50 protein-coding genes (2 of these 50 cut by a window edge) are annotated in these 57,671 nt (G+C 70.4%); 21 read left to right on the top strand and 29 right to left on the bottom strand.

Going from position 1 to position 57,671, the window contains the following annotated elements; genetic code table 11:
- The 5 genes from LX88_RS39300 to LX88_RS39320 all read left to right on the top strand — a co-directional run.
- Positions 1 to 2,546 carry the 3' portion of an AIR synthase-related protein gene (locus LX88_RS39300; RefSeq protein ID WP_258952830.1) on the top strand. It extends 238 nt beyond the left edge of the window, so 2,546 of the gene's 2,784 nt are visible here — the last part of the coding sequence; the start codon falls outside the window, past its left edge; the stop codon is at positions 2,544 to 2,546.
- Positions 2,543 to 3,211 (top strand): phosphoribosylformylglycinamidine synthase subunit PurQ, encoded by a 669-nt coding sequence (locus tag LX88_RS39305; RefSeq protein ID WP_258952831.1) that lies wholly within the window; start codon positions 2,543 to 2,545, stop codon positions 3,209 to 3,211. Before LX88_RS39300 ends, LX88_RS39305 begins: the two co-directional genes overlap by 4 nt.
- Positions 3,212 to 3,294: 83 nt before the next feature.
- The gene (locus LX88_RS39310; RefSeq protein WP_258952832.1) at positions 3,295 to 4,395 is read left to right on the top strand and encodes a serine hydrolase domain-containing protein; all 1,101 of its coding nucleotides are present in this window, start codon (positions 3,295 to 3,297) and stop codon (positions 4,393 to 4,395) included.
- Positions 4,396 to 4,518: 123 nt separating this feature from the next.
- On the top strand, positions 4,519 to 5,022 hold the full coding sequence (locus tag LX88_RS39315; protein ID WP_258952833.1) for an ImmA/IrrE family metallo-endopeptidase: 504 nt from the start codon (positions 4,519 to 4,521) through the stop codon (positions 5,020 to 5,022).
- Positions 5,015 to 6,091, top strand: coding sequence for an MAB_1171c family putative transporter (locus LX88_RS39320; RefSeq protein ID WP_258952834.1), 1,077 nt, complete (start codon positions 5,015 to 5,017; stop codon positions 6,089 to 6,091). The genes LX88_RS39315 and LX88_RS39320 overlap by 8 nt, the downstream gene beginning before the upstream one ends.
- Here the strand turns inward: LX88_RS39320 and LX88_RS39325 are convergent.
- From LX88_RS39325 to LX88_RS39335, 3 genes are all read right to left on the bottom strand, one after another.
- Positions 6,045 to 6,476 (bottom strand): helix-turn-helix domain-containing protein, encoded by a 432-nt coding sequence (locus tag LX88_RS39325; protein WP_258952835.1) that lies wholly within the window; start codon positions 6,474 to 6,476, stop codon positions 6,045 to 6,047. The genes LX88_RS39320 and LX88_RS39325 overlap by 47 nt on opposite strands.
- A gap of 245 nt (positions 6,477 to 6,721) precedes the next feature.
- Positions 6,722 to 7,045 (bottom strand): hypothetical protein, encoded by a 324-nt coding sequence (locus tag LX88_RS39330; protein ID WP_258952836.1) that lies wholly within the window; start codon positions 7,043 to 7,045, stop codon positions 6,722 to 6,724.
- Positions 7,046 to 7,127: 82 nt separating this feature from the next.
- The gene (locus LX88_RS39335; protein ID WP_258952837.1) at positions 7,128 to 7,916 is read right to left on the bottom strand and encodes a Crp/Fnr family transcriptional regulator; all 789 of its coding nucleotides are present in this window, start codon (positions 7,914 to 7,916) and stop codon (positions 7,128 to 7,130) included.
- Here LX88_RS39335 and LX88_RS39340 point away from each other — a divergent pair.
- From LX88_RS39340 to LX88_RS39350, 3 genes are read left to right on the top strand one after another with little or no spacing between them, the layout of a single operon-like run.
- Entirely contained in the window at positions 7,887 to 8,384 is a 498-nt protein-coding gene (locus tag LX88_RS39340; RefSeq protein ID WP_258952838.1) for a hypothetical protein, read from the top strand. The genes LX88_RS39335 and LX88_RS39340 overlap by 30 nt on opposite strands.
- Positions 8,381 to 9,370, top strand: a complete 990-nt coding sequence (locus LX88_RS39345; RefSeq protein WP_258952839.1) for a hypothetical protein — start codon at positions 8,381 to 8,383, stop codon at positions 9,368 to 9,370. The genes LX88_RS39340 and LX88_RS39345 overlap by 4 nt, the downstream gene beginning before the upstream one ends.
- A 37-nt stretch (positions 9,371 to 9,407) precedes the next feature.
- Positions 9,408 to 10,793, top strand: coding sequence for a toll/interleukin-1 receptor domain-containing protein (locus LX88_RS39350; RefSeq protein WP_258952840.1), 1,386 nt, complete (start codon positions 9,408 to 9,410; stop codon positions 10,791 to 10,793).
- A 3-nt stretch (positions 10,794 to 10,796) separates the two neighbouring features.
- On the opposite strand, the gene LX88_RS39355 is transcribed toward LX88_RS39350, so the two are convergent.
- From LX88_RS39355 to LX88_RS39375, 5 genes are all read right to left on the bottom strand, one after another.
- On the bottom strand, positions 10,797 to 13,364 hold the full coding sequence (locus tag LX88_RS39355) for a PKD domain-containing protein (protein WP_258952841.1): 2,568 nt from the start codon (positions 13,362 to 13,364) through the stop codon (positions 10,797 to 10,799).
- A 199-nt stretch (positions 13,365 to 13,563) separates the two neighbouring features.
- Positions 13,564 to 15,777: a transglutaminase TgpA family protein gene (locus tag LX88_RS39360; protein WP_258952842.1), complete on the bottom strand. Its 2,214-nt coding sequence runs from the start codon at positions 15,775 to 15,777 to the stop codon at positions 13,564 to 13,566.
- Positions 15,774 to 16,943, bottom strand: coding sequence for a DUF58 domain-containing protein (locus tag LX88_RS39365; protein WP_258952843.1), 1,170 nt, complete (start codon positions 16,941 to 16,943; stop codon positions 15,774 to 15,776). The genes LX88_RS39360 and LX88_RS39365 overlap by 4 nt, the downstream gene beginning before the upstream one ends.
- A complete protein-coding gene (locus tag LX88_RS39370) occupies positions 16,940 to 17,896 on the bottom strand; it encodes an AAA family ATPase (RefSeq protein ID WP_258952844.1) in 957 nt (318 codons plus the stop codon). Before LX88_RS39370 ends, LX88_RS39365 begins: the two co-directional genes overlap by 4 nt.
- A gap of 35 nt (positions 17,897 to 17,931) precedes the next feature.
- The gene (locus LX88_RS39375; RefSeq protein ID WP_258952845.1) at positions 17,932 to 19,206 is read right to left on the bottom strand and encodes an NsdA family TPR-like regulatory protein; all 1,275 of its coding nucleotides are present in this window, start codon (positions 19,204 to 19,206) and stop codon (positions 17,932 to 17,934) included.
- 474 nt (positions 19,207 to 19,680) lie between these two features.
- Here LX88_RS39375 and LX88_RS39380 point away from each other — a divergent pair, with 474 nt between their 5' ends.
- Positions 19,681 to 20,328: a DUF3558 domain-containing protein gene (locus LX88_RS39380; RefSeq protein ID WP_258952846.1), complete on the top strand. Its 648-nt coding sequence runs from the start codon at positions 19,681 to 19,683 to the stop codon at positions 20,326 to 20,328.
- 3 nt (positions 20,329 to 20,331) lie between these two features.
- On the opposite strand, the gene LX88_RS39385 is transcribed toward LX88_RS39380, so the two are convergent.
- The 4 genes from LX88_RS39385 to LX88_RS39400 all read right to left on the bottom strand — a co-directional run bounded on the left by LX88_RS39385 (position 20,332) and on the right by LX88_RS39400 (position 23,869).
- Entirely contained in the window at positions 20,332 to 21,141 is an 810-nt protein-coding gene (locus tag LX88_RS39385) for a hypothetical protein (protein ID WP_258952847.1), read from the bottom strand.
- Complete coding sequence (locus LX88_RS39390; protein WP_258952848.1) at positions 21,138 to 22,016, bottom strand: ABC transporter ATP-binding protein; 879 nt, start codon at positions 22,014 to 22,016, stop codon at positions 21,138 to 21,140. The genes LX88_RS39385 and LX88_RS39390 overlap by 4 nt, the downstream gene beginning before the upstream one ends.
- A 72-nt stretch (positions 22,017 to 22,088) precedes the next feature.
- Positions 22,089 to 22,724 carry a response regulator gene (locus tag LX88_RS39395; RefSeq protein WP_258952909.1) on the bottom strand — a complete coding sequence of 212 codons (636 nt, stop codon included), beginning with the start codon at positions 22,722 to 22,724 and terminating at the stop codon, positions 22,089 to 22,091.
- Positions 22,724 to 23,869: a sensor histidine kinase gene (locus tag LX88_RS39400; protein ID WP_258952849.1), complete on the bottom strand. Its 1,146-nt coding sequence runs from the start codon at positions 23,867 to 23,869 to the stop codon at positions 22,724 to 22,726. Before LX88_RS39400 ends, LX88_RS39395 begins: the two co-directional genes overlap by 1 nt.
- A gap of 93 nt (positions 23,870 to 23,962) precedes the next feature.
- Here LX88_RS39400 and LX88_RS39405 point away from each other — a divergent pair, with 93 nt between their 5' ends.
- The 6 genes from LX88_RS39405 to LX88_RS39430 all read left to right on the top strand — a co-directional run bounded on the left by LX88_RS39405 (position 23,963) and on the right by LX88_RS39430 (position 30,873).
- Entirely contained in the window at positions 23,963 to 24,691 is a 729-nt protein-coding gene (locus LX88_RS39405) for an ABC transporter ATP-binding protein (protein WP_258952850.1), read from the top strand.
- Complete coding sequence (locus LX88_RS39410) at positions 24,691 to 26,598, top strand: FtsX-like permease family protein (RefSeq protein WP_258952851.1); 1,908 nt, start codon at positions 24,691 to 24,693, stop codon at positions 26,596 to 26,598. Before LX88_RS39405 ends, LX88_RS39410 begins: the two co-directional genes overlap by 1 nt.
- A gap of 404 nt (positions 26,599 to 27,002) precedes the next feature.
- Positions 27,003 to 29,447, top strand: coding sequence for a sensor histidine kinase (locus LX88_RS39415; protein ID WP_258952852.1), 2,445 nt, complete (start codon positions 27,003 to 27,005; stop codon positions 29,445 to 29,447).
- A 25-nt stretch (positions 29,448 to 29,472) separates the two neighbouring features.
- Positions 29,473 to 29,910 carry a roadblock/LC7 domain-containing protein gene (locus LX88_RS39420; RefSeq protein ID WP_030475700.1) on the top strand — a complete coding sequence of 146 codons (438 nt, stop codon included), beginning with the start codon at positions 29,473 to 29,475 and terminating at the stop codon, positions 29,908 to 29,910.
- Entirely contained in the window at positions 29,907 to 30,284 is a 378-nt protein-coding gene (locus tag LX88_RS39425) for a DUF742 domain-containing protein (RefSeq protein WP_090071758.1), read from the top strand. The genes LX88_RS39420 and LX88_RS39425 overlap by 4 nt, the downstream gene beginning before the upstream one ends.
- Positions 30,265 to 30,873: a GTP-binding protein gene (locus tag LX88_RS39430; RefSeq protein WP_258952853.1), complete on the top strand. Its 609-nt coding sequence runs from the start codon at positions 30,265 to 30,267 to the stop codon at positions 30,871 to 30,873. The genes LX88_RS39425 and LX88_RS39430 overlap by 20 nt, the downstream gene beginning before the upstream one ends.
- A 103-nt stretch (positions 30,874 to 30,976) precedes the next feature.
- Here LX88_RS39430 and LX88_RS39435 read toward each other — a convergent pair whose 3' ends face one another.
- The 5 genes from LX88_RS39435 to LX88_RS39455 form a co-directional block, all read right to left on the bottom strand.
- Positions 30,977 to 32,377 carry a tryptophanase gene (locus LX88_RS39435; protein WP_258952854.1) on the bottom strand — a complete coding sequence of 467 codons (1,401 nt, stop codon included), beginning with the start codon at positions 32,375 to 32,377 and terminating at the stop codon, positions 30,977 to 30,979.
- A gap of 25 nt (positions 32,378 to 32,402) precedes the next feature.
- A complete protein-coding gene (locus tag LX88_RS39440; RefSeq protein WP_307791933.1) occupies positions 32,403 to 33,497 on the bottom strand; it encodes a tryptophan dimethylallyltransferase family protein in 1,095 nt (364 codons plus the stop codon).
- Positions 33,498 to 33,870: 373 nt separating this feature from the next.
- Positions 33,871 to 34,827 carry a lysyl oxidase family protein gene (locus LX88_RS39445; protein WP_258952855.1) on the bottom strand — a complete coding sequence of 319 codons (957 nt, stop codon included), beginning with the start codon at positions 34,825 to 34,827 and terminating at the stop codon, positions 33,871 to 33,873.
- A complete protein-coding gene (locus tag LX88_RS39450; protein ID WP_258952856.1) occupies positions 34,803 to 36,137 on the bottom strand; it encodes an NAD(P)/FAD-dependent oxidoreductase in 1,335 nt (444 codons plus the stop codon). Before LX88_RS39450 ends, LX88_RS39445 begins: the two co-directional genes overlap by 25 nt.
- On the bottom strand, positions 36,137 to 36,961 hold the full coding sequence (locus LX88_RS39455; protein WP_258952857.1) for a glycosyltransferase: 825 nt from the start codon (positions 36,959 to 36,961) through the stop codon (positions 36,137 to 36,139). Before LX88_RS39455 ends, LX88_RS39450 begins: the two co-directional genes overlap by 1 nt.
- A gap of 336 nt (positions 36,962 to 37,297) precedes the next feature.
- Here LX88_RS39455 and LX88_RS39460 point away from each other — a divergent pair, with 336 nt between their 5' ends.
- Complete coding sequence (locus LX88_RS39460; protein ID WP_258952858.1) at positions 37,298 to 38,641, top strand: sugar transferase; 1,344 nt, start codon at positions 37,298 to 37,300, stop codon at positions 38,639 to 38,641.
- Between the two features lie 89 nt (positions 38,642 to 38,730).
- On the top strand, positions 38,731 to 39,858 hold the full coding sequence (locus tag LX88_RS39465) for a putative glycoside hydrolase family 15 protein (RefSeq protein ID WP_258952859.1): 1,128 nt from the start codon (positions 38,731 to 38,733) through the stop codon (positions 39,856 to 39,858).
- Here the strand turns inward: LX88_RS39465 and LX88_RS39470 are convergent.
- From LX88_RS39470 to LX88_RS39515, 10 genes are read right to left on the bottom strand one after another with little or no spacing between them, the layout of a single operon-like run.
- A complete protein-coding gene (locus LX88_RS39470; protein ID WP_258952860.1) occupies positions 39,839 to 40,936 on the bottom strand; it encodes a glycosyltransferase family 4 protein in 1,098 nt (365 codons plus the stop codon). The genes LX88_RS39465 and LX88_RS39470 overlap by 20 nt on opposite strands.
- A complete protein-coding gene (locus LX88_RS39475; RefSeq protein ID WP_258952861.1) occupies positions 40,933 to 42,000 on the bottom strand; it encodes a glycosyltransferase in 1,068 nt (355 codons plus the stop codon). Before LX88_RS39475 ends, LX88_RS39470 begins: the two co-directional genes overlap by 4 nt.
- On the bottom strand, positions 41,997 to 43,397 hold the full coding sequence (locus tag LX88_RS39480) for an oligosaccharide flippase family protein (protein WP_258952862.1): 1,401 nt from the start codon (positions 43,395 to 43,397) through the stop codon (positions 41,997 to 41,999). The genes LX88_RS39475 and LX88_RS39480 overlap by 4 nt, the downstream gene beginning before the upstream one ends.
- Positions 43,394 to 44,644, bottom strand: coding sequence for a glycosyltransferase family 87 protein (locus tag LX88_RS39485; RefSeq protein WP_258952863.1), 1,251 nt, complete (start codon positions 44,642 to 44,644; stop codon positions 43,394 to 43,396). Before LX88_RS39485 ends, LX88_RS39480 begins: the two co-directional genes overlap by 4 nt.
- Positions 44,641 to 44,790: a hypothetical protein gene (locus LX88_RS39490; protein ID WP_258952864.1), complete on the bottom strand. Its 150-nt coding sequence runs from the start codon at positions 44,788 to 44,790 to the stop codon at positions 44,641 to 44,643. The genes LX88_RS39485 and LX88_RS39490 overlap by 4 nt, the downstream gene beginning before the upstream one ends.
- Positions 44,787 to 45,641 (bottom strand): hypothetical protein, encoded by an 855-nt coding sequence (locus tag LX88_RS39495; RefSeq protein WP_258952865.1) that lies wholly within the window; start codon positions 45,639 to 45,641, stop codon positions 44,787 to 44,789. The genes LX88_RS39490 and LX88_RS39495 overlap by 4 nt, the downstream gene beginning before the upstream one ends.
- A complete protein-coding gene (locus tag LX88_RS39500) occupies positions 45,638 to 46,672 on the bottom strand; it encodes a glycosyltransferase (RefSeq protein ID WP_258952866.1) in 1,035 nt (344 codons plus the stop codon). The genes LX88_RS39495 and LX88_RS39500 overlap by 4 nt, the downstream gene beginning before the upstream one ends.
- A complete protein-coding gene (locus LX88_RS39505) occupies positions 46,654 to 47,826 on the bottom strand; it encodes an O-antigen ligase family protein (RefSeq protein WP_258952867.1) in 1,173 nt (390 codons plus the stop codon). Before LX88_RS39505 ends, LX88_RS39500 begins: the two co-directional genes overlap by 19 nt.
- A complete protein-coding gene (locus tag LX88_RS39510) occupies positions 47,817 to 48,761 on the bottom strand; it encodes a polysaccharide deacetylase family protein (RefSeq protein ID WP_258952868.1) in 945 nt (314 codons plus the stop codon). Before LX88_RS39510 ends, LX88_RS39505 begins: the two co-directional genes overlap by 10 nt.
- Positions 48,758 to 49,585, bottom strand: a complete 828-nt coding sequence (locus tag LX88_RS39515; protein WP_258952869.1) for a hypothetical protein — start codon at positions 49,583 to 49,585, stop codon at positions 48,758 to 48,760. The genes LX88_RS39510 and LX88_RS39515 overlap by 4 nt, the downstream gene beginning before the upstream one ends.
- A gap of 124 nt (positions 49,586 to 49,709) precedes the next feature.
- On the opposite strand from LX88_RS39515, the gene wecB reads away from it, so the two are divergent.
- Positions 49,710 to 50,804: a non-hydrolyzing UDP-N-acetylglucosamine 2-epimerase gene (gene wecB / locus LX88_RS39520; RefSeq protein ID WP_258952870.1), complete on the top strand. Its 1,095-nt coding sequence runs from the start codon at positions 49,710 to 49,712 to the stop codon at positions 50,802 to 50,804.
- Here wecB and LX88_RS39525 read toward each other — a convergent pair.
- The gene (locus LX88_RS39525; protein WP_258952871.1) at positions 50,741 to 51,190 is read right to left on the bottom strand and encodes a hypothetical protein; all 450 of its coding nucleotides are present in this window, start codon (positions 51,188 to 51,190) and stop codon (positions 50,741 to 50,743) included. The two genes, wecB and LX88_RS39525, sit on opposite strands and share 64 nt — an antisense overlap.
- An 18-nt stretch (positions 51,191 to 51,208) precedes the next feature.
- Positions 51,209 to 51,862, bottom strand: coding sequence for a Crp/Fnr family transcriptional regulator (locus tag LX88_RS39530; protein WP_258952872.1), 654 nt, complete (start codon positions 51,860 to 51,862; stop codon positions 51,209 to 51,211).
- 346 nt (positions 51,863 to 52,208) lie between these two features.
- On the opposite strand from LX88_RS39530, the gene LX88_RS39535 reads away from it, so the two are divergent.
- The 3 genes in view from LX88_RS39535 to fxsT are tightly spaced (at most 1 nt apart) and all read left to right on the top strand, a layout consistent with a single transcriptional unit that may run on beyond the window.
- Positions 52,209 to 53,999 carry a VMAP-C domain-containing protein gene (locus LX88_RS39535; protein ID WP_258952873.1) on the top strand — a complete coding sequence of 597 codons (1,791 nt, stop codon included), beginning with the start codon at positions 52,209 to 52,211 and terminating at the stop codon, positions 53,997 to 53,999.
- Complete coding sequence (locus LX88_RS39540; protein WP_258952874.1) at positions 53,996 to 55,069, top strand: AAA family ATPase; 1,074 nt, start codon at positions 53,996 to 53,998, stop codon at positions 55,067 to 55,069. The genes LX88_RS39535 and LX88_RS39540 overlap by 4 nt, the downstream gene beginning before the upstream one ends.
- Before the next feature lies 1 nt (position 55,070).
- Positions 55,071 to 57,671, top strand: partial view of an FxSxx-COOH system tetratricopeptide repeat protein gene (fxsT, locus tag LX88_RS39545; protein WP_308203487.1) — the 5' portion only. 1,734 nt of this gene lie beyond the right edge of the window; 2,601 of the gene's 4,335 nt are visible here — the first part of the coding sequence; the start codon lies at positions 55,071 to 55,073; the stop codon falls past the right edge of the window.

Raw genomic sequence — 57,671 nt, forward strand, 5'->3', positions numbered from 1 at the left:
GCGGTGTGGTCGACAACGAGAGCGACTCGATCATCACGGTGTGCGGGTTGCTCGGTGTCGCGGCCAAGGCCGGCAAGGTCGCCACCAGCTACCGGTCGGCGTCGCCGCGGCTGCGGGACCTGGTGGTCTCCACGCGGTTCAACGCGACCATCGAAGAGCTGCACGACGAGGAACCGCACTACGACACCCTCGTGCCGCAGGGGCACTATGAGTCGGCCGTGCAGTACGACCTGCGCGGGCTCGACGACGCGGCACTCACCGAGCTCGGCACGGCGGGTGGGCGCAACCTGTCGCTCGCGCAGATGAAGCACGTGCAGCACGTGCAGAACACGCTCGGGGACGAGTTCGTCACGGACGTCCTGCTGGAGGCGCTCGACGCCCGGTGGAGCGACCACTGCGCGCACACCACGTGGAAGTCGCTGGGCAGCCTGCTCGGCCGCCTCGTGCAGGCCGCGAAGGACGTCGGCAACCCGAACGTGCTCAGCATGTTCCACGACAACGCCGGCGTCTGGGACTTCTACGACGGCCACGCGATCGCCATCAAGGCCGAGACGCACAACGGGCCGTCGGCGATCTCCGGCTACTTCGGCCAGCTGACCAAGCTCGGCGGCGTGCTGCGCGACATCCTGGGGACCGGCCTGAGCGCCGACCCGATCGGCAGCTTCGAGTACACCGCGATCGGTGAGCCCGAGGCACCCGCGCCCATCAAGGGCCGGCCGGACGCGCGCCGTCTCGCCGGCGAGACGATCCGGGCGATCAAGGAGTACGGCAACACGTTCGGCGTGCCGATGATGTCGTCGCGCATGACGTTCCACCCCGCGTACCGCGCCAAGCCGTTCGCGCTCGGCGGCAGCATCGGCCTGCTGCCCGTGTCGGCGGCGCAGCGCGGCACCCCGCGGCCCGGTGACTTCGTGGTGCTGATCGGTGGCCTGACCGGCAACGAGGGCATCCATGGCGCGTCCGCGAGCTCCGCGGGTGCCGTGATGGACACGGCCGCCGTGCAGATCGGCGCGCCGCTCGAGCAGGTCAAGTTCCGCAAGGCGCTGATCGAACTGCGCGAAGCGGGCTGCATGAGCGCCCTCACCGACGTCGGTGGCGCGGGCCTGAACAGCGCCGTCGGCGAGATCGGCGAGGCGTGCGGTGTCTGGATCAACACCGCGCTGGTGCCGTTGAAGACCGCGGCGCTGCCGATGTGGCGGATCCTGCTGTCCGAGTCGCAGGAGCGCATGCTGCTCGCCGTGCCGCCGGAGCACCAGGAGCGGGCGAAGAAGATCCTCGACCGCCACATGGTGCGCTCGACGGTCATCGGCCGGTTCGCGGACACGGGTCGCTACCACGTGTTCCACGCCCCGGACCTGACCGAGGAGGCCCTGATCGCGGGCGCTCCGGACGTCGTGCCCGCCCACCAGGGCGAACTGGGCTTCGACGTGGCGTACGACCTGCTCGACATCGAGGTCGAACGCCAGGAGGTCGGCCCGCCGCCGCGTCCGGCGGACGTGCCCGAGTGGCCCGAACTCGCACCCACGCAGCTCGCCGGGCTGCTGGAGGAGGTCGTCGCCGACGCGGAGGTGGCCTCGCAGCACTTCGCCGACTCGCAGTACGACTCCACGGTCCAGGGCAACACCTGGTACGGCCCGCACTACGGCACCGAGCACTCGGTCCGCACGGCCTACTGGGCCGGCACGCCGGTCGCCGGTTCGCCCGCCGCGGCGGTGCTCAACACCGCGTTCAACCCGTGGATGTTCGACGCCGACCCGGTCGCCGCCACGCGCCAGATGTTCTGCTCGGCGCTCGCGGGCCAGGTGCTCGCCGGTGTCGCGGTGAAGGACGTCTGCATGTGCGACAACTTCTACACCCCGCACCTGTCGCCGCACTGGCGCGAGTGGCTGGTCGGCATGGTCGACGAGCTCGCCGTGCTGGTGCGCCACTTCGGCGTGCCGCTGATCTCGGGCAAGGACTCGTCGGCGGGCTCCGTGCACACCGACGAGGGCCTCGTCAGCGTGCCGCCCGCGGTGTTCCTCAGCGCGCTGGGCAAGGTGCCGCACACCGACGCCCTGCTGCGCGAGCAGTGGACCACGCCGGGCAACGTGCTGGTCCGCGTCGGCCTGGCCACGGGCTCCCCGGTCGGCACGGTCGCCGCCCGCAAGCTCAGCCTGCCGACCGGTGCGCTCGACGACCTGGCACTGTCCGATGTGGACAGCTACCTGAACGCGCTCACCGCGAGCAGGAACCTGTTGCGCAGCGGTGCCCGCATCGGTGCCGGTGGCGTCGCGGCCACGCTCGCCCAGGGCGTGCTGGCCAGCGGCATCGGTGTGAAGCTGGAGTCCGCGACCACCGAGTCGCTCTTCGCCGAGCACCGCGTCGGCGCTGTCGTCGAGGTCGCCCCCGACGACGTCGCCGCCCTGCCCGCCGAGCTCAGCCCGGTCGTCCTCGGTGTCCTGGAAGGCACGCTGGAAGGCACCGGAATCGTGCTCGACGGCGTCGACCTGTTCGCCCCGGCCGCGCGCGACGGCTGGCTCAACTCGTTCACGGCGAGGATCGCATGAAGCCGACCGTCAACGTCCTGTACCTGCCCGGCACCAACTGCCAGGAGGAGACCGTCCGAGCGTTCGCCGAGGTGGGTGCGCAGCCGCGGATGCGGTTCGCCGCCGACCTGCTGGCGGGCACCGAACGGCTCGACGACGCCGACATCCTCTGCATCCCCGGAGGGTTCTCGTTCGGCGATCACCTCGGCGGTGGCGCGGTGGCCGCGGCGTTGCTGCGCAGCCACCTGGCCGACCAGTTCGAGGCCTGCCGCACCCGTCCGCTGATCGGCATCTGCAACGGCTTCCAGATCGCGGTGCGCGGAGGCTGCTTCGGCAAGGTCGGCCTGAAGGTCAACAGCGCCGGGACGTTCCGCAACGAGGAGAACCAGCGGCACGTCGTGGACGCCGGCAACGACAGCCCGTGGCTCGCCGGCCTGGGCGGTCAGACCCTGTCCTTCCCGTGCGCGCACGGCGAGGGCCGGTTCGACCCGGGCAGCGAGACCGAGGGGTACCGCGTCGCACTGCGGTACGAGAAGGACTCCAACCCCGACGGGTCGTTCGAGGACATCGCGGGCATCACGAGCGCCGACGGCCTGGCGTTCGGGCTGATGGACCACCCGGAGCGCGCGATGGACCGCGAGGTCCGGCTGGCGTTCTTCGAGAACGGCGTGCGCGCGGTTCGTTAGCAGTGCGGCTGGTGCTGGCCCTACCGCGAGCGCGGGGGCCAGCGCCATGGCCGCGGCATGATCACCACGGCACCGTGGTGATCATGAAATCACTCCTGATCGCGGCGATGGTCGCGGTGGCTCCCTTGCCTCCGCTGCAGCCGGAACTGCTGCGCGCGGCCATCGCCGACCTGGACAACCCGGCGGCGACGTCCGCGCAGCTGCGGGTCTCGGGTTCGGCGGGGTGCTGGTACGGCACCGAAGGCGTCGCGGACAGGCGGACGCAGCGCCCGGTCCGGCCGGACGACAGGTTCCGGATCGGCAGCGTCACCAAGGTGTTCGTGGCGACGGTCGTGCTGCAGCTCGCCGCGGAGCGGAAGATCGGCCTGGAAACGCCTGTCCGGCACTACCTCCCGGACCTGCCGCCGACGCTGGACGAGGTCGAGGTCGGGCAGTTGCTCGACCACACCAGCGGGATCCCGTTCGAGGTCGGCTTCCCCGACCTGAGCACGCCGGAGAAGGTCCTCGAACACCGCTACGACCGGTACGCGCCGGACCAGCGCCTGAAGATGATCCCGGCCACCGAGCCGAAGTTCATCCCTGGCACGCGGCAGGAGTACCGGGGCATCAACTACGTGCTCGCCGCGATGATCATCGAAAAGGTCACCGGCCACGGCTACGGTCACGAGGTCGACAAGCGCATCGTGCGTCCCCTCGGGCTCACCAAGACCTACGTGCCCGGCCGCAACGAGACGGGCATCCGCGGGGCGCACGTCCACGGCTACCTGGACGTGCCCGGTCAGGGCCTGGTCGACGTCTCCGACTTCAACACGTCGAAGTCCTACGGCGAAGGCGACATCATCTCCACGACCGGTGACCTCACCCGGTTCGCCGAGGCGCTGTTCGACGGCGGCCTGCTGCCGCCCGCGTTGCAGGAGAAGCTGTTCACGCTCCCGAACGTGTCCATGGTGGACGGACGACCCGCCGCGTACAGCACCGGGCTGCAGACGTTCACCATCAACGGCGTCACGGTCTGGGGCAAGACGGGGGAGCAGTACGGGTACAACGCGGGCCTGTTCTCGACGCGGGACCAGCAGCGCCGCATCGCGTACTCGTTCACGCCGACGGCGCGCAACGATGCCCAGCAGCTGATGACGCTGCGCATCGCGAACGCGGTCACCAGCCCCGCAGCTGATCGGCCCTGATGCCGTACTGCGCCATCTTGCGGTAGATCGTCGCCCCCCGATGCCGAGCTCGGCGGGCGGGTGCGAGGCAGGGCGATCCTCACGCCGTGATTCCACCCGGGAAGGGCCCATTAGAATCGGGCCGTGGACTTGGCGCGGGTGCGGAAGCGCTGTGAGGAAGAGATCCGGCGACTGCGCATCAGCACACCGCTCGACGTCACGGCCCTGTGTGAACGGCTGGCGGAGCAGCGCGGCAGGCCTCTTCACCTGCTCGCGCTGACTTCGCGCACCTCCAACCCGTCCGGGCTGTGGGTGGCCGCGAAGAAGGCGGACTACATCTTCTACGACGAGTCCGTGGGCGAGGCGCATCGCGCGCACATCGTCCTGCACGAGATCGGGCACATGGTGTTCGAGCACGCCGGCGTCGCCGAGCTGGACGACCTCACCGCGCGCCTGCTCGCGCCGAACCTCGACCCGAAGGTGGTGCGGCAGCTGCTGTGCCGTGACAGCTACGACAACGAGCACGAGCAGGAGGCCGAGCTGTTCGCCACGGTCGTGCTCATGCGGGCGGGGTTCGAGGTCACCGTCACGCCGGACGCCGGCGCCCACCCCGAGCTGGCCCGGCTGCGCGAGGTGCTGAGTGCTTAGGGCGTTCCACATCCTCGTCGTGGTGCTGTTGTGGGCCTGCACGGCGTATCGGGTCTTCGTCCTCGTGCGGCGCCCGTCGCGGAGTTTCGGCAGCGTGGCCGTGTGCTTCGCGCTGTTCTTCCTGGCGCTGGGGTTCACGGTCGGGCTTCCGCCGCTCTACCTGCGGATTCCGTGGCTGGCCGAGGCGCCGAGCCTCGTGCGGCTGGTGCAGCCGGTGTTCATCGTGGTCAGCGTGTTCTGGCTGAACATGTTCGTCGTCCACGCGGCCGGGCTGACGGTGCGCGCGACCGCGGTGCGGATCGCGGCGGCGTCCGGCGCGCTCGTCGCGATGATCACGCTGTTCCTGCTGGCCTCTCCCGGCGACGACGCGGAGGACTTCGTCCGGGCGTACGCCAAGGCGCCGTTCGTGACCGAGTACCTGCTCGCGTACCTCTGCTACTTCGCCTTCGTCCTGGCCGACGTCTTCCGGCTCACGCGGCGGTTCGCGGGCGGCGCGCAGGAGGGGCCGATGAGGTTCGCCCTGCGCCTGTGGTCGATCGCGAGCCTGGTCGGGTTCGCGTACACCTCGCACAAGGCCGTGTACGCCCTGGGAACGCGGCTCGACGTCACGCCGCCCTGGCAGGAGGGGCCGGTGTCGACGACGCTGTCGGGGCTCGTCCTCGTGCTGTTCGTCGTCGGCCTGACCGCCTACCTGTGGGGTCCTCAGATCGAGCAGTACCGCACGTACCGCACGCTCCGGCCGTTGTGGCGGGCCTGCTACGACGTCATGCCGGGCATCGCGCTCATGCCGCCGGGCGTCCGGGCGCCGATCGACCTGCGCCTGTACCGGTGCGTCATCGAGATCCTGGACGGGCGGCTCGCGTTGCGCGCGTACTGGGACACCCGGATCGCCGAGCGGGACGGTGAAGCCGCGGCGCTGGTGGCCGCGCTGGCGGCGAAGGCCAGGGACGAACCCGTCGAGGACGGTCCCGCCGGTCTGCCCGCGCTCGACGTCGCCGGGCTGCCCGCCCTCGCCCGCGAGTTCAGGACTCTTTCGGCGGCAGGCCTTCCAGCTCGCGCACGCGGTTGATGACCTCGGTGATGGTGTCGAGGCTGCGGTCCGACAGCCCGGCCGCCCGCATCGCGACCTCGCGGACGCCGTTGTCCTTCAACGCGGTGACGAGCGCGATCTCGCCCTCCACCTGCTCGCGCACGGCGTCGTCGAAGAAGTACGCGGCCGGCACGCCGAAGAACGTGGCCAGCGCGGTGAGGTGCTTGAGCGTGGGGTTGTCGCGCTGGCCGGTGCGCAGGTACCAGAGGTAGGACGCGGAGATCGTCACGCCCTGGTCGCGGGTGATCGCCTCGGCGACGTCCTCGTTGCTGTACTCGCGCTGCCCGGACGCCCGGATGGAGCGGAACAGGTACTCCAGCCGTGCGGCCAGGGTGTGCGGCTGAGGTTTCTCACGCTCGGTCATCCAGCCCACCTCACGTTTTGACTGGTGTGAATCACAACAATACCGCATTCACACCGGTTGACGATCAGGGGTGGACCAGGGTTAACTTGCCTCGCCTCGACTGCTGTGGATCCGCTCGACTCCTGGTTCACGTCAGTCAACGGTGCGTCCGGACGGCACAGCCGGTCCCGGACCAGCGGCGGTGAGGCGGGGCCACGTCACTGGGGGTGGCGTGGCCCCGCCCCCCGCCGGGGCCACGCCGGCACCTACAGCCGCACCAGGTTCGACGGCCGTCGTGGCGGTTCGGCGTCCGCGGCGGGGAGCTCGTCCGGCAGCCAGGAGCGCAACGCCCGCCCGAACATCAGCAGCGTGCGCCAGGTGTCCCAGAGGGCGATCAGCGACGCCGACAGCACCACGGCGACGGCGACGGCCAGCACACCGCGGGCTTCCAGCAGCACGACGACGGCCACGATCGCCCACAGTTCGACGAAGGTGAAGACGACGGTGAGCACGATCTGCTCCGTGTGCTTGCGCCGCGCCCGCAGGACCTGAGTGCGCGAGTCGGGGTCGGGCAGTGAACGGCGCTTCATGACGGCTCCTGCGGGCTCGGCGAACTGTGTCCCCAGGAAATCGCCACGGGCCGCGGATGTCTGCGTCAGATGCCACACAGCGTCAAATCCCGCAGAGGACGCGCAATTCTTCCTCGCGAAGAATCTCTATGCCGTTGCGCCGGGTCAGGATGATTCCGCTCTCGCGCAGAACTTTCAACGTCCGGGCGAGCGTTTCGCGGGATATACCCGCGATTCCGGCCAGCTCGCGCTGGGTGAGCGGCACCGTCGCGATCAGGTCGTCCGCCTCCCGGTGCGCGAGGTCGAGCAGCATCGCGCCCACGCGGTGCAGCGACGGTCCGGTGCGGAGGTCCTGCTGACCGACCATGGCCCGCTGGCGGGACGCCACGACGCGCAGCATCGCCCACGTGATGCCGGGCCGCACGTGACACAGCGACTTCAGCGCACGAGGGGAGATCACCAGGCCGCTGACGGCGTCCACCGCGGTCAGGGTGGCGGAACGACGACGGCCGTCCACGGCGGAGAGCTCGCCGATGATCTCGCCGGGCCCGCGGACGGCGAGCACCGTCTCCTCGCCGGCGACGGTGAACCGGCTCACCCGGATCCTGCCCCTCGACACCACGAGCACGTTGCGCGACTGGTCCCTTGATGGCAGATGATCAAACCGGATGCGAACTCGGCACGAGTCGCGGAGTTCCGCAACGCGGTGCGATCGGCCTCGTCGAGCATCCCCCAGAAAGACCGGTCGATCATCATGCTTCTCATGATTCCGGCAACCCGTCCCAAGTCCAGCGCAGCCGTGGATCGTGACCCAGTTCGTTCGGGGTGTAACGCTGCGCGCGGGTGGCAGGATGAGAATTCCATGGGTCTGGTCACTGTCGAGGGTCGCCAAGTCGGCTTCACCGACGCGCTGTCACGTGTCGCCGAGCAGCTGAGCCCACTGGGCGACGCCGGCCGGTGCGTCGCCGAGTCGTACGCCCTGGCCACCGAGATTCGCCGCCTCAGCGAGGCGAAGGCCGTGGACGACAAGGAGGTCAAGCTGGCGTTGCTGGACCAGCGCCGGCGGGAGTCCACGGCGACCCTGCGCAGCATGCGGGAGGAACTGGGCCGGGCCGACAGGAGCGCGTCGGCGTTGCGGGAGTGCATGGTCAACATGCAGCGCGCGACCGTCAAGCCGGGACTGGAACTGGCGGAACGCCGCGCCTACATCGACCTGACCCAGCACTTCACCACCATGCTCGTGCAGCACCACTCCGAACTCACCGGCGGCGTCGCGGACGTCATCGACAAGGTGCTCAACGGATCCGGCGCGGCCGCTCTCGCACCCGCCCGCCGCACCAAACCGCGTCGCACCCGGTGAGCCGCGATCAGCGGGGCTGTGGCGGCTGCGCGTTCGCGTTCCTCGCCCTGTTCCTCGGGATGCCGCTGGCGATCGTGCTGGTGTCTCCGGCGGTCGCGGCGCGCATCGTCGTCGACGGCGTGCCCGAACACGCGGTGCACCTGCAGGAGTGGCTCTGGGGCACGGCCGTGGCGGTGCCGATGGCCGCGCTGCTGGTGCGGATCGCGCTGAGCCGCCACGGCCGGCTGCGCCGCTCGCCACCGATCCGGCGCTGGACGGGCTTCCTATTGCGCGGCCTGGTGTTGCTCGCCGCCGTGAACGTCCACGTGTTCCAGCGGAAGAAGCCCTCCCTGCCCGGCGACCACGTCATCGACGACGGCACCGCGCTCTTCGGCGGCGCGGCGCTGATCGGCGTCGCCGTCCTGGTCGTGATGAGGCTCTGGGACCGCCGCGCCCGCAGGGTCACCGTCGAGGAGGTGCGGGCGGCGGCCGCCGAGGCCGACCAGTCGCTGCGGCGCGTCCGCACCCAGAACGACCGGGTGCGCCGCCAGGCCCAGCAGGTGCGCGCCCGCGTGGAGAAGCTCCAACGTTCAGAGCGGCCCGGCGTCGAGTTCCACTCCCTGCGGGTGTTCCACCGCGAGTCCTACCAGTGCGCCGACACCGCCCACATCGCCTACCACTCAGCCCAGAACTCGTTGCGCACGATGGCGAGCCTCGTCCGCCACGCCCGGCGCGCGCCTTACCAGTTGACCGTGAGCAGCCGCGCCCGCGCCGAGATGAGGGCCGCCGCGGCACACCTGGTCCGTTCCCAGGGCGAGCTGCGGACCCATGTGGACGAGGGACTGGGCATGGTCCGCACGTTGAACGCCAACACCTCCGACCTCAAGCACGAGATCCGCGACCACTGCGGCGCACCGGGCCGCGAGTGGTTCACGGCACTGGAGGAACGCGTCGAACAGGCCCGCGAAGAGCGCCGGGTGGGAAACCGCTTTGGAGGCGGTCAGTAATCTCCTCGCCACAGCCTCACGTGAGAGGGTTAGGGCGATGCCTGGCGTGTTCGTCAACTACCGCACCGGTGACGGTGAATGGGCGGCTGCCCTGGTCAAGCGGGAGTTGAGCGCGCGCTTCGGAGGCGACCAGGTCTTCTACGCGAGCCAGTCGATCCGCCTCGGCGAGGACTTCTCCCGCGAGATCCTGAGCGGCCTGCGCCGGTGCGAGGTCCTCCTGGCCCTCATCGGCCCCCGCTGGGTGAACGCCGTAGACCGCGAGGGCGTCCGCCGCCTCGACAAGCCCGACGACTGGGTGCGCCGCGAGATCCTCGAGGCCTTCGACTGCGGGCTGCGGGTCATCCCGGTGCTGATGGACGGCATCGACCCGCTGCGGGAGGCCGACCTGCCCGACGCGTTGCAGCGCGTGGCCCGCTGCCAGTACCTGCGCATCCACCACCGCAGCGACGACCTCGACCTGCCCCGCCTGGTGGACGAACTGGTCGAGCTGGTGCCGGAACTCGTCGCACCACGCTCGTCGTCCGCCCCGCGCCCCGGCCGCCCGGCCGAGGGCGAGCTGCGCAGCCCGATCACCGAGTTCCGCCAGGCCCTGTCCGAGCCGCTCGGCCAGTCGGTGTACGAACGCGTCCAGGCGGCAGCCGCGGCGGCGCTCGAACTGCTGACGGAGGCGCGGTATCCCACCTCCGGTCACCTCCACGACAGTGACCTGCCCTCCGAACTGGAGAAGCGGCTCACCGGCTACGAGCACGACCTGGCCCCACTGCTGCGTCTCGTCGCCATCGGCGTGCGGTCCGGCGACCGGCGGCACGACGAGGTGTGGACCACCCTGGTCGAACGTTTCCTGCGCAGGCAACCGCGGCACCACGGCGCGCGCGACGTGTGGGTCAACGCCTCGGCCTACCCGGCGCTGCTGCTGACCTGCGTGATCGGCGTCGCCGCCACGGCGGCGAACAGGGAGGACCTCCTGCACCGCCTGCTGTGCCGGACCGCGGCCACCTCCGCGGACGGCCGCACGACGCCGGTGCTGCGGGAACTGGCGCTGCGCAACGTGGTCGACCCGCGGCACGCGGCAGCACTTCCCACCTGGGGCGGTGCGCCTCCTCACCAGGCGCTGAGCGTGCAACTGAGGCAGGTGCTCAGCCGCGTGTTCTTCAACGTCGTGGACGGCCCGGCGTTCGAGTGGGCGTTCGCGGACTACGAGTTCCTGCGCAGCCTGCTGGAACTGCACGACGCGCCGTTCTCGTCGCTGGGCGAGTTCGCGGTGCGCCTCGACCACGACGACTCCGTCCTCTACCAGCGCAACGCCGCGCGGCTGGACGCTGACTCGGTGCTGCTGCGCGCCGGGGCGTTCGGCGGAGAGCCTGACAACGTTGCCGCGGCCTGGCGCGAACTGCGCCAGGCCACCCGTGCCCGGTACTCGTAGCCGTCAGCCGAGGTCTTCCACCACCGCCAGGTTGTAGTCGCTGGCGGCGGCGATGGCCAGCACGCTGCCGTCGTACTGGGGTGGAATCGTCGTCTCACCCGAATGGTCGATTCCCCAGCCGATCACAGTGCCGTTCGCCTTGAGAGCGAGGGCGTGGTCTCCGCCGAAGACGAACGAGACGACGCCGCCGTGCGCGGCCGGAGGCACCAGGGGTTCTTCCGCCCACTGGAACCCCCACTGGAGGAGCGTCCCGTCCTCCTTCAACGCCAGCGAGCGGTTGGATCCCGCGGCGATGGCGGTCACCCGGCTGGTGGCGGCCTCCGGCACCACCGCGTAGGGCAGGCCGTCGTCACCCCAGGCGATCACCGAGCCGTCGTCCTTCAACGCCATGCTGTGACTGTCGCCGGCGGAGATCGCGATGACACCACTCTTCGCCGCCAGGGGAACCGACGTCTGCCCGGAACCGTTGTTGCCCCACGCGATGACCTCGCCGTTGTCCTTCAGCACCAGGTTGTGGGAGCCACCGGCGGAGATCGCGATCACGTCACGTGAGGCCCGCGGCGGGACCGTCGACAGTTCATCGAGATCGCGGCCCCAGGCCTCGACCGTCCCGTCCGACTTCAACGCCAGGTTGTGGTAAGTCCCGGAGGAGATCGCCACCACGCCGCTCAACGCGACCGGCACCGACGTCTGCTTTTCGGTGTTGTCGCCCCAGGCGGCGACGGAGCCGTCCGACTTGAGCGCCAGGCAGTGCAGGTTCCCGGCGGAGACCGCGACCACACCGCTCGATGCCGCCGGCGGAACCTGCGCCACTTGTTCGAGGTGGTCGGTGCCCCAGAACTTGACGGCACCTCTCGAGATGGTGAGCTGCCGCGTGAGCACTGCGGTTCTGCCCTTGCTCCCGATGACGAGGGAGACCGTGTAAACACCCGGAGTGGAGAACCTGTGGTCGAACTCGGGGGTCTCCGCGACGGCTTCCGGCCCGTCCACACCAGGCCTCGTCACCGTCCACAGCCACAGATCCGGTCGTCCGGTGATCTCGGCGCTGAAGTGCACCGACTCGCCGATCACCGGCCTGGGCCGCTGGATGTCGATCCGCGAGATACCCGGCGGCGCCCCCGCGGGAGCCACGGTCACCACGGTCTCCGCCCGCACGGTGGTGCCGGTGGCGAGTGTCGAGGTGGCGCGAACGACGAACGTGCCTTCGCGCGTCCACCGGTGCCGGACGGTGCGGCCCGTCCCGGTGGTGTCGTCACCGAACGTCCAGGCCGTGCCGGCGGCCACGGGCGGGCGCAGCACCGCGGTGAGCTCGAACTCCTCGCCGACCAGGCCGTGCGTGCCGGGACTGACGACGATGGACGCCAGGGGCTTCAGACCGGGCTGGGCGGGGTTGGCCTGCCGGTCCGCCTGGCCGGGGAGTCCCAGCCCCGGTTGCTGCTTGCGGCTGTCCACCTTCGTCGCCTGGTCCACCGTGCGCGGATCAGACGTGGACGGGACGTCACCCGCGGGACCGGCGGTGTACTTGGTGAGGGTCCGGACGTCGCCGCTGAGGTCCAGCACTCCCGCGGCGTTGCCGGAGGGGTCGTTGAAGAAGACGATGTCGTCGCGGGTGATCAGTTCGAATCGTGTCGGGTGGTCGAACAGCTGGCGCTGCGCGACCACCCGGGAGCCTGCGAGATCTATGATCGTCACCTGCCCGGTCGCGTAGTCGGGCACGACCGCGTGGTCGTCGATCTCGACCGGTGTCCCCAGGTCGGAATCGGACGAACCGATCTTCACGGGGTCACCGCACCCGGAATCGAAGGAACACGAGAACAGCTCACCGCGGTCCTCGGACGCGATCAGCACTCTCGCCCGGTCGGTGGACGTCCCGATCGTCGTCGCGTCGCGGGTGCGCTCGTCGAGCCGCATCGACCGTGTGACCGCACCCGTCTCGGGGTCGAGCAACTCGGCCGTGCCGCGGCCTGGATCCACCAGCGCCGGCCTGCCGCCGGGTGCGGTCAGCCGGCCGTTTCCGGCGGCGGAACGCGTTCGGCGTTCCCCCTCGCTGAGCCAGACCAGGTCGCCGGTCGTGTCGTCGATCGCCCACAACCGGCCCTCGTCGTCCACGGTGACGCTGTCCGGCCGGAGCGACTCCGCCAGCCGGTCGGGCTCGCCTCTCGGTTGGAGCGTCGCCGGATCCACCGAGGCGACCGTTCCACTGTGGACGTCGACCACGTACAGCAGATCAGGAGCGGACAGCAGGACCAGCTCGCCGCCGGGGGGAAGCACTTCCACCGGTGGCGAGACCTGTTCCGTGGCACTGTCGACGCTGCTGAGCCGGCCGGTCTCCCGGTCCAGCACCACGGCCGCACTTCCCCGCTGGACGACGGACAACGCCGTGCCGGCCGCTGAGACCGGCACGTGCGCCTTCACCTCGGCGGAGGCGCCGTCGACGAGTGCCATCTCGCCGGTCTGGGTGGACGTCAGCCAGACTGAGCCCGACAGCATCCGCACCTGTGAGGTGCTGTATCCGGAGCCCACCACCAGAACGGCCGCGACGGTCGCGGCGATGGCGGTCAGCGCGATCATGAGACGGGCTCGCCGGTGCGGCGCGTTCACGCCGTCACGACCAGGTTGTCGCCACTGCTCGCGGAGGCGGCGATGCCGGCCTCCTGCGGCGCCAGGGCACCTCTGTCCATCGCGATGATTCCCCTTTTCGTCGCGGGTGGTAAGAGCGAACGAGCAAAGCCTTGTCTCTCAGCGCTGTCACGATTTCGGTGCGCGCAAGTCATCGGTACCGTCCCGTCTCCAGGTCGTCCTTCGCCTGGCGACGGCGACGAGCGGTGCTCCACGCGGTCCACAGCGGGCGTGGATCGGCCGCCGCACGCCACCGCGCCGCCGACACGCGTCCCGGGTAGAGCCCGGCGGTCAGCCGCTCCAGGAGTTCCCAGGCCTGGTCGGCTTCCCGCTGGCCGACGTGATCGGGGGCGTAGACCGCTCTGGTGGCCAGCTCGGCGGCGGCCTCCACGGGGTTCGCCGCGGCGCCCAGGCTGTCGCGCACGTGTTCGGCCACCTCGTGAAAGGTCAGCGAGACCGGTGGTGCGACACCGCGCTCGGCCAGCCGGTCCATCTGTTCCTGCCACGCACCGAGCACCTGCGCCGCGTGATCAGGTGCACGCCGCCGCCGTTTCCGGCGGCGGGCTTTCGCGATGACCACGCCTGCGGCCGCGACCACGACGAGGAGTGCGATCCCCGGGGCCAGCACCCAGGTGCCGTTCAGGACCGCGGTCCAGCCGGCAGCCTGGTCGCCCGCGAGTTCACCGGCCGGTGACTCGGCGGGCTGGGCGATGTTCGCGCTCGTCGGCGGGGCAGCGCTCGGAGGGACCACGCGCGGTGCCTCCGGCGGCGGGTTCGCGGTGCTCGTGGACGTGGGGACAGTGGGATCGAACGCGACCCAGCCGTAGCCGGCGAAGTGCACCTCGGACCAGGCGTGGGCGTCGGCGGTGGTGACCTGGAAGACGCCGTCGCGGTGGTTGCGCAGGCGGTACCCGACCGCGACTCTGGCCGGGAACCCCCACATCCGTGCGAGCACGGTGAACGCGGCGGCGTTCTGCTCCGCGTAGCCGCCTCCGGAGACGCCGTCGGCGAACAGACGGGCCAAGGAGGCGTAGGAATGCCCTGGGGGGCCGTTCAACCGGTACGACATGCCCTGCAGGTACGCGGAGAGCGACATGAGCCGTTGGTAGGCCGTCCCCGTGTAGCGGTCGGCCAGTTCACGCAGAACCGCCGGCGCACCGGCGGGCAGCGGTGGCGAGTGGTTCGGGGTCGTCGAGACCTCCCACAACTCGGGTCCGGCCGGGGCGATCTCTCCCGTCACGTCGTAGCCGAGTCCCTGAGGAAGGGGGCCGGTGCCGACCGCGACGCCCGAGCCCGCGTCGAACCCGAACCAGCCGGAGGGCTGACCCGCCGCGGCCAGCCTCGTCGGCCAACCCACGACCGGCAGGTACGGGCCCGGGAACTCCTTCAGTTCGATGCGGGCGGCCACCTGCCGGCTGTGATCCATTTCGGGGTCCGCGGTCAGCCGGTTCCCGGCTACGCGGTAGGTCCCGGACGAGGTCCAGGTGGTGCCGTCGAACTCGTCCAGAGCGGCGGTGCGCACCCGCTCGAGGAGTTCCGAGGACTCGGGATCCGCCCGCACCGTGAACAACGTGCGCGGAGGAGACTCGGCCAACTGTCTCTTCAGCTGGGCCAGCGGGGTGATCGTGCCGGTGTTCTGGATCGGTGGCGCGAGCAGGTCACGCGGGTCGAACCGGGCGCCGTCGGAGGTCAGGGACACCACCTGCGCACCGCCCACGCCGAGCAGCGCGCTGGCGGCGAGCGTCGCTGCCACGGCCGTGAGGGCTGTGACCGGTGCACCTGGCCGGGTCTGCACCCGGACCGTCGCGTCAACCGCGCCGTGGCGGGTGCGCAGCGCGGTCAGCACGAGAGCCAGAACCAGGAACACGACGGTGGCGGCCGGGTGTGCTCCTGTCTGGTTGCCCACGACGAGGAGCGCGAACACGAGGCTCGTCAACGGCGGCAGCAGCGGAGCGAGGACGCTGCGCGTCCGCAGGACGAGCACGACCGACGAGAACGCCGCCGCCCAGGTCACCAGGGCCGGCGCCGCCAGCAGTTCACCCCAGGTGTCGGCGGGCGTGGTGACGGTGAGCAGACGGTTCCAACTGCCGCGCACGCCGTCGAACACGGCCGGCGCGGCACCACCGAACACGCCGTAGATCATGACGAGGGCCAGCCCGGTGACGCCCGACACCACCGATGTCCACGTGCGCGGATGTCCCAGAGCGGCACCCACTCCGCCGGCGAGGCACGCGAGCGCGAGCACCGGCAGATAGCTGTACGAGGTGAAAAACCCTTGGTACACCAGCGTTGCGGCGGTACAGGCGCCCATCGCCAGAGCCACCTCGGTCAGGGGGATGCCCGGTGCGAACCTCCGCTGGTTCATCGCAGCACCAGCCGGTTCCAGCCGGCGGCGAACTTCTCACTGGCCGGCGCGGCGACCGAGAGCACACCGCGTGGCCTCGGCGTCGCAGCGGTGTCCTGTGAGACCAACTGGGCGAGACCGACCGAGAGGAAACGGGGACGCAGCGCCATCAGCAGCTGTGCCGTTTCCGCGTCCACCCGGCCGGTGACGACCACCAGCGCGACGCCCTGGCTCCTGGAGACGACGTCCCGCACCAGGTCCGGGAGTGCGGCGAGGCCCAGGTCCTCGGCGCGGTCGTCCACAGCGGACAGGAGTTCCAGCGCCGCGCTGCTCGACTCACCACTGGCTCCCCGCGTGGTGCACAACCGGAGCGGCAGCCCCGACCGTTCCGCCGCGACGCAGAGCGAGGCGGCGACCCTGACCGCGTCCTCGAACAGGCCTCCGGTGTACGGCGTGGAACTCGTGTTCAGGACGACCAGCTGGCGCGGCTCGTCGGGCACCACCAGATGACGGGTCATCACGGTGCCGGTCCGGGCCGTCGCGCCCCAGTGGATGCGTCGCCAGTCGTCGCCGGGTGCGTACTCCCGCAGGCTGTGGAACGCCACACCGCCGAGAGACGTGCTGCTGGTCGTCTGGCCTTCGGAGTCCTGTGGGCCACCGTCGACGGCCGTGGACAGGTGGTGCACTCGCGGATAGACGTGCAGGGCGAGTTCGGCACCGGCCGCGCGGCCGCGGTGCAGCAGCCGCAGGGGATCCGAGTGCCCGAGCAGCACCGGCGGGATCAGGTAGCGCCCGCGCCGGCTCGCCGGCAGCGGGTAGCTGACCGTGCAGCTGTGACCGGCGGCCAGTGCGGGCACGGTGACCGTGGTGCGGTTTCCCGCGACGGTTTCGGTGACCATCAGCGGTGGGCTGCGGCGGCGACCCACGTTCATGACGGTCAATGCGCCCTGTGCTGCCTCGCCCTCGAACACGCGGCGAGGCTGGATCTCCCGCACGACGGTCAGCTTCGGAGTCGCCAGCAGCCACAGGGCCGCGACCAGCAGGGTGCCCGCGGCCGCCAGGCCCAGCGTCACCAGTTCCGGGTAGCCCGCCCACACCCCGGCGGCGACCAGGCACACGGCGGCGAGCGCCATCCAGGCCCCGGCCGAGGTCAGGCCGGTTCTGCTGAGCCGGGAGGCGGCGCTCATCGGCCAGCCGGCACCGGCGCGGTCGCCAGGACGTCGCCGAGCACCGATTCCGAGGTGCGTTGCTGGATGCGGGCTTCCGGGGTGAGCAGCAGGCGGTGGTTCAGCACGGGGACGGCCACGGCCTTCACGTCGTCCGCCGTCACGTACGGACGGCCCGCGGCCAGTGCGTAGGCCTGTGCCGCGGTGATCATGGAGATGCCGCCTCGCGGGCTCACGCCCAGTTCCACGTCGGGGTGGACTCGGGTGGCGCGGACCAGGCGGGCGACGTACTCGCGGAGGTCGTCGGCCACGCGTTGTTCGCGGACCGCCCGGATCATCAGGCGGAGGTCGTCGAGCTCCATCACGGACTTGAGCTCGTCCGGGCGGCGGCGGGTGACGCCGTAGGACAGGATGCTGACCTCGTCGGCCAGGTTCTCCGGGTAGCCGATGCTGATGCGCATCATGAACCTGTCCAGCTGCGCTTCCGGCAGGGCGTAGGTGCCCTGGTGCTCGACCGGGTTCTGGGTGGCGATGCACAGGAACGGGTAGGGCACGGGGATCGGGCGGCCGTCGACGGTCACCTGGCCCTCGGCCATGACCTCCAGCAGTGCCGACTGGGTCTTGGGGGAGGCCCGGTTGATCTCGTCGCCCAGCAGGATGTGGGTGAAGACGGGGCCCTGGCGGAACTCGAAGCGCGAGCGGCCCTGGTCGTACACCTGCACGCCGGTCACGTCGGACGGGAGCAGGTCGGGGGTGAACTGGATGCGCTTCACCTCCGCGCCCGCGATCGAGCGCGCGATCGCCTTGGCGAGCGAGGTCTTCGCCACGCCCGGTACGTCCTCGATCAGCAGGTGGCCCTCGGCGAGCAGGCACACGAGTGCCAGTCTGACCACCTCGGGCTTGCCGCGGATGAAGTCCTCGACGTTCGCGGCCAGCGCCTCGAACCTGCGCTGGAAAATCGCCGCATCGGACACTTCAACGCCCCCATCGTGCTGTGTTCGGTGAATCGTTAGTGGAGCTGACTGCGCAGTGCCGCGTTGAGGCGGGGGTAGACCTCGCTGACCGAGGCCTGCTTGCGCTCGCGGCCGAGGAGGCGGGCCAGGTGTTTGAGGTCCTGGCGCACGGTGGCCGAGTCGACCAGGTCGGCGGCGTCGAGGACCTTCGCGGTCAACGCGCTGGCGTGGTCGATGTCGCCGGCGCTGGCGTAGGCGAGGGCCCGGCGGGCGCCGAAGCGCGCGTGCGTGCGGTGGGCGCTGTCCGGTACGAGGGACAGCTGGCGGTCGAACGCGTCCGCCGCCTGGCGGGACTGGCCCAGGTCGTGCAGGCACCAGGCCTCGACGAGGCTGATCAGGTCGGCGCCGCTGACCGAGGCCGAACCCATGACCATGCCGTCGGCGGTGTCCGCCCTGGCGAGCAGGACGGCGGCGCGGTCGAGCGCGCGCCGGCAGTTGTCGTAGTCGCAGGCCAGCGCGTGGCCCTGGGCCTCGCGCAACGCGGCGAGCCCCTGGACGCGGGGGGAGGTGCCGGGTGCGGCCTGCGCCTGCTGCGCCAGGTCGACGGTGCCGGCGGCGTCCTCGCGGTAGAGCGTGATCAACGCCTGCCTGATCAGCGAGTACGTGGCCATCTCGGTGTCACCGGCCGCGGCGCCCATCTCGACGGCGTTGCGGGTCCACCACATCGCGGCCCTGTCGTCACCGGCCTCCTGGGCCATCCACCCGGCGTACTCGCTGTAGCGGGCGGCGAGCCCCAGCAGCTGTTCGCGCACGGGGGTGGGCGCGCCGTTGGCCATGCCGCGCAACGTGTGGGTGTGCACCGTGACCATCGGCAGCACCACGCTGGGGCTCGTCGTCTGCCCCAGCTTCCTGACCTCGGTGAACAACGAGCGGAACGCCGCCAGGGTGCCGTCGTGGGCGGCGCTCGCGGAGGCGGCGCGGGGAGCCCCCAGCGTCAGTCCGAACAACGAGGCGGCGCCCGCCGCGATCGCCTCGCGCCGAGGCATCGGAACCATCCAGCTCGACCCGTCCGGAGCCATGCTCATCACCCACACTTCGCCGTCGCCGTCGGCCGCGACGGCAGCGAGCGGGCTCGCGGGGGCGGGCTGGTCCACCAGGGCTGCCAGACGTCCACCGGCTCCGAGAACCGCGTCGCAGCGCCGGGCCAGATCAACACCTGGTTGCTTGAATCCAGTCTCGATCTTGCCCAGATAGCCCTTGCTGTAGTGGAGCTGCTGCGCCAGCGCCGCCAGCGACAGGCCCGCCGCGGTGCGCAGGCGCCGCAGCTCCACCCCAAAGACATCCGACTGCTCAGCCATTCGTCCCCGCCCTCGACCGCCGCTCCCAGCGGCCGGTGAATCGACCGTTGCAGACTACTGAGCCGCTGGTCGCAGGCCCAGTCCCCGGAGCGCCGGCGTCGGCGGACGCCTGGCTGACTCCGAGTCTGATCCGCCGCCCGGCCGAATCCCAGGCGTCTCCCGTCGCCTTCGTGATCGGGAGACGGGAGACCCCTGCCCCGCGGAGTCGTTGCGGGACATGCTGGTTCCGGACGGCACGCAAGACGTCGTCCGGTTTCTGGGGGTGTGGCGGCAGGCCGGGGCTGGGGGCTCAGTCCTGCCGCCACAGACAAACGTCGAGAAGGGGAACCGAAGAGTGAACAGGGACTGGACGGGCGCGCCCTCCTGACCACGCGTCACCCGGTCGTGCACCCGGTCAACTGCGCCGAATCGGCGCCAGAAGATCACGGATGTGCTGAACTGGACGGCATGGGCACGCGCACGATCCGCTACACCGCACTACTGGCCTGCATCGCGGTTCTCACGGCCTGCACCGCGCCGCCCGAACCGCCGGTGGCCTCGCCGGGACCGGAGCTGGACCCGCAGGCGGTCAACTACGACAACCTCGACTTCGTGAAGTCACGGCCCGCCGTCTTCGACAACAAGTGCGGCACGCTTCCGCGCGATCTCCAGTCGGTGCTCGGGCTGGAGTCGAAGCCCGCCGACGGCATGGGTGGCGGCTGCAACGCGCGGGAGTCGTGGGGGAACCTCTCGATCCACCTGTTCAGCCCGATGTCGAACCGCAAGTCGCGGGCCCAGTACTTCTCCGACGCCTGGAACGGCGATCTGGGCGCGGGCGGCTACTTCCAGCGGTCGATTCTGCTGGACCGCTACTACGCCGTCACCAAGATCGCCGGTTCGGTCAACGACAGCTGCACGGTCACCGTCGACACCGGCTCCGAGCAGCCGTTCGAGGTCACGGCCTCGATGGACTTCGACGAGAGCATGGCGCTGTCGGCCCAGGACGTCGACCAGCCGATCGACCGCGCCCTGCGCGACTTCTGCCCCAGGGCCAAGGAGGCGGCGGAGAAGCTGCTGCCGCTGCTCGACGAGAACGGCGGCAGCCGCGCGGGCTGAGCCTCAGCCCGCGTCGCGCCTGCTGAGCAGCACGAGCGAGACGGCGAGCAGCGTCAGCCACACCACCAGCGACGAGATCGTCTGCGGCCACCCCGCGCCGTCACCGGCCATGTGCCAGGCCGCCTCGAGCGGGTAGATCAGCCCGAAGACCTCCGGCAGCGCCAGGCGGGCCACCGCCAGCAGCGGCACGACGACGAAGAACACGGTCAGCGAGCCGCCCGTGTTCGGGATGAGCAACGAGACGATCAAAGCCGTGAGCAGCACCTGCGCGGTGGCCAGCATCGTCACGCCGAGCACCCAGCCCGGCCGGGAGCCGAGCAGGTAGTTGTGGTTGATCCCCTGTGCGGCACTCTTGATCATCAGTGGGTACAGGACGAACGTGAACAGCGAGCACGCCAGCCACACGCCGGCGAGCACCGTGCCCTGCGCCAGCAGGTAACGCAGGCGCGAGGGCTGCACCAGGAGCGTGGGCTGCACGCTCTTGTACTGCCACTCGCCCGCGACGAGCTTGATCACGGTCGCGAAGACCAGGAGCAGGCCGAGCTGGATCACCATGAGCATCGGCTGGAGCTGCCTCCCCGCGCTCGCGAGGTTCGTCTGCAGCAACGTGAACAGCGCCATCAGCCCGAGCAGGAACACCGGCGCGCAGGCCATCACGATCTTGTCCGACCGGGTGCCGACGAGTTTGCGCGCCTCCACCGCCACCAGCCGCCAGAACGACGACGACCGGGCGGCACGGGCGGCCCACGGGCCCGGTGCGGCAGGAGGCTGTTGCTGTTGCTGCTGCCACGCGGCCGGATGACCGACGGTCATGACCTACCTCCACTGGTCAGGCGGAAGAACAGGTCTTCCAGGCTCATCTGCTCCTCGCGCAGGCCCAGCAACGGGATTCCCGCGGCGAACGTGACGTCGGAGATCTTCTCGACCGGCGCGTGCGCGGCGATGAAGCCGTCCGGCGCGGGCTGGATGGCGATGCCACCCCGCTGCAACGACTCCGCCAGGCGGTTCATGTCCTTGGCGCGCACCAGGGAGCGGGACGACGTGATCAGGCTCGCCAGCGGCCCGTCCGCCACGATGCGCCCGCCGCCGATCACCAGCACCCGGTCGGCCGTCTGGTCCACTTCGGACAGCACGTGGCTGGACAGCAGCACGGTGCCGCCCCGGGAAGCGTGCCCCCGCAACAGGTTGCGCACCGCGCGGATGCCTTCGGGGTCGAGGCCGTTGATGGGCTCGTCGAGCACGAGCAACGGCGGATCGGTGAGCAGCGCGTGCGCGATGCCGAGACGCTGCCGCATGCCGAGGCTGTACTTGCCGATCTTGCGGGTGGCGGCGTCCGCCAGCCCCAGCAGCTCCAGCACCTCGTCGGCCCTGCGCGCGGGCACGCCGGCCAGCGTCGCGGCCATCCGCAGGTGACTCCGGCCGCTCCGTCCGGGGTGGACGGCCGCCGCGTCGAGCAGCACGCCCGCGACGTGGGACGGGTTGGGCCACGCGGTGAACGCGCGCCCCGCGATCGTCGCCTGGCCGCGGTCGGGCCGGGTCAGTCCGGTGATCATGCGCAACGTCGTCGACTTGCCCGCGCCGTTCGGCCCCAGGAAGGCGGTCACGGTGCCCGGCTGGAGCTCGAACCCCACCTGGTCGACGACGGTGCGACCCTCATAGGCCTTGGTCAGCCCCCACGCTGCAAGCACCTACCCACCGTAGCGGTAGTCACTGTCCGTCGTGGACTGATTCGCCGTGTCGCGGCGCAGTTGCACAGTCGTTCACCCGCGCAGGTAGGTGAGCGTGGCGAGCACCCGGCGGTTGCGGTCCTCGCCCGGCGCGAGGCCCAGCTTGGTGAAGATGTTGCCGACGTGCTTGTTCACCGCCGCCTCGGAGATGACGAGGTGCTGGGCGATGCCCGCGTTGGCGTAGCCCTCCGCGACCAGGCCGAGGACCTCGCGCTCGCGGTTCGAGAGGCCGGCCAGCGGGTTGCGCTTCAGCAGTGTGCGGACCACGTCGGGGTCGACGACGGTGCCGCCCGCCGCCACGCGCCGCAGGACGGCGATGAACTCCCGCACGTCGCCCACCCTGTCCTTCAGCAGGTAGCCGACCCCGGACCCGGTGCCGGAGTCGAGCAGGTCGGCGGCGTAACTGGTCTCGACGTACTGGCTCAGCGCCACGACGGGCAGGTCCGGTCGGATCCGGCGCAGTCGCACGGCGGCGCGCAGCCCCTCGTCGGAGAACCCCGGTGGCATGCGGATGTCGGTCACGACGAGGTCCGGGGCGTGGTCGGTCACGGCGGCGACCAGGGCGTCGGCGTCCGCCACGGCCGCGACCACCTGGAAGCCGAAGCGGTCGAGCAACGCCGCGAGGCCTTCGCGCAGCAGGGCGCCGTCCTCGGCCAGGACTGTGCGGATCAGCACGGGAACTCCGCTCGCACGGTGGTGGGCCCGGCTTCCGGGCTGGACAGGGACAGGGTGCCGCCCAGGGCCGCGCAGCGGTCGGCCAGACCGGTCAGGCCGCTGCCGTGCCCGGCGTCCGCGCCGCCGTGGCCGTCATCGGTGACCTCCACGGTGAGGACGTCGTGCCGCAACGACGCCGCGACCTCGATCGTGGTGGCCCCGCTGTGCTTGGCGGCGTTGCTCAGGGCCTCGGCCACCACGAAGTAGGCGGCGCTCTCGACGGTGCCGGACGGGCGTGCGGGGACCTGGCACCGCACGGTCACCGGGATCGGTGAGCGGTCGGCGAGTTCCTGCAGGGCGGCGGGCAGACCCAGGTCCGACAACGCCTGCGGGTGGATGCCGTGGACGAACTCCCGCAGCTCCACCAGCAACTGCTTCGCCTGCGCGTGGGCGCCGGCGACGGACTCGGCGGCGGGGGAGTCCGGTGGCAGCTCCAGTGTCGCGATGCCCAGTTGCATCACGAGGCTCACGACCCGTTGCTGGGCACCGTCGTGCAGGTCCCGCTCGATGCGGCGCCGTTCCGCGTCGAACGCCGTGACGAGGCGTTCGCGCGACTGCGCGACCTGGACGAGCTCGGTCCGCAGCCGGGTGCCGGACGGGTGCAGAAGAGCCCGCGCGACCGTCGAGTGGACACCGGCGACGAGGGCGAACACGTACAGCAGCAACGGAAGCAGCGCCAAGCCGGTCAGCGCGAACGGCACCGCCTCCTGCACCGTGCGCACCTCGCCGAACCCGAGGGCGAGAACGCGGTCCGGTGTCACGAACAACGGGCTCGCGATCAACGCGAGCACCAGCACCAGTGCCAGCCCGAGCACCAGGGACGGCACCGCCAGGAGCGCCACCACGAGCAGATGGGCGACGTCCCACCAGGAGACCGGGCCGCCGGCGGACGCCGCCCGCACGAGCCGCAACCGCCGGCGTTCCACCGCGACCACGGGACGAGCCGCCAGCGGCCCGCCCACGAGTGCGAACGGCAGCACCGCGAGGCTCGCCGCGGCGGCCATCGGAGTGCTCAGGACGTACGCCACGGCGCGCCACGGCCACCTGCTCAGCAGGAACCGCCGCCGCCCCACGGCTTCCCAGATCGTGCGTTCCCCCACCGGGACCACCGTAGCCGGGTAGTAGTTCTGCTACCCCGGAAGCGGACGTCAACGCCAGTGACTCCGCCCGGAGCGGCGCGGTTGAGTTCTCCCATGTCGTTTCCAGCCGTGGAGCTGCGCCAGGTCACCCGCTTCTACGGGGCCAGGAACACCGGTGTCGCCGCGCTCGACGGCGTCAGCCTGGCCTGCCCGGCCGGTACCTGGACCGCCGTCATGGGGCCCTCGGGGTCGGGCAAGTCGACGCTGCTGCACTGCGCCGCGGGGCTGGAGCAGGTCACGACCGGGCGCGTCGTGCTGGCGGGGCGGGACATCACCGCGGCACCGGACGGCGTGCTCACCGAGATGCGCCGCCGCACGATCGGGTTCGTGTTCCAGAACTTCAACCTGATCGGCTCGCTGACCGCCGAGCAGAACGTGGCGTTCCCGCTGAAGCTGGCCGGGATCCGCGCGTCCAGGAAGGACGTCCGCGGTGTCCTCGGCAGCGTCGGGCTCGCCGACCGGGCCACGCACCGGCCGCGCGAACTCTCCGGCGGCCAGCAGCAACGGGTCGCCATCGCCCGCGCGATGATCTCCCGCCCCGCCGTGCTGTTCGCCGACGAACCGACCGGCGCGCTCGACTCGCACTCCGCGAAGGTGGTCCTGGAACTGTTGCGGGACATGGTGCGCGGCGCGGGCCAGAGCATCGTCATGGTCACGCACGACCCCGCGGTGGCCGCCGGCGCCGACGCGGTGGTGTTCCTCGCGGACGGGCGGATCGCGGACCGGCTGGACGCACCGACCACGCACCAGGTCGCCGACCGCCTCGCCCGGCTGGAGAGCTGATGCTCCGGATGTCGTTCCGCACGTTCCTCGAGCGGTGGCAGCTGTTCGCGGGAGCCGTGCTCAGCGTGGCCGCCGGTGTCGCGCTCGTGCAGGCGTCGTTCATGGTGCTGGTCGCCACGGGGGAGCCGCGCATCCCGGAAGGCCTGTCCCGCCAGGAGGACGACCGGATCCGCGAAGGGTTCGTGGGCGCGGCGACGGTCATGGGCATGACGGCGTTCCTCGCCATGTTCCTCGCGGTCTTCATCGTGAGCTCCACGTTCGCCTTCACCGTCGACCAGCGCCGCCGCGACCTCGCCCTGCTGCGGCTCACCGGGGGCAGCCGCGGCCAGGTGCGGGTGTTGCTGCTGTCCGAGTCCGTGCTGCTCGGTCTCGTCGGATCGGCACTGGGGGTGCCGATCGGACTGGGCGCCAAGCACGCGCAGACGTGGCTGCTCGTGGAGATCGGCCTGCTGCCGGACTGGTTCGCGGCGCCGTGGCGGTGGCAGGCGGTGGCCGTCGCCGGCGTCATCGGTGTCGGCGTCGCGCTGACCGGCGTGTTCGCGGCCTCGCTGCGGGCGGCCCGGATCCGGCCGCTGGAAGCGCTGCGGGAGACCGGGAGGGCCGGCAGGGTCATGACGACCTCCCGGTGGCTGCTCGGCCTGTCCAGCGCGGCCTGCACGGTCGCGATGGTGGTGTGGGCGCACGGCGCGAACCTGATCGGCGCGATGCTGGCGGCGCTGGGCATCTCCATGGTCGGCGCGGTCGCCATGAGCACGCTGAGCCCGCTCGTCGTCCCGTTCACGGCCTGGCTGCTCGGCCTGCTCCTGCCCGGCAGCCTGGTCGTGGCCTCGCTGCGGGACGGGGTGCGGCGCAGCGCGGCCACGGCGTCCCCGCTGATCGTGCTGGTCTCGTTGCTGCTCGGGCTGGCGGGTACGTTCGGCTCGCTCGCCGCCGCCGGTGGCGAGGAGGCGAAACGATCGGTGAACGCCCAGCTGGTCGTCACCTCCACCGGTGCGCGGGCGGAACGGCTGCCCGGCATCGAGGGGGTGGCCGTCGCGTCCCGCCAGAACGCCGTGGACATCACGATCACGGCGGGGGAGCGGCGCAGCGTCTACTCCGGGATCATCGCGGTCGACGCCGCTGACTACGCGCGCACGCACGCCCTCGTGCCGACGCACGGTGACTTGAACGCACTCACCGGAGACACCGTTTTCGTCGGCCCCGCCCAGCACTCCGAATGGATCCGAGCCGGCGAGGTGCTCACCGCCGAGGCTGAAGGAATACCGCTGAGCCTCACCGTCGTCGGAGGACTTCCGGAGACGCTCGAACCGGGCGAGAACTTTGTGGTCCCGCGACGGATTCTGCCCCCGCCGGTCTGGGAGAACGCGCCGACCGAGTCCGTCGTACAGGTCGAAACGGAACAAAACCCCGATGTCGTCGCCGAACGGATCGAGCGGGCCGGTATCGGCGAGGTGAGCACCGTGGCGGATTGGGCCGAGGCGCGAGCGGGCAGAAATCAGGCAGGGAACATGAAGATACTTACCGTCCTGATGGGATTGGCCGGGCTCTACGCGCTGATGGCCGTCGTGAACTCGGTCGTCATCGCCGGCACCGAACGCCGGCGCGAGTTCGCGGTGTTCAGGGTGTCCGGGCTGAGCAGGCCCCAGGTCGTCCGCACGGCTGTGGCCGAGGCCACTTCGGTGGCGGTCATCGGGCTGGTGCTCGGCTGCGCGGTGGCCGGTGCGGGATTGGCGGGCATCGGCGGTTCCGTCCGCGCCGCGATCGGCGTCACCGTCGTGCACGTGCCGTGGACGCTCCTCGCGGTGGTCGCGACCGGATCTCTTGCCGTCGTGGCGGTGACCAGCGGTATCACCGCGTTGTCGGCGACACGGCAGAGGCCGGTCTCGCTGATCGCGACCAAGGAATGACCTGTGTTGATCACGGCCGGTCGCCGTGATCGTCATGCGAATTCCCGAATAAGAGCTGGTGACGGATAGCAACGATTGGTTGCGCTCCGTTCTCGCGTAGAAGACGCCGTGCACCGCTGTCAAGTTCGCCGTCAATAGCGCCGCGTTTCCACAGTTCAGTTAGCAAAAGCCCAGCTCGGCATCCTTTCGCCCGCTCGGTCACGCCGGCCTCCCTGCCTGCGAGAGCGTGTTCCTCCACCACAACGGCGCGACCGGTCCTCGGAACGGGGGTGTTGCGTTGCGCATCCGACTGAGTACTCTGCACTCACCCCCTCAAGATCATCGCTGTTGGTCATGTTGATCATGTGGTGTTATCTTTCCGTCGCCAATTCGGGTGGTCGTGGAGCGTTGTGAAGCTGAAGAACGTGCCTGAGACGAATTACAAGACAATTCGTTCCCGGCTCACTGGTGTCGTGGTGGTTCCCAGCGTCGTCCTTCTGGCCATGTGGGCGTTGTTCTCGTCCTACACGGTGTTCGAGGGCCTCTACCTCCAGCTGGTCGCCTCCGGTGCGCGGGACGCGTCGATCCCCGCCGTCCAGTCGTTCGCGTCGCTGCAGAAGGAACGCGAGCTGTCCATGACGAGCCTGAGCCGGTCCGGCTCGAGCACGTCGGCGTTGCTCAAGCAGCAGCAGGACACCGACAAGGACGTCGAGCAGATGAAGTCGGCGTTCGCGGAGCTCGCCTCCCAGGCGCCGCAGGAGATCGTCGACGGCATCAACAAGCTCAACGGCCTGCTCGACCAGCTGCCGGAGCAGCGCGAGCGCCTGGAGTCCGGTGCCACGTCCAAGGACGAGGTCTACCGCTACTACAACAGCGTGCTCGACGCCGGTGGCTCGCTGTTCGGCACGCAGGCCCGCATCGTGCCCGACGCCGAGACCGTGCAGGGCGCACTCGGTGCGCTGCAGTACTTCCAGGCCTCCGACGCCATGTCGCGGTCCAGCTCGGTCGCCGCCGGTGCGATCGTCACGGGCAGGTTCACGCCCGAGGAGCACCGCGAGTTCGTCAGCCTCGTCGGCGCGTACCACTTCACGCTCAACGTCATCGAGCCCACCGCGCTGCCGAACGTGCGCGAGCACTTCAAGCAGCTCACCGGCAGCGCGCCGTACCAGCAGCTGGTGACCCTGGAGAACCGCATGCTGCAGAACGCGGAGCGGCCCTTCGGGCAGCAGGTCACGCTGGCGGACTACGAGAACGCCACCCGTGCCGTGTCGCAGGAACTCACCACGATGGTGCAGGAGCAGTCCACCGGTGCGGTCAACATCGCCATGGCGAACGGCAAGGAGAAGTTCACCACCGTCCTGATCGGCAGCCTGATCGCCCTGATCGCGGTCATCGCCGGCATCTTCGTCGCGGTGCGCGTCTCCAACCGCCTGGTGAACAAGGCGTTGATCGTCCGCCTGATCAGCCTGAAGAGCGACTCCCTGAAGCTCGCGCACGAACGCCTGCCGGACATCGTCGAGCGGCTGCGCGAGGGCAAGCACGTCGACGTCGCCGCAGAGGTCCCCGCCCTCGACTACGGCAACGACGAGATCGGGCAGGTGGCCGACGCGTTCAACGCCGCGCAGTACACCGCCGTCGCCGCGGCCGTGAAGGAGAGCCAGACCCGTGAAGGCGTGAACCGGGTCTTCCTCGACATCGCGCGCCGCAACCAGGGCCTGGTGCACCGCCAGCTCAAGATCCTCGACAAGCTGGAGCGCGAGGAGGAGAACCCCGACCACCTCGACGCGTTCTTCCAGCTCGACCACCTCGCCACCCGTGCGCGCCGCAACGCCGAGAACCTGATCATCCTGACCGGCGAGCAGCCCGGCCGGCAGTGGCGCAAGCCCGTGCGCATGCTCGACGTCGTGCGCGCCGCCGTCGCGGAGACCGAGCAGTACGCCCGCGTGAAGGTCAACCCGGTGCCCGAGGTCGCGCTGGTCGGCGCCGCCGTCGCGGACACCATCCACCTGATCGCCGAGCTCGTCGACAACGCGACGTCGTTCTCCTCGCCGCGCTCGCAGGTCGAGATCCACAGCAGCGAGGTGCCGCAGGGCCTCGTCATCGAGATCGAGGACCACGGCCTCGGCATCAAGCCCGACGACCGTGAACTGCATAACAAGATGCTGGCCGCGCCGCCGGACTTCGAGGCGATGAGGCTGCGCGGCGAGTCCCGCCTGGGCCTGTTCGTCGTCGCCCGGCTGGCCGCTCGCCGCAACATCCACGTCGAGCTGCGCGACTGCCCGTCCGGCGGCACCATCGCGCTGGTCCTGATCCCGTCCGAGCTGATCGTCGGCGAGGTGGGCGCGGCCGACCCGGCGGACTCCCAGCAGATGCCCAAGCCGACGTTCCGCCAGCAGGCACTGCAGCAGGCCTCGCGGTCACCGGAGGCCCTGGAGGCCTCGGTGCCGATGCAGGGCGACCTGGTGCGCGACTCCCGGCACGGCGAGAAGCCCACCGAGACCTTCCGCCTGGACGACTTCTGGGCCGGGAGGGCAGTGGGAAACGACCTGGACCCAGGCCCGGACAGGGACCTGGACAGCAGCAGTGGACACATCGAGCTGCCCCGGGAAGACCGCCTGACCGGGGTGTGGCCGGCCGACGACCCGGCGGAAGGTGAGGCGACGACGCGTCAGAACACCCGGCCGGAGCTGCCCCGCCGCAGGCGGCAGCAGCACCTCGTACCGCAGCTGGCCAACGACGAACCCCGGCCGATGCCCGAACTCGCGGAGTTCGACCCCGAGGAACGGGCGGAACGCACCCGCGACGGAATGTCCGCCTTCCAGCAGGGCACGCGCAACGCCCGCCAGGCCGACGACGTCGTGGAACCGTGATCACGAAACTGAAAGGGCTATTTCCGTGGACGACCTGACCGGCGGGCACCCCGAGCTCAACTGGCTGCTGGAGGACCTCGTCGCGAGAGTGGTCGGTGCCCGGCACGCGGTGGTGCTCTCCGCGGACGGCCTGCTGCTCGCCCACTCACCCGAGCTCTCCAAGGACGACTCCGACCACCTCTCGGCGATGGCGTCGGCGTTCCAGAGCCTCGCTCGCGGCACCGGACGGCACTTCGGAGGTGGACAGGTCCGCCAGACCATCGTGGAGATGGAACGCGCGCACCTGTTCGTCACAGCGGCGGGGCAGGGCGCCTGCCTCGCGGTGGTGGGTGACGAGGACGCGGACATGGGCATGATCGCCTACGAGATGAACATGCTCGTGAAGCGCGTCGGCGCGTACCTCTCGTCGGCGCCCAGAACACTGGCGTCACCGAGGATGCCCAACCCCCTCGGGCTGTCATGAGCAACTCCTCCGACTGGTGGTACGACGAGGCGGCGGGCCCCATGGTCCGCCCGTACGCGATGGTGAGCGGCCGCACCAGGCCCAAGCCCGCCGGCGAGGACCTGACCCTGACGACCCAGGTCCGGTCGCTGCGCACGACGACGGACCAGGGCACGCTGGCGGTGGAGCACCTGGAGATCATCAAACTCTGCCGGAAACCGCTCTCCGTCGCGGAGGTCGCCGCCTACCTGCACGCGCCGCTCGTCGTGGTGAAGGTGCTCCTGAGCGACCTCATCCAGCGCGGTGACGTCATCACCAGCGGCCCGGCCACCACGGTGGCCCCGGTCGACATGAACCTACTCCAGAAGGTGCTCGATGGTGTCCGTGCAATCTGATCGGCCCGGTGCCGGGCAGGGCGGGGAAGAGCTCCTCGTCCCCTCGTCGGTCAAGATCGTCGTCGCCGGCGGCTTCGGCGTCGGCAAGACCACGATGGTCGGCGCGGTCAGCGAGATCACCCCGCTGCGGACCGAGGAGCTCCTCACCGAGGCGGGCGAGGAGATCGACGACCTCTACGGCGTCGAGGGCAAGACCACCACGACGGTCGCGCTGGACTTCGGCCGCATCACGATCAACCCCGAGCTGGTCCTCTACCTGTTCGGCACACCGGGCCAGGACCGCTTCTGGTTCCTGTGGGACGAGCTCGCGATCGGCGCGATCGGCGCGGTCGTCCTGGTCGACACCCGCAGGCTCGACGCCGGCTTCGGCGCGATCGACTTCTTCGAACGCAGGGGCATCCCGTTCGTCGTGGCGGTGAACTGCTTCCAGGGCAGCCACTCCTACACGGCGGAGGAGATGCGCGTGGCGCTCGACGTCGCGGACACGGTGCCGCTGGTGCTGTGCGACGCACGCGACCGCGAGTCGTGCAAGGCGGTGCTGGTCCGCGTGATCGAGCACGCGATGAACCGGCTCGACGTGATGGCCTGATCTTCAGCGCCGGATGTGCGATGAGGGGAGCTTTCATAAACCTGGGGTTTATGAAAGCTCCCCTCATCAACTTCCTGCATCGGGCATATCGGGCCGCGGGACGCTACGGCCGGACCTGTTCCAGCCGGCAGCGGAACGGCCTGAGGATCGGCGGCACCTCGGTGAGCCGGTAGCCGGGCACGCGTTCGGGGTTCTTGGCGATGGACGCGAGCGTCTCCGCCACGTACTCCAGGTGGCTGCGGGTGTAGACGCGGCGCGGGATCGCGAGCCGCACCAGCTCGAACGGCGCGGGCGTGATCAGGTCGCCGGAGGAGTCGATGTCGCCGAGGTAGAGCGAACCCACCTCGGCGCAACGGATCCCGCCCGCGAGGTAGAGCTCCGACGCGAGCGCGTGACCGGTGAAGCGGCTCGGCGGGATGTGCGGCAGCAGCCTGCCCGCGTTGAGGTAGACCGCGTGCACGCCCGCGGGCCGCACACTGTCCACACCGGCCTCTCGCGCGCAGTCGGCGAGGTACGCGGTGGCCTCGGCCCGCTCGCGCAGGTACAGCGGATCGGTGACCTCGAGCAGGCCCTGCGCGCACATGTCGAGGTCGCGGCCGGACAGCCCGCCGTACGTGCTGAACCCCTCGGTGGCGATCAGCAGGAGTTCGCACTGCTTGGCCAGATCGGCGTCCTGCAGCGCGAGCATCCCTCCGATGTGGACGATGCCGTCCTTCTTCAGGCTCAGCACGCACCCGTCGGCGAGGCGGAACGCCTTCTTCGCGACCTCGCGCGGAGTGTGGTCGCGGTACTTCTCCTCCCGCTGCGTCACGAGCCACGCGTTCTCGGCGAACCGGGCCGCGTCGAGGATGAACGGCACGCCGTGCCTGCGGCACAACTTCTTCACGGCCTTGAGGTTCGCCATCGACACCGGCTGCCCGCCGCCACCGTTGTTGGTGATCGTCATGAGCACCAGGCCGATGTCCTCGGGCCCCTCCAGCACCGCTTCGAGTGCTTCCAGGTCGATGTTGCCCTTGAACGGCTCGTCGCTGTCGAGGTCCGCGAAGGCCGGCGACGGCAGGTCGCGCACCACGCCGCCCGCCAGTTCGACGTTCGCGCGGGTGGTGTCGAAGTGCGTGTTGCTGACCGAGAGCTGTCCCGGCTTCAGCAGCGCGCTGAACAGGATCCGTTCCGCCGCACGGCCCTGGTGCACGGGCAGGATGTGGTCGTACCCCGTGAGTTCCCCGGTCACCTCGCGGAACCGGAACCAGGACCTGGACCCCGCGTACGTCTCGTCGCCGCGCATCCCGGCGGCCTGCTGCTCCGCGGACAACGCGCCGGTGCCGGAGTCGCTCAGCAGGTCGATCGTGACGTCCTCCGCCGTGAGGTTGAACTGGTTGTACCCGGCTTCGGCGTAGCGGCGTTCCCGGTACTCGCGGGTGGTGATGGGGATGGGCTCGACGACCTTGATGCGGTAAGGCTCCACGGCGGTGGCCTTTCTGGTGCAGCGTGGGGTTTGTTTCATGGGTCTCGTTCGACGAGACAGACCCCTAAGCGGATAGTGCGGTGGTGCGGGGTCGCGTGACGTCGTAGGCCTCGGACGACAGGTAGACCGAGACCCCGGGCTTCGGCAGGCCCAGGCGCAGGGACACGTGGGCGATCAGCCCCGCGCCGTCGCCGAGCGGCCGCCGGACGAGGCTCGCGAGCGCCATGACGAACGGCGTGGTGTCGAGCCCGCACCGCGCCATGATCGCCAGCACGCGTTCGCACGCCTCCAGGTCGTCCTGCACGTAGTCCCGCACCGGGATGTAGAGGGAGTAGCCGCTGGGCCGGTCCGTGTCGCCGGACAGGAACGTGTAGCTCGACATCAGCGGGCGCCCGGAGAACGGTCCGTTGCCGCCGCGGGCGAGCTCGCAGACGTCCGCCAGGAGCACCGGGTCGACGTCCGGGGTCGCCGCCGCGGCCCGCACCACGTCCGCGATCATCGCGTCGTCGTGCGACACGTAGGTCTTCACCCGCGCCCGGTTCTCGTCCGTGAGGTCGAGGGCGAAGAAGGAGAACCGGTCCAGCCCCTCGCGCCGCAGCCCGTGCTCGGCGACGACGGGGAACGCAGAGTCCAGGCCGAGCCGGGCGAGTGCCTCCGCGACCAGGCCGGTCGAGTCGTCCCGGCCGCGCGTCTCCGGGTTGAGGTAGACCTTGACCGCGGGCGTGCCCGACGGCTGGACGATCAGCGAGTACCAGAACGCGAACGCGCCCTGCGGGTCGTCCGGCAGGAACAGGTCGCGCACCCGGTCGAACTGCCCGAGCCGCAGGTCGTACCGGTCCGCGAGCCGGTCCAGCACGCCGAGCGCGGCGGCCAGGTTGGCCTGTCTGCCGGGCTTCTCGGCGAGCGACTCGACGATCATGCGAACGGCGGGGCGTTCGTTTTGGGCCAAAGCCACCGAGAATTCGACGGGGGAGTGGTCGTCGGCGACGAATGAGGGCCAATGGGGAACTGCGGAGAGGGGCACGCGGGAGCCGGGGCCTAATGCCTCACCCAGCAGTTCTGTCGCCGTATTGGCAGAACCCGCTAAACCGACGGCGCGCAGGAGGTTGCGTAGTTGGCCAATGGCGAAATCGTGCAACGAGACGACTGGCGCGCTCAAGATGGGGCACTCCTGATCGGCCGGGAATCAGTTCGGGTCGCAATCCTGACGGGGTGGAATCGCGAAGTGAATTCTCTCAACCCGCCACATGCCCAGGTCAAGAGCCAAGGGGGTTGCGTGCGACACTCTGCGCTGTGATGAAGATTGCACCACTCGGCCTATTGACTTGACCGTTTCGACTGTTCTCGTGGGCAATTGCGTCTGCGAGTACGGGTGTGCTATGCGCGTCCGCTAAACGTGTCGCAGAGTAAGGTTTGTGTCATTAGTGGCTCTCATGGTAAAGCGTCCGCATCGCGCCCGTTTGTCCCGGTACAAAAGAAACGGGGGTGCCCGCGGCGCGGACACCCCCGTTCGGGGCTTGCAGACAAACTGCTCAGCTGCTCGACTTCGCGCACCGCTCTTTGCCGGGACAACTGCGGGTCATGCGCACCGACGGCGCATCTTCGATCGTGGCGGGCGGGTCCACGGCGCCGTTCGGCCACTGCACGGAGATCGCGATCGACGACGCGTTGTTGTCGTAGTTCTTCTCCAGCAACGCACGGTCGGAGTTCACGACGTTCACGACGTCGTACACGCCGGACTTCACGTGGGTCAGGTCGAGCCACTGGAAGTCGACCTCGTGCTTGTAGTCGTCGCCGGAACCGACCGAGATGCCGAACATGACGTCCAAAGCGGACGGGTTGTGGTGTTCGCACATGTGGCCGTCCAGGCGCTGCGCGAGCTTGCCCTCCGGGCTCTCCGGATTCGTCGGCCGGCGCGGGAGGTCGTCGGAGACCTCGTAGCGGTCGCCGATGCAGAAACCGTTCTTGCGGTCCGTCACGACCACGCGGCCGTCGGGCGCACGCAGCTGGAAGTACTCGAAGTTGAGCAGGTGCCAGTGCGTGTGCGTGGGAGCGGGCTCGTAGTAGGCGCTGGACTTCGTCTCGCGGCGCGCCTCGTTGTACGACCCGGCGATCGAACCGTCCACACCGGACTGGATGGCCTGCCGCACGTTCATCGTCGGCGTGGCGGTGCTGGCTCGGTGCGCGTGCAGCAGCAACGGGCCGTCACCCACGTTGTCGATCGAGGTGGTGAACCGCAGGCGCACGGCCTGCGCGCTGCCGCCGCGGAACATGCACTTGCCGCGCGGCGCCGAGGCGTCCTCCACGAGGCACACGTCCCAGGCGCGGCACAGCAGCGGGGAACCGTCGTGGCCGCCGGGGCAGCCGATGGGCGCCTGGCGGAGATCGGGCAGCAGCGGTGCGGGATCGGCCTGGACGTGCTGCGAGGAGACGAGGTTGACCGCGGTGATCGTCAGTGCTGCGATCACCGCGCCGAATCTGCTGACCATGCGGCGTTCTCCTGGTTCGAGGAGCTCCTGGCGTCGCGCAGGAGCGTGTCCGTCACCGAGTTGGAGAGCTCGACACTGGAGTTCCAGCTCGTGACGTCGGGGTAGACGTGGGCCGTGGTGGCGAGCAGCAGCCGGGTGCCGGGCACCTCGACGGCCGGGCGCTTCGTGAGGTACCCGAGCGGGTACACCGGTTCGACGAACGGTGCCTTGAACACGCGCACCTCGTCGACGTCGTCAGCTGCAAGTCCTTGGTGGAGGCTCAGCAGCTGCTCGGTCCACCGGCGGGCGATGCTCCCGGAGTCCTCGCGGTACAGCGCGGACTCGCGGTCGGTGTAGTGCATGACGTACACGAGGTGCCGGTCGCCGTACCGCTCGGAACCCGTCAGCGGGGTCATCTCGATCACGCCGTCGAAGTCCGTGCCCGAGCGGATCACCGGTGCCCAGTAGTGCCCGGACAACGGCTTGCGCAGGAAGAACACCGTGTTGACGACACCCTGGTACGGCAGCTGGACGTCGGGCAGCAGCGGCACGAGATCGGGGTCCGCGATGGCGCGCAACGCGGGCAGCGGCACCGTGGAGACCGCGTGGTCCGCCTCGATCGTCTCGCCGTCGATCAGCGTGACGAGCACCCGGTCCTCGCCGGCTTCGAGCCGACCGGCCGGGGCCGAGGTGCGGACCTCGCCGCCGTGGGCCTCGATGGACGCCCTCAGCGCGTCGATCACGCTCTTGTAGCCACCGGCCGGATAGCCGCGCACCGACTCGTTGCTCTCGCGGCCCAGGCGCTGCCACACGTACAGCGCGGGCACGTCACCGAACGCGGCACCGAACTTGGCGCCGAACAGCGGCGCGAGCAGCAGTTCCCAGATCTTGTCGCCGTACAGGCCGCGCAGCCAGTCCTCGGTGCGCATCCCGTCGAGGTCCTTGCCCTTGCCCAGCCTGCGCAGCAGCAACGAGACCACGCCGAAGCGGATCCGGTTCACGAGGCTCAGCGGCCGGAACCGCAGCAGGTCCAGCGCGGAGTTGAACGAGCGGTGCTCGCCCTCGACGACCATGCCCATCGAGGTGGGGTTCCAGTCGACGCCCTCGCGCAGGCCGACCTCGTCCAGCAAGGCCAGCAACGCCGTGTCGGTCGGCATCACGCAGTGGTAGAAGCGTTCCACCGACCGGCCCCGCGAGGTGAAGAACGTGCCGAGACCGCCGAGCTGGTCGCTCGCCTCCAGCAGCGTCACCGCCATGCCCTCGCGGGCGAGGCGGTGCGCGGTGGCGAGACCGCAGATGCCGCCGCCGATCACGACGACGCGCTGGGGCATCAGAGCTTCCGGAACGGCACGGGCGCGAGGCGGTCACGCGTGAGCAGGAGCAGGTACTGCCGCAGCGTGCGGCCGAGCCGGAGCTTGCTGGCGCCGGGCTTGCGGTCGTAGCGCAGGTGCAGCGGGATCTCGCTGACGATCGGCCCGCAGTGCCGCAGCTTGAGCAGCAGCTCGACCATGCAGGCGAAACCGCGTTCCTCGACCAGGCGCTCGCCCCAGTGGGCGGTGGCCCGGCGCAGCAGGCTCACCCGGTAGGCGCGGAAGCCGCTGGTGAAGTCGCGGACCCCGTCGAAGTGCAGGATCTTGCCGAACACGACGCGGGCCCCGCGCGAGAGCAGCCTGCGCCACTGCGGCGCGGTCGAGTCGTCGCCGCCCGCGACGAACCGGGAGCAGATCACGACGTCCGCGCCGGCCTTGATCTCGGCCAGCATCGCGGGGAACACACCGGGGTCGTGCGTGTCGTCGGCGTCCATGACGATCAGCACGTGCTCGGGTGCGGCCTCCGCGAGCGCCGCCCTCAGTCCTGATTGGACGGCCTGGCCGAGCCCGAGGTTGACCGGGTGGGTCACCAGGCGGACGTCGAGGCCGCGCACGCCGGTCGCGCTGTCGCCGGTGCCGTCGGACGAGCCGTCGTCGACCACCCACACCGTGAGCCGGTCGGCGATGTCGGTGCGGGCCATGCGGGCCAGCAGGGACGGCAGCGCCACGGCCTCGTTGTAGGCGGGCAGGACGACGTGCACGTCGCCACACGTGCGGATCGGCTTCTGCACGACCGCGACCGGTTCACCGGCCGAATGCCGGATGCCGTGTTCGTCGACTCTCACTCAACGCCCCCTCTTCGGTGGCTCGTGGTTGGTGGCGTGAATTATTGACACGGCGTGCTAAAGCTTTGAGTGCGGCCCTGGGTGAGTTCAGGGCAGGAACAACGTCGAATCCTCACCAACTGCGTTCGCGCGGGACACTGAAGAGGGATATTGATACCCGAAGAGATGATTTCTCAGAGTTCATTCACTCTTTCGTGCGCGTTTGCGACCACAACTCCTTCGATCGGATGATCTTCCATGAGGCGATTCTCGGCGGTTGCCGTTCCAGCTGGACCACTTCACGCGCGCGAGGCTGATCCCGTACGCCCGCCGCAGCGCCCCCTCAAGCCGTCCTCGGTGGGCAGGGACCTGCTCAGCCGGGTGAACGCGGTCGCGGTGCTGCTCGTCCTCGCCGACACACTGACGCTCGCCGCGGTGTGCGTGCGGCACGGTCTCGGCTGGGGCTGGAGCAGCGCGGTCGTGGCCTCGGTGATCACGGTCAGGGGAGCCTGGCGGCTCTACCGGCGGCGGCTGTGGCTGTCGTGGCTGCAGGACCTGCCCCGGTCCGCGGCGAGCACCGCGCTGGCCTTCGCGCTGCTGTCCGGCATCGGCCTGATCAGCGGTTCCGACGCGGCCGGCCTCGCCGCCGCGCAGTGGGCGATGATCGTGTTCGCGCTGGCCATCGAGCCGGTGCGGTGGTGCGTGTTCGCGTTCGGACGGTGGTGCCGGCGCCGCTTCGACCGCTGCGACCGCACGATCATCGTCGGCGCGGGCGAGGTCGGCGTGAACCTCGCGAGGACGATGCTGGAGCACCCCCAGTTCGGCCTGCGGCCCGTCGCGTTCGCCGACTCCGGCCCCGACCCGGACCGGCTGCCGCCGATGCTCGAGGTCGTCGACGGCGACCTGGCCGACGCGATCGTGCGGCTCAAGGCGGGCACCGTCGTGCTCGCTTTCTCGCACACCCGCGACTCGCCGCTGGTGGACGCGGCGATCACCGCGCACCGGCTGGGCTGCTCGACGCTCGTCGTGCCCCGCATGTACGAACTGCACCCGGACGGTCCCGGCATCGAACGGCTGCGCAGCTACCCGCTGATGCGCCTCGGCACCGCGCCGACCAGCAGGCCGACCTGGTGGATCAAGCGCGCGGCCGACCTGCTGCTGGCGGCGGTCGCCCTGGTCGTGCTGTCGCCTGTGATCGGCCTGTGCGCGCTCGCGGTGCTGGTCGAGAGCGGCCGGCCGCTGTTCTTCCGGCAGGTCCGCGTCGGCATGGACGACCGCACCTTCACCCTCTACAAGATCCGTAGCGTCCGGCAGTCCGGCGAGGACGACTCGCAGGTGAAGTGGTCGGTCGTCGGTGACTCCAGGGTCGGTCCGGTCGGCCGGTTCCTGCGCCGCACCTCGCTCGACGAACTGCCCCAGCTCTGGAACGTGCTGCGCGGCGACATGTGCGTCGTCGGGCCACGCCCGGAGCGTCCTGGTTTCGTTCGCGAGTTTTCTTCCATTCACGAGCTATATTGGGCGCGCCATCGCGTTCCGACCGGTTTGACTGGGCTGGCCCAGGTGCACGGTCTGCGAGGTGACACTTCCATCGCCGACAGGTCTCGATACGACAACTACTACATCGCGAATTGGTCGTTGTGGCTCGACCTGAGGATTCTACTGATGACAGCGGGTGAGTTGTGTTGTCGGAGAAATCGCTGATACGTCGATTCGCAGTTGTCGCCCTCGTACTTCTTTCGAGTGCATGTGCGGTCAGCGCCGCAGAATCGGACCCGATCATCACCGGGCCGATGCCCAAGGCGCTGGCGCCCTGCGCGTGGTGGTACGGCATCGGCGACTCGCCCACGCAGTGGGAGATCAGAGCCGCCGCCAAGCACTACGACGTGGTCGTGCTCAACGCGTGGGAGACGGCGGCCATGCGCAAGCTGCACGAGCTGAACCCCAAGGTCAAAGTGCTCGTGTACAAGGACTTCTCCAGCACGCGCAACTACTACGGCGCCGTCGAGGGCGACCGCGACGCCCGGTACCTGCCCACCGGGATCGGCTACCACGCCGCGGAGCGGAACCAGCCGGGGTGGTTCGCGATCAGCACGCTCGGGCAGCGCATCGAGTGGGACGGCTACCCGAAGCACTGGCAGATGACGGTCTGGGACCCGGCCTACCAGCAGGCGTGGGCGGACGCGGTCGTCGGCGAGGTGCTGCGCGAGGGCTGGGACGGCGTGCTGGCGGACAACGACTTCAGCTCGCTCAAGTACTACTCGCCCGCGGTGATCGCGGGCACCGCCGACGCCGCCGGGTCCGACCGGTTGCTGCGCGACGGCCTCGACGCCATGCTCGCACTCACCGGCGACGCCCTCGAGAAGTCCGGGAAGATGCTGGTCCCCAACGTGTCGGAGTCGCAGCTGACCCCCGGCCGCTGGTCGGCGCACTCCCGGTACGCGGGCGCGATGGAGGAGAACTTCGGCCTGCAGGGTGACGACGGCACCGGCGAGCTGATCACGTTCCAGGGCAACCAGTTCAAGGAGCAGCGCGCCCAGGCCGCGCTCGGCGAGTCCTGGCTGCTGCTGATCACGCACACGAAGTCGGACAAGGAGGAACGCGTCGGGTACGCCTCCGCCGCGCTCCTCGCGAGCCCCCACACGTGCTGGACGAGGGCGCAGCCCGACTACAAGAACCCGTACTGGTCGCTGTACCAGGACGCGCAGCTCGGCGAGGCGGTCGAGACGGCCACCCGCCTGCCGAGCGGCGTGTGGACCCGCCGCTACTCGGGCGGCTGGGTGGCCGTGAACCCGACGAAGACGTCGGTGCTGCTGACGCCCCCGCCGGGCCTCGTCACGCTCAGGGGCGAACCGGTGCCGGACCGGCTCGACCTGCCGTCGGCCGACGCGGTGGTGCTGGTCAACGGCCCGAAGCGGTGAGCTTGCGGTAGAGGTCGAGGTGCCTGCGGGCGCAGACCTCCGGCGTGAACCGCTCCCGTGCCCTCGTGGCGAGCCGGTGTCCGGTGCTCGCGGGGTCGGGGTCGGCGAACAGCGCGCTCAGCCGTGCGGCCAGCGCCGGGACGTCGCCGGGCTTCGGGCAGTCGTCGCCGGAGATGCCCAGCATGTCCGCGACACCGCCGGTGTCCGTGGCGACCACGGGCTTGCCCGCGGCCATGGCCTCCGCGACGACGAGCGGCTGCTGTTCCATCGTGGACGGCAGCACCAGGGCGTCGTGCTCGAGCAGCAGTTCGGTGACGTCGGTGCGGAAGCCCAGGAACTCCACCCTGTCCGTGAGACCGCGGCGGGTGACCCGGCCCTCCGCCTGGAGCCTCTGCGGTCCGTCGCCGACGACGGTGAGCGTCGCGTCCTCCGGCATGCTGGTCTCCAGCGCGTCCAGCAGGTCCAGCAAACCTTTGCGCTCCACCAGGAGCCCGACGAACACCAGCTTGCGCACGGGGCCGGCGGGCGGGTCCGCGGCACCGACCTCGACGCAGTTGTCGATGTGCGTCATGCGGTGCGGGGGCACGTAGAGCCGTTCGCGCAGGAACCGGCCCATCTCCCTGGCCGGGACCACGGTGCGGTGCACGACGCGGGCGACGGCGGCGTCGGCGGCCAGCACCGCCCTGGTGTAGGCCGGGGGAGGGGTGGCGCCGCGGACGTTGCGGAACCACGGCTCGGCCACCTCGTCGGGCACGCCGTGGTAGGTGTGCACGATCTTGGTGCCGGTCGTCGCGAGTGGCGCGCTGACCAGTCCGGACCGGCGGTCCTGGGCGTGCACGACGTCCGGGTTCCACGCCTTGAGCGCGGCCCGCGCCTGCCGCGCGGCGGCCATGTCCCCCTTGCGCGTCACCAGGGTCTCTTCGAAGTACGGGTCGATGAGCTCCGCACCGCGCCGGGGCCGCGGGCCGAACACCCGCACCTCGGCGTCGCCGGACTTGGCCAGCGCGGCGGCCAGGCGCACCGTCACGTCCACCGGGCCACCGCTGTCCTGGGTGAGCAGGTAGGCGATCCGTGTCATCGTCGTCCTTCCTCGGTGACCAGTCTCGCGGTGAGCGTCGCGATCCGGTCGGTCATGCGTTCGCGGTCGAACAGGGTTTCGGCCCGGAGCCGGCCGCGTTTTCCCTCCGCGGCCGCGAGTTCGGGGTCGGCGAGCCGGAGCGCAATCGCTTGCGCCAGCGCTTTCGTGTCGCCTGCGGGGACTACTTCGCCTGCGTCGCCGAGGCTTTGCTCGACGCCCTCGACGTCGAACGCGACCACGGAGCGTCCACAGGCCATGGCTTCCAACGGCACCAGCGCCATGCCTTCGGCGCGGGAGGGCAGGACCACGACGTCGGCCTCGGTGTAGAAGCGGGCGACCGTGTCGCTGTGGCCGTGCCAGCGGGTGTTCGGGGATTCGATGGCACGCAGCTGTGCGGCCATCGGGCCGTCGCCGACGATCAGGAGTTCGGCGTCCGGGACCTTCGCGAGCACCTGGGGCCAGGCTTCGAGCAGCAGGTCCTGGCCCTTCTGGTGGGCCAGTCGTCCGACGCACACGGCCGTGGGGATGTCGTGGGGCTTGGGTTCCGGGCTCAGGCGCCGGGTGTCGACGCCGTTGCAGACGACCTCGGCTCGTGTGGTCACCCGTGCTGCTCGCCCGGCTTCGAGTTCGTCGTCGCTGACGCACAGGAGCAGGGTCGTCCAGCGGGAGGCTCGGGCCTCCCAGAACCGGCAGACCCGGCTGAGCAGCCCGGTGGCGACGCGGAACGACCACAGGTGGGGCTGGAAGAGCGTCGGGGTGCGGCCGCGCAGGACGAGCCTGGCCAGACCGGCCTTGGAGCTGTGCAGGTGGACGGCGTCGGGCTTGATGCTTCTGAGGGTCTTGCGGAGCGACCAGAGTTCCAGCGCGGTGCGGGATCCTGGGCTTCGGGTGGCCTGCCAGGGGTGCAGCGGGATCCCGGCCTTGGCGGCCTCGTCGGGCAGCCAGCCGGTGGACGGGCAGGCGATGCTGACGTCCCACCCCTGCCGCCGCTGGGCCCTGGCCAGGTCCAGAACCACGACGGCGACCCCGGCCTCGACCGGCTGCGTCACGTGGACGATCTTCACGCGCGCTCCTCCAGTCCGATGAGGACGGTGCGGTTCAGGGGCAGGGCGATCGCGCAGTAGGTGGCGAGCAGCAGCAGGCCGGTGGCGATCAGGCCGGCGACGGTGGTGCTGTCCGGCAGGACGGTGCTGATCGCGAGACAGGCGGCCGCCGCCCCGGCGACGCTGCCGACGGCGCGCAGCGGGACGGGGAACGCGAGGCCGTTGCGGGTGAGGACCAGCCACGTCACCGGCACCAGCAGCCACACCACGACCAGTTGGGTCGTGGCGACCGCCGCCGGGCCTCGTCCGGTGGTGAAGAACAGCGCGGTCAGCAGGGCGGCGAGGTGGGTGGCTTCGAGGGCGAGGTACTGGCGGGCGTGCCCGGCCGCCCTGATCACCTGGTACCAGACGTGCAGCAGGCCCAGGCCGAGTCCGTAGCCGCACAGCAGGACCAGCAATCCGGCCGCGTCCGCCCACTGCGCGCCGAGGACCACGATCCCGTGCGCGGACAGCGCGACCACGACGTACAAGCCGCCGGTCACCACCAGGGTGGCCGTGGTGAACCGCCGCAGGGTGACGGGCAACTGGTCCGTCCGTCCATTCCGGACCAGCTCGGCGCAGATCGGGAACAGCACACCGCCCAGCACCACCGCGACCATGACGTACGGCACCCAGGCGATGCGGAACGCGAGCGAGTACCCGCCCACCGCCTCCGGCCCGAGGACGTGCCCGATCGCGAGGTAGTCGACATTGATCAGCAGCACGGCGATCAACGCGCCGGGTCCCACGACCGCCAGCCACTTCGCGGCTTCCACCGCGGCCTCGTGGTCCCAGAGCGGGCGGATCCGCGCTCCGGCGACGGCGGCGAGCACGGGTTGCGCGACCGCGGTGCAGAGCAGACCCAGGACCAGCGCCGTGGGCCCGGTCCCGTTCGCCGCCAGCGTGACGGTGACCGCCGCGCCGACGAGCATGCCGCCCGCGTCGGGCAGCATGCGGCGCCGGAAGTCGAGCTCGCGGTGCATCAACGCCATCTGCACCCCGCCCGCCGCGGTGAACGGCAGGGTCAGCGCCGCGAGCCGCAGCATCCCGGCGGCGTCCGGTGCCCCGAGCGCGCCGGCGATCGGGTGCGCGGCGGCGATGATCACGAGTGCCAGCACCGCTCCGGTCGCGACGCTCATCGTGAGCACGGTCCCCGCGGTCCTGAGGGGGTCCAGGGCGGTGCGGCTGACGATGTCGTAGACGCCCATGGCCTGGACGACCTGGCCGATGTTGACGATCGACACCACCAGTGCCACCGCACCGAGGTCGGCCTCGGTGAGGAACAGGGCGAGCGCAAGGGTCACCACGATCTGGCTGCTCTTGCTCACCAGGTTGACCGCGAAGAGCCACAGCGACCCCCGCACCGCCACGTCCGTCATGCGGCGCGCCGGACGTGCCGTGCCGCGAACACCGCGAGCACCAGCCAGGCCGCCACGACCGCGATCCCGTCCAGCGTGACGGCGGCCCGCGCTCCCAGCACGCCCTTGATGGCCGTGTCGACGAAGTACAGGTGCGCGAACGGAACCACGAGCAGCAGGGCGGCCACGCCGGCCCACCGCCAGTGGCCGTCCTTGCGCCGCCGCCAGCACACGACGGCCAGCGCCGTCATCGCCGGGACCGCGATCAGCACGTCGCCCGGCTGGTGCACGAGCGCGACCACGATGCCGAGGCAGGTCAGCAGATCCGCCGCCTCCGACCCGTTCGCGGTACGGTCGAGCCTGCGGGCGAGCAGTGCGGTGACCGCGAGAACCCCGCACAGCGCCAGCAACTCCGCCGCGGGCGGCAGCCACCCGGTCGTGCGGAAGAACACCGCCGGCAGGTCGACCCGTTGCGCAGTCATGGAGTCGACCGCGCCGTAACCGGTGCTGCCGGCCCACTCCAGGTTCCGCGAGATCACGTCGAGGAACTCGCCGACGCCGCCGCCCCTGACGACCAGCAGTGCGGCCACGGGCAGACTGGCCAGCGCGGCGAACGCCGTGCCCAGCAGCGCGACCCTCCGGTCACCTCGCACGAACAGCAGCAGCGCCAGCGGAAGCCCGAACTGCGGCTTGAGCCACGCCAGCGCCAGCGCCGCGGAGGCCCACGCGGGGCTCTTCGTGCGCAGCAGCAACGCCCCGGCCGCGCCGACCGCGATCAGCGGGTTGACCTGCCCGACGTACATCTGGGCCTTGCCGACCTGGCTCGTCACCAGCAGCGTGCTGATCACGACCGTCCCCGCCACCATCGGCAGCTTCGCGCGTCCCGCCGCCATGACGGCGAGGCCCACCAGCAGCACCAGGCACGCCAGCGCGAACGCGACCGCGCCCACCCGGTACTCCGGCAGCGCGAACGGCAGGTGCAGCACCAGGTGGTAGGGCTGGTAGAGGTTGAAGTTCTGACGCACCGGCCAGTGCTCGAACATCACGGCCGGGTCGTACGGGTTGCCGCCGTTCATGAGCTCGCGGATCGGGAAGTAGAGCGCGTCCCGGAAGTCCTGCATGCGTTCTTCCGGCAGGTTCGCCTCAGTGGGGAGCGGCACCTCCCACGACGGCTTGAGGGCGCGGAACGCGCTGAGCGCGCCGGCCAGTGCGACGAGGGCGACGCCGATCGTCCTGGCGAGACCGGCCCGGCTGGTCGTGGTGATCATTCCGGCATCACCGCCATCACCACGGAGGTCACTGCCGCCGCGACGACCGCGGCCAGTGCGGCGAGTGCGGTGAGGCCGGCGACGGTGAACACGACCTGGAGGTCCACCTGGCGCAGGAGGGCGACCCAGCGGGAGGAGATCGTCATGCCAGCACCACCGCCACCAGCACTGAGGAGGCCGGCAGCACCGCGAGGGCTGTCGCCAGGTCGTTGCGCCGCGCCCGGTCGTTCGACGCGACGGCGATCACGGCCGTGCCGTCCGCGGGTTCGGAAGCCTTGTCCGGCAACGCCCGCGCGAGTTCCTCCGCGCGGTCCGCCAGCGACGGGCTCACCGCCAGCACCCGCACCGGACGGGCCGCGGCGAGGCACAACGCCGTGAGGCGCTCGGTGAGAGCGGGGTCGTCATCGGCGGCGACGACGACCGGGTGCCTGATGCCCGCGGTCGACAAGGCGGCACCGACCGCGTCGGCACGCAGGCGGCGCACCGCCACCACGGCCACGCCCGCGATCACCGCGGCCACCAGGGCGAGGCCCGTGGCGAGGCGCCAGTCCGGCGCCACCTGCGTGGTCTCTGGCCGGGGGTCGACGAGGCGGAACTTGGCGGCGGGAGCCAGCAGGTCCGCCTCGATCACCGCCTTCGCGACCGCGGTGACGGCCGATGCGGCGTGGGCGGCCGTGTCGGCGCGGACCGAGATGCGGGCCACGCCGGACGCGGGGACCAGTTCGACGGCGATGGCGTCGGCCAGGCGGTCCGGCGTCGTGCCCGCCGCGCTCGCCGCCGCGTCCAGCACGGACGGGCTGCGGACCAGCTGCACGACCGCCGGCGCGGCCAGCGAGGTGACCTCGCCGAACTGGGCGCTGTCCGGTGCGGACGGGGTGGCGAGCAGGGCCAGCCTGCCCTCGGTCACGCCGTCGCGCAGTGCGACGGCCAGCAGCACGGCCGCACCGGCCAGCACGGCGGCCAGCACGCCTTCCATCAAGGCTCTGCGAGCTTTCATCGTCCCTCCAGGACGGTACGAAGCAGTTCGTCGTAGGACTTCATCAAGGTGTGCGCGTCGGCCGAACCGTCGTGGGACGCGGCCACCGAACGCGCGGCGGGGGAGAAGAGCAGACCGCGCAACGCTTTCGCGGTCTGTCCCGGGCTGCGGCGGGGGACCAGTACGCCACCACCTCCGGACAGCACCTCCCGGACACCGTCCACATCGGACGCGACGACCGGGCGGACCGCCGCCAGCGACTCGAGGAGCGCGATCGGCATGCCCTCCCAGTCACTGGTGAGCACGGTGACGTCCGCAGCCTCGAGCAGGTCGCGCACGTCGGTGCGGGTGCCGAGGAACCGGACCCGGCCGGGAGCACGCGCCTCCAGTTCGGCACGCAGGCTGCCGTCGCCGGCCAGCCACAGTTCGCAGTCGCCCGGGACCAGGGCCCACGCGTCGAGCAGCACGTCGTGCCGCTTCTGCGGTTCCAGCCGGGCGGGGCAGAGAGCGACGGGCACGTCGAGCGGCGTGCCGAGCCGGGCCCGCACGGTCGCCCGGTCCACCGTCGGCTCTGAGGGGAAGACGGCGTTCGGGATGACGACCACGGAGCCGAGCCCGGCATCGCGCAACCGGGCCGCCGCGGCCGCGGCAACGGTCACCACGACCGTCGACACCCGGCGCAGCACCTTCACGGCACCGGGCACGTCGGCCTCGGCGACGCCGTGGAACACCGTCACCACCGGCCGCCGCGGCGAGGCCATGCGGGCGACGAGCGACGCGGAAACGTTGTGCGCCACCACGACATCGGGCCGGAACCGGCGCACGGCCACCCGCACCGCCCAGGCCGCGCGCACCACGCCCAGCGGCGAACGCCGGGCCACCGGCACGTCGAAAACGGAGACGCCATCGGCACGCAACGCATCGGCGCGGAACCCGCCGCCGCTCGCCACCGCGGACTCCCAGCCGACGTCACCGCCCGCCAGCGCCATGCCGGCCACGAGCGCCTCGGCACCACCCGCGCCCATCTCGCTGATCACGTGGAGAACGCGCATCCGGACTCCTTCTGAGAACGCCGCTCGATCGCGACCGCGAGGGCGACGAGCGACCACAGGGGCAGGTAGTACTGCTCGGACAGGAAGATCGAGGCGATCAGCACGGCGATCAGCGCCGCCTGCACGGCCACGGCCTCACGCCGGTCCGCCCCGCGGCGCAACGCCCGTTCGCCGGCCACGAACCCGACCGCGACGAACGCGATCAGCAGCGCGAACCCCGGCACCCCGAGCTCGGCGGCCACCTCGAGGAACAGGTTGTGCGCGACCGGGGTCTGCTCGTCGATCTCCGCGTTGTGCCCGGCTGAGGCGTACTCCTGGCGGAACCCGCCCGGCCCGACGCCGAGTACCGGGTTGCCGGCCAGCATCCGCGAGGCCGCCTGCCAGCGCAGCATCCTGGTGTCGGCGTTGGTGCCCGCGATGTGGCTCTTCTCCTGGAACGCCCGGGACAGCTCGGCCTGCGCCGCCGAGGCGAACACCAGCGCCGCCACACCGGCGACGGCCGCCGTCACCACCACCGCGCGGACCGGCAGGGCCCTGCGCGCGATCAGCCACACCAGTGCGCAGGCCAGCGCGATCCCGCCGCCACGGGAGAACGTCGCCGCGGCACCGGCCACCAGCACCGCGCCCAGCAACAACAACACGATCCGCGACCGGCCCCTGGCCGGCAGGGCGACCAGCAACGGCAGTGCCGCCACGAGGAAGAAGGCCAGGTCGTTGGGATCCTCCAGCGGCCCGGTGGCGCGCAACGAACCGCCGGCCACGCTGAGCAGCCCGCCCGCCGCCGCCACGACCGCGCCGGCGACCGTCGCCGCGAGCAGCGCGCGGACCGGCACCTCCCGCGCGGCCACGTCGGCGAGCACCACCGCGATCACCAGGAACGGCACCCACCGCACCAGGTACTCCAGCGTGAACGGCTCGGCCACGTGCACCGCGGAGGTCGCGAGCAGCACCACCGCCAGCAACGCGACGACCAGGTGCAGGGGGTGTGGCGCGGGCAGACGTCGTTGCTGGTAAAGGGAGAACAGCCAGACACCGATCAGCATGGCGGGCACGACCTTGGCCGACTGCCCTTGCACCTGCAGCAGATAGCCCTCCAGGGGCGCCAGCGCCACCGTCCCGCAGGCGAAGACGCGCAGCAGGACCGTCAGCCACATGCGACCGGATCCCGTTCGCGCAACCGGGAACCCACGACCCGCTCGACGTGCGCGCCGGTGCCGACGACGTCGAAGTGCTCGCGCAGCGACGACAGCACCCAGCCCAGCAGTTCGACCTTCTGCGCACCCGGCACGGCCATGCCGGGGAAGAACTCCATGCCGGGCGCCTCGGCACCCGAGAGCACGTCGGTCGGGTGCAGCAGCAACGACGGGGAGACCTTGCGCGCCAGGCACAAGCGCAGCGCCGTGCGGAAGTACCCGCGCGCCAGCCGTGGCGAGATCTGGTGCAGCTGCAACAGGTACGCGCCGTGGATCGGCACCCGCAGCAACGGCATCGTCGTCACCGGCAGCTCGACCAGTCCGTTGTGCCGCCAGCGGTACGCGGTGTTGGGGGCGCGCACTTTGCCGAACCCGCCGAACAGGTCCTCGCCGCCGTCCGTCGATCCTGCCGAGCGGTTGTGGTACGCGCGGGCCAGCGGCCCGATCCACGTCGGCAGCACACTGGCGTCGTAGAGATAACCGCGCCGCCGCAACACTTCGAGCAACGCGGGTGTGACGCTGAAGCCGGGTCCGCGGAACCCGACGGGCCGCGGCGCCCCGGCGGCCATGATCGCCTCCTCAGCGCGCATGACCTCCTTCTCGACTTCCTCGTCGGAGAAGCGGTGCAGCCACGGCTGGTGCCAGAAGGAGTGGTTCGCGATCTCATGCCCGGCCGCGACGATCGACGCGACCGCCTCGGCGCCGTCGTCGCGTTCCGCGTCCGCGCCGACCACGAAGACCGTGGTGGTCAGGCGTTGTTCGCCGAAGACGTCCAGCAGGCGCGGCACCGCGGACGGCAGGAAGCTCGGCCTGCTCTCCCAGCGGGGATCGCCGTGCGTGCGCAGGTACGCCCACAGGTTGTCGAGGTCCAGCGACACACTGGCGACGGGCTTCACCGCTCACCTCTGGCCGGGACCAGTTCCCGTGCGGGCTTAGCGGCGTACCCGAGCACCAGCACGCCGGACACCACCAGCAGCACTCCCAGCGCGACCCACCACTCGCGCCCGGCCGCGATCTGGTCGCCCATCACCGCGAGCCCGGCCGCCGAGCCGATCACCACGGTGGTCGCGTCCATCGACGCCACCGCGGACGTGGCCGAACCACGCTGCAACGCCGTCGCGAGGCACGCCTGCCCGACGAACGCGGCGATCACCATCACCCACGTGAGCGGGTGCAGCAGCAGGTCGAGCACCGGCTTGCCGGCGACGTTGCGCGCGGCCACCGCGACGACGGCGAACGCGACACCGGCGAGCACCGGCGTCGCGGCCTTGAACACCCGTGCCAGCGGCAGCACCGCGAGCGTCAGCAGTCCCAGCACCGCCAGGGCGGGCACCAGCGGGAGCTCACGGGCCGTGGACGGCGCCGCGGCACCCGTCAGCAACAGCAGTCCGCACGCCATCACCACCAGCACCGCGATCTCGACGCGCCGGATCCGCCAGCCGAGCAGCAGCACGCCGATCACGGTGGCGAGGCCGACCGCGCACGACGAACCGGCCTGCACCAGGTAGAGGGGCAGGTCCTCGCGAGCCAGGAACGCGAACAGGAATCCGCCGACCTGGCCGGTGAACCCCAGCAGGTACAACCGGTCCGCGGCGAGGCGGGCGAGCAGCCCCACGCCGGTGCCGGGACGTTCTTCGGCCCTCCGCGCGGCGACGGTCTGCGCGACTATCCCCAGGCCGTAGAGCACAGTGGACACCGCAAGTGCCAGATGACCGGACATGAGCGCGGACACTACGACACGCTTGTGCGGCAACACTTTCGAGCGATATCCGAGGCAACTCTTTCGAGTGAACGTGGGCGGGAATCGGCCGGATTCGTCAAGATCGATGAAGTACCTTGCCGCGGTGCGGGAAACGAACATCGTGACGATCGTCTGCGGCACCAGGCCGGAACTGATCAAACTCGCGCCGCTGGTCGACCACTTCGGCAGCGCGTGCACCATGATCTACACGGGCCAGCACTACGACCGCTCGATGTACTCGCTCATCCGCCGCGAGGTGCCGGAGCCGGGTGCGTTCCACGAACTGCGGCTGGGCGGCCTGCGCCGGGGCGACCAGCTCGGCCGCGCCGTCTCGGCCGTGGACGAGGTGCTGGCCGCGGACCGGCCGGGCGCTGTGATCGTGCAGGGCGACACGACCTCCGCGCTGGCGGGAGCGTTGGCCGCCAACGCCTGCGACGTGCCGCTGGTGCACGTCGAGGCGGGCCTGCGCAGCTACGACCGGGCGATGCCGGAAGAGCACAACCGGGTGCTCATCGACCACCTCTCCGACCTCTGCTGCGCCCCGACGCCGTTGAACCGCCGCAACCTCCTGGGCGAGGGCGTCGCGGAGAGCCGCATCGCCGTCACCGGCAACACCGTCGTGGAGGCGCTGGCGCACGCGTTGCCCTCCGCCGACGAGCAGGACGTGGTCCTGGGCGACCTCGGCCTGAAGCCCGACCGCTACGTCCTGGCCACGATCCACCGCCCGGAGAACGTGGACGACGCGGCCAACCTGGAGATCGTCCTGCGCGAGCTGGGCGAATTGCCCCTGCCCGTCGTGCTGCCGCTGCACCCGCGGACCGCCTCACGCATCACCGAGTTCGGCCTGGAGGCGCTGCTGCACGGCCTCCAGGTCATCGACCCCCAGCCGTACCGGCGGTTCCTGGCTCTGGCGCACGGGTCCGCGGTGGTCGTGTCGGACTCGGGCGGCATCCAGGAGGAGGTGAGCGTGCTGAAGCGGCCCGTCGTGGTCGTCCGGCGCAGCACCGAACGCCCGGAGATCGAGGGCACGTTCGGCACGCTCGTGCCACCCGGCCCGCTGGTGGGCAGCTCGGTGCTGGCGTGGCTGGACGACGTGGAGGGGCACCGTGCCGCGCTGCGGGAGATCCCGTCGCCCTACGGCACCGGCTCGCCCTCCGAGCTCATCGCCTCCGCCGTCCGCGCGATGCTGCGGCACTGAGCCAGGCGGTGCGGCCGCGCCCCCCTTTGCCGCGGCCGCACCAGCTTCACCTCCTGGTCCGGTTCGGTCTCCCCGGCCGGCGGCACGCGCAACGCCCGGCCGGAGGCGAACACGGACTGCCAGGCGTCCCACACGGCGATGAGCGCGGCCGACAGCACGACCGACGCCGCGACAGCGAGCACACCGTCGTCTTCGAGCAGCACCACGGCGGCCACCACGGCCCACAGTTCGACGGCGGTGAAGACGACGGCGAACAGCACCCGTTCCGTGTGCTTGCGGCGAGCACGCGCCATCTGCACGCGGGAGCTGGGTTCCGGCAGGACGTGGCGCTTCATGACGGCTCCTGGTGAGTTCTCGGTGTTCTCGTGCACCAAGGAAAGCGTCACCGGCCCGGAACGTGTGCGTCAGATGTCGCACAGGGAACGCAGTTCGCCCTCACGGAGGATGTCGATCCTGGTGCGGCGCGTGGCGATGATCCCCGCGTCCCGCAACGTCTTCAACGACCTCACCAGCGTCTCACGGGAGATGCCGGCGATGCCGGCGAGCTCGCGCTGGCTGAGCGGCACCGTGGCGATCATGTCACTGGTCCCGCGGTGCGCGAGGTCGAGCAGCACGGCACCCACACGGTGCAACGCGGTCCCGGTCCTGAGGTCCAGTTGCTCACCCACGGCTCGATGGCGCGACACCACGACACGCAGCACTGCCCACGTGATCCGGGGATGTTCCTCGCACAGTCGTTTCAGCGCGGCGGCAGGAATCACGACGGCGTCCACGTCGTCCACGGCGGTGAGAGTCGCGGAACGCCCCTGGCTGTCGACGGCGGCGACCTCGCCGATGATCTCGCCGGGCCCCCGGACGGCGAGCACCGTTTCCTCACCGCCGAGAGTCGACCGGCTGACCCGCACACGCCCGTGCGACACGACCAGCACGTTCCTCGTCTCGTCCCCTTGGCGGCAGATCACAGATCCGGATTCGAACACCACGCGGGTCGCCACGGCCAGCAGCGCGATGCGGTCGGTTTCGCCGAGCATCCCCCAGAACGACTGGTCGTTCCCCATGTGCTCATGATTCAACGGATCAGGACCGGGGTCTCTGGCCCGTTCGATCTAATCCGCCCGGGTTCGGACCGATGGGTGTAACGGCCGGGTCCGGCTCGCCGAAGATCCCGGCGGGGCATGCCGTGGCCGCTCGTCTCAACGGCTGAAATCTCCGACGAGGCTCGCCGTCTGCTCGATGGTGGGGAGGGAATGCTGCTGTAGTTGCGTACGAGTGTCTGCTGTGCGAGATCCCACGGGGTGGAACTGGGCTTGTGCGTCAGAAGACGCGCAGCCCGGCCGGTCGGTCTGGTACACGACGAATCGACTCGCCGGTAGCAGCCGGCGTCATGTCGTGGGAAGGACGGTCGTGCCACTTTCACCACCGACCGAACACCGGACGATCGTCGTGGTCGATGTCGCGGAGTTCACCCGCCCGGACAGATCGGTGCCGCATCAGCTCGCGGTGCAGGAAGGTCTCCACGACGTGCTGCGGACCGCGCTCATCGCCGCCGGCGCCGGCCTCGACGACTGCGTCATCGACGACCGGGGTGACGGCGCGTTGATCCTGGTGTCGCCGTCGGTGTCGAAGAGCGAACTCGCCGACAAGTTGCCCGATCGCCTGGCATCCGAGATCCGCCGGTACAACGCGACCAGGGTTGTAGCGGCCCAGTTCAAGCTCAGGGTGGGGTTGCACGCCGGGGACATCCGCAAGAACGAGCACGGCTGGGTGGGGCAGGCGGTGAACCTGGCCTTCCGGATCCTTGACGCGGAGGAGGCGAAGGCGGAGTTGATCAGATCCGAGCAGCTCGTCGCCCTGATCGCCTCCTCGCACTTCTACGAAGAGGTCATCGCGCAGGACCCCGGCAGCGCGCCGGAGTCGTACCGCCGCATCGGTGTCTCCGTGAAGTCGTTCCAGGGACACGCGTGGCTGAGGCTGCACGGTGGGGGCTGGGTGCCGAGCGCGTCCCCTCAGGCCCTGACCGCCGCGCCGGCCCCGGATGACGACCTCGTCGTGCGCGCCCTGTTCCCCGACGACGAGTTGAAGGTCCTGCAGAGCCTCCTGTCGGGCGTGGAGACCGCACGACTGCCGATGATCGTGAGCCGTGCCACCCGCTCGGCGATTCCGTTGCCCCGCTTCCCCTCGGTCTGGGACGCGTTCCTGCACCTCGCCGACGTCAACGCCGGTCCGGACGGTATTCCTCCCGCTGTCGAGTTCCTGGAGCTGCTCGCCCTGGAACTCGGTGGTGAGAATGCCACCGAGCTGACGGCCTGGGTCGCGCAGAAGGTGCACAACCTGCGGCGCACCGCCGAGCAACAGGAACGGCAGGAGATCAGATCTCCGATTCCCGCCGAACCGAGACTTCACCTGATGATCGTGATCGAGCTCGACGCGATCGACGACGGCCGCTGCGTCCTTTCCTGGTGGCGCCAGGACGACCCGCTGGAGTGGAACCCGCTTTGCGGCGGAGTGTGCGAGCTCGCGGTGGGTGAACTGGAACAGCGAATCGACGACGTGATCATCGAAGCCGAGGGCGTGTGGTCCGAGCAGGCTATTTCTGTCGCCTTGGAATTCGTGGTGCCCCGCCCTCTGCTGCAAATGCCGATCATGGGATGGCGGAAGGAGTACCGCTCGGGATACCCGAGGCCGCTTCTGTACGATTATCCCCTGGCGCTCAGGTCTCTGGAGCGAATGCGGTCCGCTCACTGGCATCGTCTGTGGCGCATGAGGTGGGATTCGACTGCCGATGACAACCCGTTGTTGCAGCGAATTCACCCGTACGGATCAGCGGAAACCAAGGAGAATCCGATCGACGCCGTGCTGAGTGAATCCACGTGGGTTGGGTTGGTCATGGACGAACCACCTTCCGCGCATCCGGATCCGAGTGCCGGGCCCGACGCGCTGACCGCCGCGTTGCGGGCCGGTGTGCCGTTGGTCGTCTGGCATCCGCGAGCGAGTGCCGAGGACCTGCGCGAACTCGTCAGCCGCCTCGTCTCCGGGGACGGCGGTATCTCCGAGGTGCCGGATCGCCATCGAGCAGCGCATCTGGCCGCGACCGACGACGAGCTCGTCCGCGACCTCGTGGTGCTGCTCGACGATCCGCATCGGAAAATCGATCCAGGCGGGCCGCTGTCACCGTCGAGTGGGGGTCTGAAATGAGCGTGAACGAACGCGGCGCGGCTGCCCGGCACACCAACCTCGACGCGCCGGACTGGTGGATCTACCGCGGCACCGGCCGCGAGATCCACGACGTCGATCTTGCTGACCTGCTTCCGAAACCGCCTCCGTGGCGTGATTTCCGCGGCGGACCACTTCCCGAGAACGGAGTGCCGCCGAGCGACGACGGTGAGGCGGATCGCAGGCTCGGTCCCAGGATAAATCTCAACGAATCCGATGTCGACGCACACGAACTCGACGTCGTGAACGCCGCTTTGTACCTGCGCCGGCCATTGCTGCTGACTGGAAGGCCGGGCGTCGGCAAGTCCTCTCTCGCGTGGAAGGTCGCAAGGGAGTTGAGACTTGGCCGTGTGCTCAGGTGGTCGATCACCAGTCGCACCACGCTGAATTCCGGGCTCTTCGATTATGATGCCATTGGTCGGGTTCAAGCGGCTGCCAGCCAGGCGCAGTCGGGTGACCGTGAAGAAGTGTCCATCGGCGAATTCGTCCGGTTGGGGCCGTTGGGCACGGCCTTCTTGCCGGGCAGGCTGCCACGCGTCGTCCTGATCGACGAGCTGGACAAATCGGAGTCAGATCTCCCCAATGATCTCCTGAGCATTTTCGAAGACGGCGAGTTCGTGATTCCGGAGCTGGCTCGTGTGCGCAACCAGATGCGCGAGGTCACCGTGCACACGAACGACCCCAACGGGACGGCGACCGTCGTGGACGGCAGGGTCGGCTGCCGCGCGTTCCCGATCGTCGTCATGACGAGCAACGGTGAGCGGGAGTTCCCGCCCGCGTTCCTGCGCCGGGTGCTCCAGCTGGAGATCAAGGACTCGACGGTCGAGCAGCTGGCCGCCATGGTGGCCAACCACCTGCTGGACGCCAAGGGGGAGCACCGCGAGAGGCTGGTGCGGGAGTTCATCGACAAGAGCCGCGCGGAAGGCGGTCTTCCCGCGGACCGCCTGCTCGACGCCGTCTACCTGGCCACGTCCGGTGCGTACCAGCCGGACGGGGTGGCGTGGCAGCGGTTGCTGGACGCTCTGTGGCGCAGGCTGACGGCGGGGCAGTGACGTGGACGGCCTGGAGGGCCTGGACTGGCCCGAGGTGGCGGACATCGTCTGGCTGGCCGCCGCGATGCGCGGTGAGACACCGGGAAGTCCTGAGCCCGAACTCGGCGATTCGGAGCCGCCCGGCCTCGTGAAGCCAGAACGCGGCGAAGCCGTGAGCGTCGAACCGCCTCACCCCGCGATGCCGTCCCCGGTCGAACCAGAGCCCGCGCCCCTTGCCGAGCCGGCGCCGGCGGACGTCGCCGAGACTCCGACGCCGCGTCCTCCGGGTGACGCCGAGGAGGACCGTGGTGAGGTCCAGCCGGCCGCCCCGGTGCGCCCGGTGCTGCCCGACATGCTGGAGTGCTTCCGGGCGCTGCGCCCGTTGAAGCGGGAGACCGCCTCTTTCCGTGACGGCGCAACGGTTCTGGACGAGGTGGCGACCGCGGAGCAGGTGGCGCGGACGGGAACCTGGTGGCCTATCACCCGTTCGAGTTCGGAGCGTTGGCTCGATCTGACCGTGGTTCTGGACGATAGTCCCTCACTGTCCCTGTGGCGGGCGGAAGTCGTCGCGTTCATGGAGATGCTCGGGAGGCTGGGTGCCTTCCGCACGATCCAGTTCCGATTGGTCGGCGTCGTCCGGACCGACGACGGCACGGAGGTTCCGGTTTTGCGCGGTGGCACGCCCGATGCGCCCGCGCGCGATCCGGCCGAGGTGCTGGACGTCTCCGGGCGCAGGGTCATGCTGCTGATGACGGTCGGGATCGGGGGCGTCTGGCGGCCGGGTGTGCTCAACCCGCTGCTGGCCCGCTGGGCGCGGTCGATGCCGGTGAGTGTTCTCCACCTGCTTCCCCAGCGCCTGTGGGGTCGTGGCGCCGTGCCGCTGCACCGGGCGAACCTCAGGGTGCCCGCGGCGTTGCGTCCCAACAGCCGCTGGACGTTCGACCTGCCCGACTCGTGGCTCGCCGAGGACCCGTCCGCACACCTGCGGGACGGTGCCGTCCCGGTTCCCGTGCTCGAGCTGAACCCCCGGCATCTGCGGTGGTGGGCGCGCCTGATCACGGCCGGGCACCGCGGGCCCGCCGCGGGGACGGTGGTGCTGGCCACCCAGGAGGCGCAGGCAGGAGAACCGGCGGGAGAAGTGTCCGCCAAAGAGCACGTCGGCAGGTTCAGAAGCCTGGCTTCCCCTCCCGCGTTGAAGCTGGCCACGTTGCTGGCGGCGGTTCCTGCTCATATCGAAGTCGTGAAACTCATTCGGCGGCGATATGTGCCGGAGGCCGGCTCGGAGCACGTGAGCGAATTGCTTCTGAGCGGCCTCATGCATTATCCTGCCGCTCCCAGCGGTGGCGAGTCCACTTGGGACTCCAGTGCCTTTGTTTTCCCTGAGAAAGTGCGTGAGCTGCTGCTGAACGGTGCCCGTCGGTCCGAGACCGCCGGTGTCGTGCAAACGGCCGCTGCCGAATTCGGGGAGCGCATTCCGGCACTCGTGCGTCTCAGGGATGCCATCGTGGATCCGGACAACGCGCCGGATCCTGTGCTCTCGGGTTCGAACACCGCTGAGGTCGGGCTTCAGCGTGCGGTGATGAAGGCGTTGTCGGGGCCGTATCTGTCTCGCGCAGACCGGTTGAAGCATGTAGTGGCACGCGAGACGGTGCCATCTTCTGAATCAATTAAGACAAGGATGGCGAACGAGGACATGGCCGGCACGAGCCAGCGCCCCAGCGAGTCGACGATAGCCGAGGCCCCGGCGCATTCCGTATCGGGCACGTCGTATTCTACTTGGTCGCACGACGACGACCCTCCGGACACGAGTGGTCAGCCGGTCCATTCTTTGCCCGGCGCACGGGTCTTTCCGGAACGAAGGTCGGATGATCCACCCATCATCTGGGGAAATGTGCCGCCTCGAAATCCGAATTTCACCGGACGGGTCGAACTCCTCGAGCAGCTCGGCAAGCGTCTGACCGCGGGCGGTGCCACCGCTGTGCTGCCGTCCGCGCTGCACGGCATGGGCGGTATCGGCAAGACGCAGATGGCGACCGAGTACATCTACCGCCACCTGCAGGACTACGACCTGATCTGGTGGATCGAGGCGGCCCGCCCGACCCAGATCCGCGCCGGCCTCACCGAACTGGCGCGTCAGCTCGGACTTCCCGGCGCCTCCGAGGCGAACACCGCCGTCCCGGCCGTCCGCGAGGCCCTGCGCGTCGGCCGTCCGTTCCGTCGCTGGCTGCTCGTCTTCGACGCCGCCGACAGCCCGGAGGAAGTGCGCCCGTTCTTCCCGGCCAACGGGCCCGGCGAAGTGCTGATCACCTCCCGCAACTCGGACTGGGCCGGCGTGGCCAGGCCGCTGGAGCTCGCGGTGTTCGACCGCGCGGAGAGCATCGAACTGCTGGGCAAGCGCGGCCCGGAGATCGAGAAGGCGGACGCGAACGTGCTCGCGGAGAAGCTCGGAGACCTCCCGCTGGCGATCGAGCAGGCGGCGGCGTGGCGAGCGGTCACGGGCATGCCGGTGAGCGAGTACCTCCGGCTGTTCGACGAGTCGGTGGCGGAAATCCTCGACACGTCCGCTCCCGCGGACTACGACCTCTCGGTGGCCGCTGCCTGGAACGTGTCGTTCGACGAGCTG

Origin of the sequence: Lentzea californiensis (assembly GCF_024648825.1) — a bacterium.
In the GTDB taxonomy this organism is placed as follows: Bacteria; Actinomycetota; Actinomycetes; order Mycobacteriales; family Pseudonocardiaceae; genus Lentzea; species Lentzea californiensis.

Bases quoted from the DNA above. Each gene is read 5' to 3' on its own strand.
- LX88_RS39490 (WP_258952864.1), bottom strand. From the start codon at position 44,790: ATGACGATCTCCTCCCGCTGGGTCGCCCTCCTGCGCCAGGTGGACCTC.
- LX88_RS39530 (WP_258952872.1), bottom strand. From the start codon at position 51,862: ATGGGGAACGACCAGTCGTTCTGGGGGATGCTCGGCGAAACCGACCGC.
- LX88_RS39350 (WP_258952840.1), top strand. From the start codon at position 9,408: ATGCCTGGCGTGTTCGTCAACTACCGCACCGGTGACGGTGAATGGGCG.
- LX88_RS39470 (WP_258952860.1), bottom strand. From the start codon at position 40,936: ATGACACGGATCGCCTACCTGCTCACCCAGGACAGCGGTGGCCCGGTG.
- LX88_RS39505 (WP_258952867.1), bottom strand. From the start codon at position 47,826: ATGTGGCTGACGGTCCTGCTGCGCGTCTTCGCCTGCGGGACGGTGGCG.
- LX88_RS39485 (WP_258952863.1), bottom strand. From the start codon at position 44,644: ATGATCACCACGACCAGCCGGGCCGGTCTCGCCAGGACGATCGGCGTC.
- LX88_RS39380 (WP_258952846.1), top strand. From the start codon at position 19,681: ATGGGCACGCGCACGATCCGCTACACCGCACTACTGGCCTGCATCGCG.
- LX88_RS39430 (WP_258952853.1), top strand. From the start codon at position 30,265: ATGGTGTCCGTGCAATCTGATCGGCCCGGTGCCGGGCAGGGCGGGGAA.
- LX88_RS39305 (WP_258952831.1), top strand. From the start codon at position 2,543: ATGAAGCCGACCGTCAACGTCCTGTACCTGCCCGGCACCAACTGCCAG.
- LX88_RS39330 (WP_258952836.1), bottom strand. From the start codon at position 7,045: ATGAAGCGCCGTTCACTGCCCGACCCCGACTCGCGCACTCAGGTCCTG.
- LX88_RS39480 (WP_258952862.1), bottom strand. From the start codon at position 43,397: ATGACGGACGTGGCGGTGCGGGGGTCGCTGTGGCTCTTCGCGGTCAAC.
- LX88_RS39360 (WP_258952842.1), bottom strand. From the start codon at position 15,777: ATGAACCAGCGGAGGTTCGCACCGGGCATCCCCCTGACCGAGGTGGCT.
- LX88_RS39500 (WP_258952866.1), bottom strand. From the start codon at position 46,672: ATGCGCGTTCTCCACGTGATCAGCGAGATGGGCGCGGGTGGTGCCGAG.
- LX88_RS39450 (WP_258952856.1), bottom strand. From the start codon at position 36,137: ATGCCCCAGCGCGTCGTCGTGATCGGCGGCGGCATCTGCGGTCTCGCC.
- LX88_RS39340 (WP_258952838.1), top strand. From the start codon at position 7,887: ATGGGTCTGGTCACTGTCGAGGGTCGCCAAGTCGGCTTCACCGACGCG.
- LX88_RS39540 (WP_258952874.1), top strand. From the start codon at position 53,996: ATGAGCGTGAACGAACGCGGCGCGGCTGCCCGGCACACCAACCTCGAC.
- LX88_RS39435 (WP_258952854.1), bottom strand. From the start codon at position 32,377: ATGAAACAAACCCCACGCTGCACCAGAAAGGCCACCGCCGTGGAGCCT.
- LX88_RS39325 (WP_258952835.1), bottom strand. From the start codon at position 6,476: ATGACCGAGCGTGAGAAACCTCAGCCGCACACCCTGGCCGCACGGCTG.
- LX88_RS39405 (WP_258952850.1), top strand. From the start codon at position 23,963: ATGTCGTTTCCAGCCGTGGAGCTGCGCCAGGTCACCCGCTTCTACGGG.
- LX88_RS39495 (WP_258952865.1), bottom strand. From the start codon at position 45,641: ATGAAAGCTCGCAGAGCCTTGATGGAAGGCGTGCTGGCCGCCGTGCTG.
- LX88_RS39310 (WP_258952832.1), top strand. From the start codon at position 3,295: ATGAAATCACTCCTGATCGCGGCGATGGTCGCGGTGGCTCCCTTGCCT.
- LX88_RS39355 (WP_258952841.1), bottom strand. From the start codon at position 13,364: ATGATCGCGCTGACCGCCATCGCCGCGACCGTCGCGGCCGTTCTGGTG.
- LX88_RS39445 (WP_258952855.1), bottom strand. From the start codon at position 34,827: ATGGTCAGCAGATTCGGCGCGGTGATCGCAGCACTGACGATCACCGCG.
- LX88_RS39515 (WP_258952869.1), bottom strand. From the start codon at position 49,585: ATGTCCGGTCATCTGGCACTTGCGGTGTCCACTGTGCTCTACGGCCTG.
- LX88_RS39410 (WP_258952851.1), top strand. From the start codon at position 24,691: ATGCTCCGGATGTCGTTCCGCACGTTCCTCGAGCGGTGGCAGCTGTTC.
- LX88_RS39365 (WP_258952843.1), bottom strand. From the start codon at position 16,943: ATGAGCGCCGCCTCCCGGCTCAGCAGAACCGGCCTGACCTCGGCCGGG.
- LX88_RS39465 (WP_258952859.1), top strand. From the start codon at position 38,731: ATGCCCAAGGCGCTGGCGCCCTGCGCGTGGTGGTACGGCATCGGCGAC.
- LX88_RS39425 (WP_090071758.1), top strand. From the start codon at position 29,907: ATGAGCAACTCCTCCGACTGGTGGTACGACGAGGCGGCGGGCCCCATG.
- LX88_RS39385 (WP_258952847.1), bottom strand. From the start codon at position 21,141: ATGACCGTCGGTCATCCGGCCGCGTGGCAGCAGCAACAGCAACAGCCT.